General features: G+C 36.4%; 60 protein-coding genes, 1 riboswitch and 1 other annotated feature. Of the genes, 42 read left to right on the top strand and 18 right to left on the bottom strand.

Going from position 1 to position 55,093, the window contains the following annotated elements; translation table 11 throughout:
- Positions 1 to 171: 171 nt before the first annotated feature.
- Positions 172 to 972 carry a pyrroline-5-carboxylate reductase gene (gene proC, locus AMS59_RS20020; RefSeq protein ID WP_053485481.1) on the bottom strand — a complete coding sequence of 267 codons (801 nt, stop codon included), beginning with the start codon at positions 970 to 972 and terminating at the stop codon, positions 172 to 174.
- Between the two features lie 320 nt (positions 973 to 1,292).
- Between proC and cyoE the strand changes: the two genes are divergently transcribed.
- Positions 1,293 to 2,243, top strand: coding sequence for a heme o synthase (gene cyoE, locus AMS59_RS20015; protein WP_053485480.1), 951 nt, complete (start codon positions 1,293 to 1,295; stop codon positions 2,241 to 2,243).
- Between the two features lie 33 nt (positions 2,244 to 2,276).
- On the opposite strand, the gene AMS59_RS20010 is transcribed toward cyoE, so the two are convergent.
- The 6 genes from AMS59_RS20010 to AMS59_RS19980 all read right to left on the bottom strand — a co-directional run bounded on the left by AMS59_RS20010 (position 2,277) and on the right by AMS59_RS19980 (position 7,773).
- The gene (locus tag AMS59_RS20010) at positions 2,277 to 3,011 is read right to left on the bottom strand and encodes a metallophosphoesterase (protein WP_053485479.1); all 735 of its coding nucleotides are present in this window, start codon (positions 3,009 to 3,011) and stop codon (positions 2,277 to 2,279) included.
- A gap of 505 nt (positions 3,012 to 3,516) precedes the next feature.
- Entirely contained in the window at positions 3,517 to 3,966 is a 450-nt protein-coding gene (locus tag AMS59_RS20005; RefSeq protein WP_053485478.1) for a helix-turn-helix transcriptional regulator, read from the bottom strand.
- 168 nt (positions 3,967 to 4,134) lie between these two features.
- Entirely contained in the window at positions 4,135 to 4,539 is a 405-nt protein-coding gene (locus tag AMS59_RS20000) for a hypothetical protein (RefSeq protein WP_053485477.1), read from the bottom strand.
- Between the two features lie 168 nt (positions 4,540 to 4,707).
- Positions 4,708 to 6,033 carry a hemolysin family protein gene (locus AMS59_RS19995; RefSeq protein ID WP_053485476.1) on the bottom strand — a complete coding sequence of 442 codons (1,326 nt, stop codon included), beginning with the start codon at positions 6,031 to 6,033 and terminating at the stop codon, positions 4,708 to 4,710.
- Positions 6,034 to 6,065: 32 nt separating this feature from the next.
- Positions 6,066 to 6,407 (bottom strand): MerR family transcriptional regulator, encoded by a 342-nt coding sequence (locus AMS59_RS19990; protein WP_234007863.1) that lies wholly within the window; start codon positions 6,405 to 6,407, stop codon positions 6,066 to 6,068.
- A gap of 871 nt (positions 6,408 to 7,278) precedes the next feature.
- On the bottom strand, positions 7,279 to 7,773 hold the full coding sequence (locus AMS59_RS19980; RefSeq protein WP_234007862.1) for a hypothetical protein: 495 nt from the start codon (positions 7,771 to 7,773) through the stop codon (positions 7,279 to 7,281).
- 423 nt (positions 7,774 to 8,196) lie between these two features.
- Between AMS59_RS19980 and AMS59_RS26735 the strand changes: the two genes are divergently transcribed.
- A complete protein-coding gene (locus tag AMS59_RS26735) occupies positions 8,197 to 8,325 on the top strand; it encodes a hypothetical protein (protein WP_255350022.1) in 129 nt (42 codons plus the stop codon).
- A 41-nt stretch (positions 8,326 to 8,366) separates the two neighbouring features.
- Here AMS59_RS26735 and AMS59_RS19975 read toward each other — a convergent pair whose 3' ends face one another.
- The 4 genes from AMS59_RS19975 to AMS59_RS19960 all read right to left on the bottom strand — a co-directional run bounded on the left by AMS59_RS19975 (position 8,367) and on the right by AMS59_RS19960 (position 11,079).
- Positions 8,367 to 8,939: a nucleotidase gene (locus AMS59_RS19975; RefSeq protein WP_053485472.1), complete on the bottom strand. Its 573-nt coding sequence runs from the start codon at positions 8,937 to 8,939 to the stop codon at positions 8,367 to 8,369.
- A 12-nt stretch (positions 8,940 to 8,951) separates the two neighbouring features.
- Positions 8,952 to 10,067 (bottom strand): flavodoxin-dependent (E)-4-hydroxy-3-methylbut-2-enyl-diphosphate synthase, encoded by a 1,116-nt coding sequence (ispG, locus tag AMS59_RS19970; RefSeq protein ID WP_053485471.1) that lies wholly within the window; start codon positions 10,065 to 10,067, stop codon positions 8,952 to 8,954.
- Between the two features lie 95 nt (positions 10,068 to 10,162).
- The gene (locus tag AMS59_RS19965; protein WP_053485470.1) at positions 10,163 to 10,507 is read right to left on the bottom strand and encodes a hypothetical protein; all 345 of its coding nucleotides are present in this window, start codon (positions 10,505 to 10,507) and stop codon (positions 10,163 to 10,165) included.
- A gap of 53 nt (positions 10,508 to 10,560) precedes the next feature.
- Entirely contained in the window at positions 10,561 to 11,079 is a 519-nt protein-coding gene (locus AMS59_RS19960) for a DUF1189 family protein (protein WP_053485469.1), read from the bottom strand.
- Positions 11,080 to 11,263: 184 nt separating this feature from the next.
- Here AMS59_RS19960 and AMS59_RS19955 point away from each other — a divergent pair, with 184 nt between their 5' ends.
- The 4 genes from AMS59_RS19955 to AMS59_RS19940 all read left to right on the top strand — a co-directional run bounded on the left by AMS59_RS19955 (position 11,264) and on the right by AMS59_RS19940 (position 16,879).
- A complete protein-coding gene (locus AMS59_RS19955; RefSeq protein ID WP_053485468.1) occupies positions 11,264 to 12,895 on the top strand; it encodes a Na/Pi cotransporter family protein in 1,632 nt (543 codons plus the stop codon).
- 67 nt (positions 12,896 to 12,962) lie between these two features.
- Positions 12,963 to 13,442 (top strand): DUF456 domain-containing protein, encoded by a 480-nt coding sequence (locus AMS59_RS19950; protein ID WP_053485467.1) that lies wholly within the window; start codon positions 12,963 to 12,965, stop codon positions 13,440 to 13,442.
- A gap of 177 nt (positions 13,443 to 13,619) precedes the next feature.
- Positions 13,620 to 14,225, top strand: a complete 606-nt coding sequence (locus tag AMS59_RS19945; protein ID WP_053485466.1) for a superoxide dismutase — start codon at positions 13,620 to 13,622, stop codon at positions 14,223 to 14,225.
- A 449-nt stretch (positions 14,226 to 14,674) separates the two neighbouring features.
- Positions 14,675 to 16,879, top strand: a complete 2,205-nt coding sequence (locus AMS59_RS19940) for a penicillin-binding protein 2 (RefSeq protein WP_053485465.1) — start codon at positions 14,675 to 14,677, stop codon at positions 16,877 to 16,879.
- 138 nt (positions 16,880 to 17,017) lie between these two features.
- Here AMS59_RS19940 and AMS59_RS19935 read toward each other — a convergent pair whose 3' ends face one another.
- Positions 17,018 to 17,212 carry a hypothetical protein gene (locus tag AMS59_RS19935; protein ID WP_053485464.1) on the bottom strand — a complete coding sequence of 65 codons (195 nt, stop codon included), beginning with the start codon at positions 17,210 to 17,212 and terminating at the stop codon, positions 17,018 to 17,020.
- Positions 17,213 to 17,614: 402 nt separating this feature from the next.
- Between AMS59_RS19935 and AMS59_RS19930 the strand changes: the two genes are divergently transcribed.
- From AMS59_RS19930 to AMS59_RS19890, 9 genes are all read left to right on the top strand, one after another.
- Positions 17,615 to 18,589: a PstS family phosphate ABC transporter substrate-binding protein gene (locus AMS59_RS19930; protein ID WP_053485484.1), complete on the top strand. Its 975-nt coding sequence runs from the start codon at positions 17,615 to 17,617 to the stop codon at positions 18,587 to 18,589.
- Between the two features lie 64 nt (positions 18,590 to 18,653).
- The gene (pstC, locus tag AMS59_RS19925) at positions 18,654 to 19,601 is read left to right on the top strand and encodes a phosphate ABC transporter permease subunit PstC (protein WP_053485463.1); all 948 of its coding nucleotides are present in this window, start codon (positions 18,654 to 18,656) and stop codon (positions 19,599 to 19,601) included.
- A 1-nt stretch (position 19,602) separates the two neighbouring features.
- On the top strand, positions 19,603 to 20,481 hold the full coding sequence (gene pstA / locus AMS59_RS19920; protein ID WP_053485462.1) for a phosphate ABC transporter permease PstA: 879 nt from the start codon (positions 19,603 to 19,605) through the stop codon (positions 20,479 to 20,481).
- Between the two features lie 42 nt (positions 20,482 to 20,523).
- Positions 20,524 to 21,327 carry a phosphate ABC transporter ATP-binding protein PstB gene (gene pstB, locus AMS59_RS19915; RefSeq protein ID WP_199777802.1) on the top strand — a complete coding sequence of 268 codons (804 nt, stop codon included), beginning with the start codon at positions 20,524 to 20,526 and terminating at the stop codon, positions 21,325 to 21,327.
- A gap of 13 nt (positions 21,328 to 21,340) precedes the next feature.
- On the top strand, positions 21,341 to 22,000 hold the full coding sequence (gene phoU, locus AMS59_RS19910; protein WP_053485460.1) for a phosphate signaling complex protein PhoU: 660 nt from the start codon (positions 21,341 to 21,343) through the stop codon (positions 21,998 to 22,000).
- Positions 22,001 to 22,735: 735 nt separating this feature from the next.
- Entirely contained in the window at positions 22,736 to 23,608 is an 873-nt protein-coding gene (locus AMS59_RS19905; protein ID WP_053485459.1) for a hypothetical protein, read from the top strand.
- A gap of 72 nt (positions 23,609 to 23,680) precedes the next feature.
- Positions 23,681 to 24,751: a mechanosensitive ion channel family protein gene (locus AMS59_RS19900; RefSeq protein WP_082337586.1), complete on the top strand. Its 1,071-nt coding sequence runs from the start codon at positions 23,681 to 23,683 to the stop codon at positions 24,749 to 24,751.
- 39 nt (positions 24,752 to 24,790) lie between these two features.
- Positions 24,791 to 25,056, top strand: a binding site (T-box leader).
- Between the two features lie 181 nt (positions 25,057 to 25,237).
- A complete protein-coding gene (gene trpE / locus AMS59_RS19895) occupies positions 25,238 to 26,638 on the top strand; it encodes an anthranilate synthase component I (protein WP_053485458.1) in 1,401 nt (466 codons plus the stop codon).
- Entirely contained in the window at positions 26,619 to 27,191 is a 573-nt protein-coding gene (locus AMS59_RS19890) for an aminodeoxychorismate/anthranilate synthase component II (RefSeq protein ID WP_053485457.1), read from the top strand. Before trpE ends, AMS59_RS19890 begins: the two co-directional genes overlap by 20 nt.
- A 75-nt stretch (positions 27,192 to 27,266) precedes the next feature.
- Here the strand turns inward: AMS59_RS19890 and AMS59_RS19885 are convergent, their stop codons facing one another.
- The gene (locus AMS59_RS19885; RefSeq protein WP_053485456.1) at positions 27,267 to 27,764 is read right to left on the bottom strand and encodes a hypothetical protein; all 498 of its coding nucleotides are present in this window, start codon (positions 27,762 to 27,764) and stop codon (positions 27,267 to 27,269) included.
- 3 nt (positions 27,765 to 27,767) lie between these two features.
- Positions 27,768 to 28,220, bottom strand: a complete 453-nt coding sequence (locus AMS59_RS19880) for a hypothetical protein (protein ID WP_369814341.1) — start codon at positions 28,218 to 28,220, stop codon at positions 27,768 to 27,770.
- 150 nt (positions 28,221 to 28,370) lie between these two features.
- Between AMS59_RS19880 and rpmG the strand changes: the two genes are divergently transcribed.
- The 4 genes from rpmG to AMS59_RS19865 all read left to right on the top strand — a co-directional run bounded on the left by rpmG (position 28,371) and on the right by AMS59_RS19865 (position 31,557).
- Complete coding sequence (gene rpmG, locus AMS59_RS24495; protein WP_008408521.1) at positions 28,371 to 28,520, top strand: 50S ribosomal protein L33; 150 nt, start codon at positions 28,371 to 28,373, stop codon at positions 28,518 to 28,520.
- 65 nt (positions 28,521 to 28,585) lie between these two features.
- Positions 28,586 to 29,170, top strand: coding sequence for a 5-formyltetrahydrofolate cyclo-ligase (locus tag AMS59_RS19875; RefSeq protein ID WP_053485454.1), 585 nt, complete (start codon positions 28,586 to 28,588; stop codon positions 29,168 to 29,170).
- A 1-nt stretch (position 29,171) separates the two neighbouring features.
- Positions 29,172 to 29,381, top strand: a complete 210-nt coding sequence (locus AMS59_RS19870; RefSeq protein WP_053485453.1) for a YqgQ family protein — start codon at positions 29,172 to 29,174, stop codon at positions 29,379 to 29,381.
- A 280-nt stretch (positions 29,382 to 29,661) separates the two neighbouring features.
- Complete coding sequence (locus AMS59_RS19865) at positions 29,662 to 31,557, top strand: LTA synthase family protein (protein ID WP_053485452.1); 1,896 nt, start codon at positions 29,662 to 29,664, stop codon at positions 31,555 to 31,557.
- A gap of 343 nt (positions 31,558 to 31,900) precedes the next feature.
- On the opposite strand, the gene AMS59_RS19860 is transcribed toward AMS59_RS19865, so the two are convergent.
- Positions 31,901 to 32,080: a DUF2759 domain-containing protein gene (locus tag AMS59_RS19860; RefSeq protein ID WP_053485451.1), complete on the bottom strand. Its 180-nt coding sequence runs from the start codon at positions 32,078 to 32,080 to the stop codon at positions 31,901 to 31,903.
- 167 nt (positions 32,081 to 32,247) lie between these two features.
- Here AMS59_RS19860 and AMS59_RS19855 point away from each other — a divergent pair, with 167 nt between their 5' ends.
- From AMS59_RS19855 to yidC, 3 genes are all read left to right on the top strand, one after another.
- Positions 32,248 to 32,892 carry an MBL fold metallo-hydrolase gene (locus tag AMS59_RS19855; protein ID WP_053485450.1) on the top strand — a complete coding sequence of 215 codons (645 nt, stop codon included), beginning with the start codon at positions 32,248 to 32,250 and terminating at the stop codon, positions 32,890 to 32,892.
- 342 nt (positions 32,893 to 33,234) lie between these two features.
- The gene (locus AMS59_RS19845) at positions 33,235 to 33,495 is read left to right on the top strand and encodes a hypothetical protein (protein ID WP_053485448.1); all 261 of its coding nucleotides are present in this window, start codon (positions 33,235 to 33,237) and stop codon (positions 33,493 to 33,495) included.
- A 33-nt stretch (positions 33,496 to 33,528) separates the two neighbouring features.
- On the top strand, positions 33,529 to 34,179 hold the full coding sequence (gene yidC, locus AMS59_RS19840; protein ID WP_053485447.1) for a membrane protein insertase YidC: 651 nt from the start codon (positions 33,529 to 33,531) through the stop codon (positions 34,177 to 34,179).
- A gap of 173 nt (positions 34,180 to 34,352) precedes the next feature.
- Here yidC and AMS59_RS19835 read toward each other — a convergent pair whose 3' ends face one another.
- Complete coding sequence (locus AMS59_RS19835) at positions 34,353 to 34,595, bottom strand: DUF2626 family protein (RefSeq protein WP_024361272.1); 243 nt, start codon at positions 34,593 to 34,595, stop codon at positions 34,353 to 34,355.
- Positions 34,596 to 34,714: 119 nt separating this feature from the next.
- A complete protein-coding gene (locus tag AMS59_RS19830) occupies positions 34,715 to 35,425 on the bottom strand; it encodes a metalloregulator ArsR/SmtB family transcription factor (protein ID WP_053485482.1) in 711 nt (236 codons plus the stop codon).
- A gap of 327 nt (positions 35,426 to 35,752) precedes the next feature.
- On the opposite strand from AMS59_RS19830, the gene comGA reads away from it, so the two are divergent.
- The 12 genes from comGA to AMS59_RS25490 all read left to right on the top strand — a co-directional run bounded on the left by comGA (position 35,753) and on the right by AMS59_RS25490 (position 44,976).
- Positions 35,753 to 36,772 carry a competence type IV pilus ATPase ComGA gene (comGA, locus tag AMS59_RS19825; RefSeq protein ID WP_053485446.1) on the top strand — a complete coding sequence of 340 codons (1,020 nt, stop codon included), beginning with the start codon at positions 35,753 to 35,755 and terminating at the stop codon, positions 36,770 to 36,772.
- Positions 36,750 to 37,823: a competence type IV pilus assembly protein ComGB gene (comGB, locus tag AMS59_RS19820; RefSeq protein ID WP_053485445.1), complete on the top strand. Its 1,074-nt coding sequence runs from the start codon at positions 36,750 to 36,752 to the stop codon at positions 37,821 to 37,823. The genes comGA and comGB overlap by 23 nt, the downstream gene beginning before the upstream one ends.
- A gap of 10 nt (positions 37,824 to 37,833) precedes the next feature.
- Complete coding sequence (gene comGC / locus AMS59_RS19815; RefSeq protein ID WP_053485444.1) at positions 37,834 to 38,172, top strand: competence type IV pilus major pilin ComGC; 339 nt, start codon at positions 37,834 to 37,836, stop codon at positions 38,170 to 38,172.
- A complete protein-coding gene (gene comGD / locus AMS59_RS19810; protein ID WP_053485443.1) occupies positions 38,172 to 38,612 on the top strand; it encodes a competence type IV pilus minor pilin ComGD in 441 nt (146 codons plus the stop codon). The genes comGC and comGD overlap by 1 nt, the downstream gene beginning before the upstream one ends.
- The gene (locus tag AMS59_RS19805; protein WP_053485442.1) at positions 38,605 to 38,922 is read left to right on the top strand and encodes a hypothetical protein; all 318 of its coding nucleotides are present in this window, start codon (positions 38,605 to 38,607) and stop codon (positions 38,920 to 38,922) included. Before comGD ends, AMS59_RS19805 begins: the two co-directional genes overlap by 8 nt.
- Positions 38,915 to 39,343, top strand: a complete 429-nt coding sequence (gene comGF / locus AMS59_RS19800) for a competence type IV pilus minor pilin ComGF (RefSeq protein ID WP_053485441.1) — start codon at positions 38,915 to 38,917, stop codon at positions 39,341 to 39,343. The genes AMS59_RS19805 and comGF overlap by 8 nt, the downstream gene beginning before the upstream one ends.
- Positions 39,321 to 39,521 carry a hypothetical protein gene (locus AMS59_RS19795; protein WP_053485440.1) on the top strand — a complete coding sequence of 67 codons (201 nt, stop codon included), beginning with the start codon at positions 39,321 to 39,323 and terminating at the stop codon, positions 39,519 to 39,521. The genes comGF and AMS59_RS19795 overlap by 23 nt, the downstream gene beginning before the upstream one ends.
- A 19-nt stretch (positions 39,522 to 39,540) precedes the next feature.
- Positions 39,541 to 40,056, top strand: a complete 516-nt coding sequence (locus tag AMS59_RS19790) for a shikimate kinase (protein ID WP_053485439.1) — start codon at positions 39,541 to 39,543, stop codon at positions 40,054 to 40,056.
- Between the two features lie 147 nt (positions 40,057 to 40,203).
- A riboswitch (glycine riboswitch) is annotated at positions 40,204 to 40,296 on the top strand.
- 269 nt (positions 40,297 to 40,565) lie between these two features.
- Positions 40,566 to 41,669, top strand: a complete 1,104-nt coding sequence (gcvT, locus tag AMS59_RS19785; RefSeq protein ID WP_053485438.1) for a glycine cleavage system aminomethyltransferase GcvT — start codon at positions 40,566 to 40,568, stop codon at positions 41,667 to 41,669.
- Positions 41,670 to 41,694: 25 nt separating this feature from the next.
- Positions 41,695 to 43,041, top strand: a complete 1,347-nt coding sequence (gene gcvPA, locus AMS59_RS19780) for an aminomethyl-transferring glycine dehydrogenase subunit GcvPA (RefSeq protein WP_053485437.1) — start codon at positions 41,695 to 41,697, stop codon at positions 43,039 to 43,041.
- Positions 43,034 to 44,497, top strand: coding sequence for an aminomethyl-transferring glycine dehydrogenase subunit GcvPB (gene gcvPB / locus AMS59_RS19775; RefSeq protein ID WP_053485436.1), 1,464 nt, complete (start codon positions 43,034 to 43,036; stop codon positions 44,495 to 44,497). The genes gcvPA and gcvPB overlap by 8 nt, the downstream gene beginning before the upstream one ends.
- 338 nt (positions 44,498 to 44,835) lie before the next feature.
- Positions 44,836 to 44,976, top strand: coding sequence for a hypothetical protein (locus AMS59_RS25490; protein WP_234007859.1), 141 nt, complete (start codon positions 44,836 to 44,838; stop codon positions 44,974 to 44,976).
- 357 nt (positions 44,977 to 45,333) lie between these two features.
- Here the strand turns inward: AMS59_RS25490 and AMS59_RS27050 are convergent, their stop codons facing one another.
- Positions 45,334 to 45,504 carry a hypothetical protein gene (locus AMS59_RS27050; protein ID WP_369814342.1) on the bottom strand — a complete coding sequence of 57 codons (171 nt, stop codon included), beginning with the start codon at positions 45,502 to 45,504 and terminating at the stop codon, positions 45,334 to 45,336.
- A 192-nt stretch (positions 45,505 to 45,696) separates the two neighbouring features.
- On the opposite strand from AMS59_RS27050, the gene AMS59_RS19770 reads away from it, so the two are divergent.
- The 8 genes from AMS59_RS19770 to AMS59_RS19740 all read left to right on the top strand — a co-directional run.
- Positions 45,697 to 46,356 (top strand): TetR/AcrR family transcriptional regulator, encoded by a 660-nt coding sequence (locus AMS59_RS19770; protein ID WP_053485435.1) that lies wholly within the window; start codon positions 45,697 to 45,699, stop codon positions 46,354 to 46,356.
- Positions 46,349 to 47,086, top strand: coding sequence for an ABC transporter ATP-binding protein (locus tag AMS59_RS19765; RefSeq protein WP_053485434.1), 738 nt, complete (start codon positions 46,349 to 46,351; stop codon positions 47,084 to 47,086). The genes AMS59_RS19770 and AMS59_RS19765 overlap by 8 nt, the downstream gene beginning before the upstream one ends.
- Entirely contained in the window at positions 47,079 to 47,777 is a 699-nt protein-coding gene (locus AMS59_RS19760; protein ID WP_053485433.1) for an ABC transporter permease, read from the top strand. Before AMS59_RS19765 ends, AMS59_RS19760 begins: the two co-directional genes overlap by 8 nt.
- A 107-nt stretch (positions 47,778 to 47,884) precedes the next feature.
- Positions 47,885 to 48,664, top strand: a complete 780-nt coding sequence (locus tag AMS59_RS19755) for a DUF4097 family beta strand repeat-containing protein (protein WP_053485432.1) — start codon at positions 47,885 to 47,887, stop codon at positions 48,662 to 48,664.
- Between the two features lie 378 nt (positions 48,665 to 49,042).
- Positions 49,043 to 49,216 carry a hypothetical protein gene (locus AMS59_RS25485; protein WP_156304722.1) on the top strand — a complete coding sequence of 58 codons (174 nt, stop codon included), beginning with the start codon at positions 49,043 to 49,045 and terminating at the stop codon, positions 49,214 to 49,216.
- Positions 49,217 to 49,238: 22 nt separating this feature from the next.
- Complete coding sequence (locus AMS59_RS19750) at positions 49,239 to 50,519, top strand: MFS transporter (RefSeq protein WP_234007858.1); 1,281 nt, start codon at positions 49,239 to 49,241, stop codon at positions 50,517 to 50,519.
- A gap of 46 nt (positions 50,520 to 50,565) precedes the next feature.
- Complete coding sequence (locus AMS59_RS19745; RefSeq protein WP_053485430.1) at positions 50,566 to 51,306, top strand: thioesterase II family protein; 741 nt, start codon at positions 50,566 to 50,568, stop codon at positions 51,304 to 51,306.
- Positions 51,303 to 55,093: non-ribosomal peptide synthetase (locus tag AMS59_RS19740; RefSeq protein ID WP_199777801.1), on the top strand; the 3,791-nt coding region annotated here is incomplete at its 3' end. The genes AMS59_RS19745 and AMS59_RS19740, both read left to right, overlap by 4 nt.

Genomic DNA, 55,093 nt, shown 5'->3' with positions numbered 1-55,093 from the left:
GCTCCTCCTTAGATAGATACATCTATCGTACCGGAGGTGCCAGGTTGTTTATATGCGTTATTTGATTACGGGCTTACCAAAATTCCCTTGACTATTTTGTTTTCAACAACATAAAAAACCGAGACATGTAGTGTGTCTCGGTTTCGTTTTATTTTTTAGATCATTCAAGAGCTATTTTGATAAGCTTCGATCTTTGTCAGTCACGGCAGCTACTGCATCGTGAATTGTTGTTTCAAAATGATTGCTTTGTAAGGAGGATACACCTTGAATAGTTGTGCCTCCCGGTGAGCATACCTGATCTACAAGTGCCCAGGGGTGTTCCTGTGATTGTATAATCATTTTTGCACTGCCGAGTACTGCATTTGCCGCAATATCAAGCGCCATGCTTTTTGGCATACCTTCACGTACAGCAGCACGTGCTAAAGCATCGATATACATATAGGTGAATGCTGGTGAAGCACCACCAATCGTTGTAAATATGGAAAATAAGTTTTCAGGCACCTCGATTATTGTGCCAACTGTTTCAAACAGTGAAATGACATACTGAAGCTGCACATCTGATACTTGCTCACTCGCTGTATAGCAGCTTGTAGAGGCACCAATAAGCGCGTTAATATTTGGCATTACACGAATAATAGGGGTAACTTCAGATAGGTAACCTTGAAAATATGAAATATTTTTACCTGCAGCAATGGAAACAATGACATGGTTGTCTTGTAAATGCTTTTTCACCTCAGGTAAAACATCTGGTAACATTTGGGGTTTGACACCGAGGATAATGACGTCACAATTTGCCATAATATCTTCAATAGAGTTTACGGCTTGAATACCGTAAGAGGTTGCTAATTTTGTTGTTTTTGCTTTGGTACGATTATAGCCATAAATAAAAGTAGGATCAAAATCTCCGCTTTTACACATTCCTTTAATAATGGCTGTAGTCATATTCCCAAGGCCGATAAATCCGTATTTCACGTGGTTGACACTCCTTCATATAGTTAAAACATACACCTTAGTATAGAGTAGATTGTTTTACTTGAATAGTAATATGCAAAGAATCAAGCCAATTAGGTTCAAATTCACGTCAGTCGGTGGTATCATAGAAGATGTTGTAAATGAACGTGTAACTCTATTTTCTTTAGGTAGAACATAAAGAAAATCATGTACTTTATGTGAACATTGAGACAGACCTATCTAAAAGAGGTAGAATAATAATTTGATATGTCTAATGCAAAATTTGTCGCTTTCTAATGGTAAAGCGTGTAGAAATTAAGAGAGAAAAGGAATTAAGATGAATGGAACAAAATCTAAAAACGGAGCATAAACTACAATCTTCCGAGAAGTCCTTGGAAAAGTCCTCACGCTCTTCTATTTTAGCGCAGACAGTAAAAACAGGAATCATTAAATCTAATTTAATTCCTATGTGGGCTGGTTTAACGCTAGGTATGTACAAAAATAAAATGACTTTTGTAGAGAATATACCTGAAATTATTTTCGCAACGATTGGCTCAGCACTTGTTATTGGTGCTGCTGGAGCATTTAATAATGTGTATGACCGCGACATTGACGCTATAATGCCTCGTACGAAAAGTCGACCAACTGTAACAGGTGAAATGTCAGCTAAATCGGCGTTAGCTTTAGCTTTTGCCATGCTTATTCTCGGGGCAGCTGTGTTGGCACTTGCTTCTCCATTAGCTGCAGGATTTGGTCTCTTAGGGGTATTTTTATATGTAGTGCCTTATACAATGTGGACAAAACGTCGCACGATTTATAATACGGAAATAGGGAGTATAGGTGGGGCGATTCCAGCTTTAATTGGTTGGGCTGCAGTTTCTACTGATATTACACATCCTGCAATACTTGGCCTATTTTTAGTTATGGTTATTTGGCAGATGCCTCATTTCTATGCCATAGCCATTCGTAAGCATGCTGATTACGAAGCGGCCAGCGTTCCGATGCTTCCAGTTGTAAAAGGGATGCGTCGTACTTATTATCAAACGAACTTTTATTTAATCTTATTAATATTATCAAGTTTTTTATTTGGCACTTTAAGTGTTGGCATTATGCTTGTTGCTCTATTGTTAAGCATTGCATGGCTTGTAATGAGTATTTACGGTTATCACAGTAATAAAGATCAAATAAAGTGGGCAACAAAAATGTTTGTTTTCTCACTTATCCATATGACAATTTTATTTACAACGGTTATTGTGTACTCTTTAGTAGGTGTTATTTTTAAATTGTATTAAAGTTTATCTTCATCAGCACGAAAAGCCAACAGGTTATTCTACACTTGTTGGCTTTTCCTTTTCCACCGAGATTATTTGACGACTTGGCCATTCTAATGCGTGTAACTGACCTCCAAAAACAGCTCCACCATCAATCCCAATAATATTATTTTCACCAAAATAGACACTGTAATCTGTTGGACTTTGGTGAAGTCTGTAGGTAGGTGTATGACCAAAGATTACGGTTTTCTCGTCTTGATAACCTACATGAAATTCTTCACGAATCCACAAAAATTGTATGGGATCTGTCTCTGCCAACGCTACTCCAGGAACAACACCACCATGTACAAAAATGGCATCATCTAATTCGATGTAAGTATCAAAGGTTTCGATAAGCTGTAAATGTTCTTCGAGCTTTGGTAAGGTCTGAATAAAGCTAGGTAATGTATCATTTTCAATGGCTTCTTTAAAATCGTCTAACTGATACCCATAGCTTTCAAGTGTTGCATCACCACCGCAAAGTCCCACCCAATGATTCCATGGCTTAGGATGACCAGAGCGACATGCTTTTAGCATAATGGCTTCATGATTTCCTAGTAGAACACGTGCACCATGTGCTTGCAATTCTCCCACTAAGTTTAAAACGCCGCAAGATGCAGGTCCTCGATCAATATAATCGCCAAGTAAAAATAGTTGATCTTGCATAGTATCATAATTAGCTTTTAATAATAATTCTTCAAAAAGTTCTAATTCCCCATGTATATCACTAATTGCTAGTATTCGATCCATAAAAGAGCATCCTTTCCAGTATTAGAGAAGCTATAATTAAGTATAGAGAATAGTTTTACAAATTTCGACTAATGCAACTTTTAATCAAAAGTTATCACTTCATTCTATCAGTTTCTAGCTACATTTTATCATATGACGAAGTGATTCCATTTCCTTATTCATTTGTCTATAGTGTTGAAATAGCGAAAGGAGAGAATTATTAGCTACAGCCATTTCAATAAGAGTATGAAGAATATAGTGATGGCATTATTAACTTCTTTCAGCAATATTTTTGTAGCAAAGAGTAACGATGATATAGAAGATTCACCTGGGGGATGAAGGTGATTTAAGGCACGAGATGAAGGCATTGTAAAAAGAGCTAGGAGATGTGAGAGTAAGCAATAAAGTGAGAATAGGGAAAGTATGCCAAGTGCAGCAATTAAGGTTTTTGCAATTCTAGTACTACTCGCGCATTAGAAGTGTATGGATGTAATGCTTCTACGTTATGCGCGAGTATAGTATGTGATTATTCTTGAAGCTTTTCCCATGCTTGTTGTGCTATTGGCTCGTCGAATGTTGATAGTAGTCGATAGTTTTCTGTATCTAAAATTCGAAAATGCTGACTAATGACATTTTGTTGTAGGCGATAACCATTATACTCACTAAGATTTTTCCACCATATGTATCCACCCATCGTTTTTTCCTTTGGTAGTAATGTTCCGTTATTTGCGATTAAGTCGACAACCTCAAGTGGATCCCCGCCAAGCTCATGCTGTAAAATTGAGCTTTCTCGGCATAATGCACAAACCGCAACCGTTGTAGTCCAGCCAGTATAAATACGGCCTTTTTCAATTTGAACAAGTGTTTTTTTAGAGAGTCCGAGTAAATCACTCATCTGATCCTGTGTTAAATCTTTTTCGGTACGGATTAATTTCAGTTTTTCAGAAATGAGTGTGATTAATTGTTCACGATTCATCCAAAACACCCTTTCTTTCAGATAGTTAAATACCATTATACATGAAAGTGTAAGAGATGTTTTCTGTTTTGCGGGTAACTGTGGTTAAATTACGAGTAAAGTAATAATAATCGAAACGTAAAAAAACAGACTGTCCCGCAATCTACTCTTGGACAGCCTGTTAGATATTTAAACCTCGTATTTTTTCGTGTCAGAAATAACACGGAAATGGATACCTTTAATTTGAGCGCTTACTTTATGACGTAGTGTATCAATATCTACTAGCTCATCATTTTCATTGACACATTCTGCAATCTCTTGTAATAGCTTCGTAAATGCCTCTTTGAAGAGGGAACGAATATTATCAAAATCTAGGCTACGGAAGTTTCCGTCAATATCAAATGCCTCCACAGAATTTAATTGCTTTGAAGCACCAGCGAAGCGATCATCGTACACCGTGTAATTTTCATCTGTTACGACGATAATATATAATACTTCACCTGTAATTGTTTTTAATTCAATGTTAGTTTTGTGTTTTTTGACGTCGGTAATGATATGAATACCGTCCGAATGATATAGTTTAAACAATTTCATATGTAATGCCCCCTGAAAATAGAATCATATCCATATATGTATTATATATGGATATGCCTAATAATGGAATAAGACAAAAGTATTTGGAAAAACTAGCATAGTCCTATTTGAATGATACTAGTGAAGCTAAAATTGTTATAAACTATTAAGAAAACTGTATCTGGCAGATTATGCTTCTAATACAGTAGGTAAAATATTGAGGGGACGAACCTCGATGTAATGAATCCGATGGCCTTGCTGCTCATAAATACTAAATATATATGGGGCCAACTCAATATTTTTAGTTGCTTTAATGCCATTATTGACTGTTAAAAACCAACCGCCTAATGTTTCAACTTCTTCTGCTTCAAGTGTTACATTTAATAGTTTTTCAACATCTTCAATGAGCATTTTTGCATTTAAAATATAGTGATTGTCACTTACTTTACGGATTTCTGCAATTTCATCATCATCGAACTCATCGCGAATCTCACCAACAATTTCTTCTAAAATATCCTCGACTGTAACAAGCCCAGATGTCCCGCCGTATTCATCCATTAAAATGGCCATATGAATTCGCTCTTTTTGCATACGCACAAGTAATTCTTGAATAGGAATCGTTTCAATGACTCGTATAACAGGATTAATGAAATCTTCAAGGATTAATGAATCGTCTGTAAGTTGCTCAAGCAAACCGTGTGTAAACAATTCCTTAACGTTGATAAAGCCTAAAATATTATCACGATCACCATCATAAACAGGATAACGAGTATATTTTTCTGCGGCGATAAAATGAATCATATTTGTAAAAGATTCATTTTTTTCAATTCCAATAATCTCTGTTCGAGGGACCATAATTTCACGAGCAATACGTTCATCAAATTCAAAGACATTATTTACAAACTTTAGCTCCGTTTTATTGATTTCACCACTTTCAAAGCTTTCAGATAGCAGTAATCGTAATTCTTCCTCAGTATGTGATAACTCATGCTCTGAAGCCGGCTTCATACCAAATAGGCCAATTAATACTCTAGCTGAGCCGTTCAAGAACCAGATAAATGGATACATCACTTTATAGAACAACATAATAGGCTTGGCAAAATGGAGTGTAATCGTTTCAGCCTTTTGAATCGCAGCAGTTTTTGGTGCCAATTCCCCGACAACAACATGTAAAAATGTTGCAATGGCAAAAGCACTACCAATCGTAAAGATCGTCATATATTGATCTGAAATGCCAATCAAGTTAAAAAGAGGGTGTAGCATAAATTCAAAGGTTTTTTCACCAACCATCCCGATACCAAGCGCTGTTACAGTAATACCAAGCTGACAGGCAGATAAGTACTCGTCTAAATGATTGACAACATACTTTGCAGAAATGGCTCTCCTATTACCCTCCGCAATTAATTGGTCAAGCCTTGAGGAACGTACTTTTACAATAGCAAATTCCGTTGCCACGAAAAAGCCAGTTAAAGCTAATAAAATGGTAAAAATCGATAAGTTGAGTATGGTCTCCAAATAGTCGTTCTGTATGAACAGAACGTCACCTCCTAATTATGAATAAGTAAAAGTAAAGATTGCATGAGTGCAATACTTTCGGTAGAAACATTTTTTTTAATCTTTTCAATATCTTTATTGTCTTGCTTGTTTATTTGTTCAAGTAGAAAAGTTACATCCTGCTCTAAGTTTTGCATTTTTACACGAAGCATCTGTACATCGATTTCTTCATGAGGAGTGATGTTTAGTTCATGTTGTATATCTATGAGTGAAAGACCTTGCTGTTTGCGTTGCTCAATAATATGAAGTCGTTCAATCATTGCAGGAGCATAGTAGCGATAATTGGATGCAGAACGTTCGGCTTCTAATAAGCCAATGTTTGTATAATAATCGATTGTTCTTTTGGTAATGCCTGTTTTTTCTGCAAGCTCGCCAATTTTTAATCTCTCTGTCCCAATGCAAACACCTCCAAACCATCACGTGATACTTTGATTATAACTTGCTGGTTTTGTCGGTTTCAAATAAGAGGGCTCAATATTTCGAAATTGTAAGATTTTTTGAGGGAGGGGCTTATTTGTTGAATGAACATAAAATAGCTTTCCTAACAATCAAAATGTTAGAAAAGCTATATGTCTTGAAAAACTAATAAGTCAGTGAAATTGTCATGTTAAACAACATACTACTTTTCGGCAAAAAGAGGGGAGGGTTGATTTCCGTTCCGACTGTGCGCTTTCCTGGGGGCGTCCGATGAGCCGTTGGACTAACAGATATTTTTTTGCGCGAAAGCGAAGCGACGGCAGCGGCAAATGTTTTCTGCGTGAAAGCGAAGCGACAGCGGCAACAACACGATGTTGGTCACGAAGGCGTTATCACAGGACGTGATGCTTTTAGCCTTCGTTCCTCTATTGCTGATCCCCAAGGAGTAGCCCAGTCTCCACACCAATCAACTGATTCACATGACAAACGTTTTAACAAAATGTCAACCAACTTTTGAGTTTTATCAACCAACTTTCACATTTTATCAACCAACTTTTGAATTTTATCGACTAACTTTCATATTTTATCAACCAACTTCTGAATTTTATCGACATCCACCTGCCAAAGAGCAAAAAAAGGATTCATACACAAAACTGTGTGCGAACCCTTTTACTTTATTATGTCGCCCAGTCTCCTTAGTACTAACGAAGGGGCTCGGCGCTCGTACTCTAGCCTGGAACGGAAATCAATCCCTCGTTTTGTAGAAGAGACAAAATTATTTCTTAAAAGCTACAAAGTTTCTTTTTGTAAATATGTATCATATAGGTGATGAAGTGCATCTTCGCCAGTCATTTCTAGAATCGTTTCATCATTAAAAATAAGTGTTACATTTGTAAGAGCGCTATCAATCTTATTGTTGTCAAAAGTGCACGTAACCTTTACTACACCTGTTTCTGCTAGTTGTTTTTTCATTGTATCATCCCATGGCTGCTCAGAAAATAGTGGTGCTTGCCATGTGCCTCTCACATGAAGCTCTCTTTTTTCAGCGTCATAATCCCAGCGTACGTCACGTAAAATAGTTTTAAACAGGTCATTAACCGTAAAAGATGTATCTTTATAGTTAATGGCAATTGCTCGTATAGCATGTACATCACGATCAACTGCACTGGCTGCAGTTTCTGCTGCTGAATTTATGCCTGAAACCGCGTCTTTTATGTCAGATAATCGGTCACCGCAGCCAGCTAGCAGCGCGCAAAGACATGTTATACAAGCTACCTTTGTCATCCATCTCACAAGTAGTCCCTCCAGTATTGTAAGTTGTTACTACTATATTATCGAAAAGAAAACTATGAAGAAAGGGCATGAAGGCGGCAGATTGTGACGGTTTTGCAACGATGCGACCTCCACTAGAATGTTCGAGAAGTTGCAAGTTTAAGTATCTGAAAATTTAGTAAATTTATCTTCATTCAGCAAATGTTTTTGTAGCGAAAGCGAAGCGTCAGGTACAAAAAACTCTCACCTCAGAGGGTGGTTAGATGAATGATGGTGTGGGTTCTTTTCCTTGAATGTCCAAGCACCAGCTGAATGAAGATAAAGCCTCCGGCGGATGTCACGGATTTTCAAAGGAATGAATTGTGCGAGCACAATTCAAAATCCGGACGCAATTACGCCAAGGCGAAATTGATAAAAGAAAGGGAGCGGTTTGTGATGAAGATTAATGATGAATTACTTGAGCGATTAGGAACTTATTTCGTATACCATGCTGTTTATGAAAAATATGGTATTACTTTTGAGAATTTCGTGGAGCGTTGGTTACGAGGGATACTTGATGTATAAAAGAAGAGTCGTGTTCAATACATGAACACGACTTCAATTGTTTATTTAAAATAGTTAGTGATAAATTGGTTTGCCTCTTGCCAGTTATAAACGCGTACGACATTATCCGGAACAGCAAGACGGTTATACGGAGTGTCAAATAATACAACCGGTATTTTTAATTCCTCCGCAAGCATCACCGCATTATCATGCTTATCCTCAAAAAATGCCTCAACATCGTACTTTTTTGCTACGGAAATCTTATCGTGACTACCGATGAGCTCAATATGATCGTAAGGAATAGATTGTGATTTAAACCAGTTTACGGTAACGTCTGATACATTCTCACCACGAGCAGAGATGTAATAAAGTTCGTAGTTTTCTTTCCACGTATTTAAAATATCTTTCGCATCTTTCGCCACTTCAGATACTTCGTACATAAACGGCTCATTTTCTTTAAACCATGCATTAAATGCTATAGGGTCAACGGGGTGGGGAAATGCTGATAAAAAATCATATTCGCACACATCGTCAAGCGTAATATTTATATTGTATTGTTTATTGATATGTGGAATGAGTGTACTAGGACATGTCACTGTTCCATCGATATCAATACCGAAACGGGGCTTTTTCATGCTAGCACCTCCTTAGGCGTTCGCTTTTTCTGCTTCTTCAGCCGCACGTTTTTCTGCCATTTCAGCTGCTAATTTATCGATTTCCTTTTTCAACTCTTCTACCATTGTTTCTTCAGGCACTTTACGAACTGTTTTGCCCTTCATAAATAGTAAACCTTCACCACGAGCACCAGCAATACCGATGTCGGCTTCGCGTGCTTCACCAGGACCGTTAACCGCACAACCAAGAACAGCTACTTTTAACGGTACATTAAGTTTAGAAATATATTCTTCTACTTCATTGGCAATTGAAATTAAATCAATCTCGATACGACCACATGTTGGGCAAGAAATAAGGGTTGCCATATTTGAAGCAAGACCGAATGATTTTAATAACTCACGTGCTACTTTTACCTCTTCAACAGGGTCTGCAGATAGTGAAATACGCAACGTATTACCAATACCTTTTGACAGGATTGCGCCAAGGCCAGCCGCTGATTTTACTGTACCAGCAAATAATGTACCTGATTCAGTAATTCCTAAATGTAGAGGGTAATCAAAGGCTTTAGACGCTTTTTCATAAGCTTCAATCGCTAGATTTACGTCTGATGCCTTCATGGAAACGATAATATCGTGGAAGTCCAAGTCTTCCAAAATTTTAATATGGTGAAGGGCAGATTCTACCATACCGTCTGCAGTAGGGTAACCATATTTTTCTAAAATATGACGTTCTAATGAACCAGCGTTTACCCCGATACGGATTGGAATACCTTTAGCCTTAGCTGCGTTAACAACAGCCTCTACTTTCTCTTTACGCCCAATATTACCTGGGTTAATGCGAACTTTATCGATACCATTTTCAATTGCTTTTAATGCTAATTTATAATCAAAGTGAATATCAGCTACTAATGGAATATGGATACGTTTTTTAATTTCAGCAATCGCATCAGCTGCACGCTCATCTGGAACTGCGACGCGAACAATTTGACAGCCTGCTTCCTCTAGACGAAGAATTTCTGCTACTGTTGCTTCGACATCATGTGTTTTTGTTGTACACATGCTTTGAATGAATAATTCATTACTACCACCAATTGTTAAGTTACCGACACGCACGGGACGTGTATTCGTACGGTGACAAATTTCACTCATTAACTTTCTCTCCTTTTCGGGCCATACTTTCGACCGTCACTGACATTTATTTTAGCAGTGTAAGAAAATAAGGACAAGGAAGAAACGCTAACTTTTCATTTTCCGCATTTGTTTTCAAATTCAAATGACAGTGGAAGCTTAATATTTTCACCAGGAACAAGAGCCTGTAATTGTAAGTGCGGATTTAATTCATAAAATAGTTGTAAACGTTCAGGAAAGGTCATGGGTACTTTGGCAGGATGAAGTGCAAATAAACTGTGAATGCTATCGCCTTGAATAGTCTGTACAGTGATATAATCTGGCTCCCGTTGCTTTTCACAAAGGGCGTTTTCTGTATTTTTCGGAGAAATGGCAGCAAGGTGTAATGAACCTTCTGTTAAATCTACTTTCGCGACAAAAGCAAAAATAATGATGATAGCTGTTAACACTAAAGCACGCAAAAAAACCCCCTCCTTTTCTACACTATATTTAGAAGAGAGGGGAATCATGCACATTATTTTGAGATTGGTTGTTTTGGATACTTTGTCATGGCTACAATTAGTAGAGTCACTGTTAAAAATAAAGAAAAAACAGAGATAATTGTGCTGTTTATCGGTAGATAATCTGATAGCATACTTATTAGAATTGCCCAAGTCATAGCAAATGTTGTAGTACGCCAAATGTGACGGTATTCTCCGCGACGCTTCATGACTTTTAAGATCAGTAGACCTGCCAAGGCATAGAGAGCAATTTGTACAAAAATAAGCATCGTTGTAAAAACAAAAAGCATGATGAATGTCACGGGATACAATACCCATTTAACGCCTTCTATGTATTCAGTTATACCATTTAAACTATTCATATCAAATGTATCAACAGACATACCAGCCGTAAAACGACCAAATGAGAAAACTGTAACAACAGTAATTAGAAGAAAGGTATATTGAATGACTTTTCCTATAGGTAATAAACGATAGGCAGCAAGTTTTTTTGGATGAATTAAGCTATCGATAAATAGTTGTGAGTGTTTCATAAACATATCTCCTCCAATCGCTATTTTACCATGTTCAACTTTGACAAGATATGAAATACTGAGAATACGATAATGAAATGTTAATATTGTGTAAAGAAGTTAAAGGTTTTCTTTACTTTTTCTATACTATCATTTAAAGATTAGGAATAGAGTAGTAGAGATGTAGGAATTGGAGCGAATACAATTGACAATAGATTGGCAAAGCATACTGTTTCAATTTTTAGGCGGTTTAGGAGTCTTTTTATTTTCCATTAAATTCATGGGGGATGGGCTCCAAAAATCGGCAGATGATCGACTGCGTGAATGGTTGAATCGTTTTACAACAAACCCTTTAATGGGAGTGTTAGTAGGCATAATTGTGACGATTTGTATCCAGTCGAGCTCTGCAACGACGGTGATTGCGGTTGGGCTAGTAAGTGCAGGGTTTTTAACATTGCGTCAAGCAATCGGTGTCATCATGGGGGCCAATATTGGAACGACAATAACCGCATTTATTATTGGAATTAATATCGGCATTTATTTTTATCCGTTATTGGCGATTGGTGCAGGGCTGTTATTTTTCTTTAAGAAAGCTACATATCAGTATATTGGACAAATATTATTTGGCTTTGGGGGATTATTTTTAGGATTAGAGTTAATGAGTGCAAGCATGCAGTCACTTCATCAATTAGCGGACTTTGAATCATTAACGCTTCATCTAAGCAATGAGCCTATTTTAGGGATTTTTCTAGGGACAGTTTTTACATTGCTTGTTCAAAGCTCAACAGCGACTGTTGGTGTGCTACAGGGCTTATATGCTGAGCATTTAATTGGCTTAGATAGTGCTTTACCTATTTTATTTGGTGAAAATATAGGCACGACCATTACAGCAGTATTAGCTTCACTTGGTGCTTCTATATATGCTAAACGTGCAGCAGCGGCACATGTGCTATTTAATATTATAGGTACGATCATTTTCATGGTGTTCTTTACACCATTTATGCATTACGTTCAGTGGGTTAGCGGGCTATTCCATTTAGAATCGAAAATGCAAATAGCGATAGCGCATGGCTCATTTAACATTATTAATATGATGATTCAGCTGCCATTTATCGGAGGATTGGCTGTACTTGTCACGAAGCTAGTTCCTGGGCATGACGGAAATATTGATGTAACAACAAAGCATTTAGATCCAGCATTCATTGATTCTTCTCCAGCGATTGCACTTGGACAAGCGAAAGAGGAAGTGTTACGTATGGGGGAGCATGCCCTTCATGGTTTAGAAGAAACATTTTTATATATGAAAACAGGTGAAGCTTCTCATATTCCCACAGTTTTACAATTAGAAGTAGCGCTCAATCATTTAGACAAGGAAATCACGAATTATTTAGTGATGGTGTCTAAGCAGCCGCTTTCTCGTGCAGACTCAGTAAGACACCATACACTTCTAACAAATGTACGAGACATTGAACGTATTGGCGATCATTTTGAAAATATTTTAGAGCTTTTACAATATAAAGAGCATCACGAGGTAAGTTTAAGTAAGTCAGCACGACAAGATTTAATAGGCATGTTTAGCTTAGCGATTGAAGCTGTACGAAAGAGTATAGCAGCTCTAGATACAGCTAGTTTGAGCTTGGCACAGGAAGTAACTGAGCTCGAAAGCTTGATAGATGATATGGAAGATAAGCTAAGACAAAAGCATATTGCGCGCTTAAATACAAATGAATGTAATGGAGCGGCGGGAATCGTCTATACGGATATCGTTAGCAATTTAGAACGTATAGGAGATCATGCTGTAAATATAGCTGACTCTATTTTAGGAATTAGACATTAGGAAAATGAAACCTGCAGCTTTGTAAATCCGTATGAAAGGCAATGCACGACAAAAGGAGAGAATTTTTATGGAAGTTGTTGGCTGGATTTTAGTGATTGCCTGCTTTATCGTTTCATTTGTTGGATTAATATACCCGATAATTCCAGGTGTGATTTTTTTACTCGGTGGGTTTATAGTATATGGGTTATTTTTTTCATTTACAGAGTTAAGCTGGTGGTTCTGGGCGATTGAAATTTTATTTGTTGTGTTGTTATTTGGTGCTGATACTGTGGCAAATGCCTTTGGTATTAAAAAATTTGGTGGCTCAAATGCTGGTATGTGGGGTAGTACCATTGGATTATTAATTGGCCCATTTGTCATTCCAGTTGCAGGGATTTTATTTGGACCATTTTTAGGAGCGGTGATTGCAGAGTTAATCGTAGAGCGCCGTACATTAAAAGAGGCTGTGAAAAGTGGTGTTGGTTCTCTAGTTGGTTTTTTAACATCAACAATAGCGAAGGCTGTCATTCAAATCGTCATGATCGTTGTGTTCTTTATAGCGATTTGATTTTCTTCCCATGAAAGTTTAGTGATGTAAAAAAGAGGGTAGGATAGTAATCGTATTGATTTTTCGGTCAAAAGGCTGAAATCTTCATTTAAAAGTATTTTTCGTTGAATGGTTTGACCAATTTTGATAATCTAAGAGTGTACTAATTATTTCTTTACTTTAGGGAGGAACTTAACAATGGCTTACGAATTACCACAATTAACTTACGCTTATGACGCATTAGAACCACATATCGATGCAAAAACAATGGAAATTCACCATTCTAAACACCACAATACTTATGTAACAAATTTAAACGCAGCAGTAGAAGGTACTGAATTTGCTGAAAAAGACATTAACGATCTTATCGCAAACATTGATGCTCTTCCAGCTGACAAACAAACTGCTGTACGTAACAACGGTGGCGGACATGCTAACCACACATTATTCTGGGAATTAATCGCTCCAGGCGGTTCAAAAACTCCAGTTGGCGAAGTTGCAAAAGCAATCGATGCTAAATTCGGTTCTTTCGATGCATTCAAAGAAGAATTCGCAAAAGCTGCTACAACTCGCTTCGGTTCAGGTTGGGCTTGGTTAATCGTTGATGGTGACTCAGTTGCTGTTACATCTACTCCAAACCAAGACTCTCCAGTTATGGAAGGTAAAACTCCAGTTCTAGGTTTAGACGTTTGGGAGCATGCTTACTACTTAAACTACCAAAACCGTCGTCCAGATTACATCGGTGCATTCTGGAACGTAGTAAACTGGGATGTAGTAGAAGCTAAATTCCAAGCTGCAAAATAATAATTATTGTTTAACTTCTTTCCGATTCCGGATGCAATTATGCCGAGGCATAATTGATTTGAAGGCTATGTCAATGGTGATAAGTCACCGAGGCATAGCCTTTTTTGCTGTCTTTTTTAGGTTCTATAATCTTTGAGGTATCCAATAAAATATAAGATGGAGGTGAATGCACCAACACGCCAGTAAAAAATTGGTAGTCAATTGGGCTGAAAGGGAAGTAGCGGGCGCCGGAACGTTTGGAGTGCTTCGAATTGTGCCTCACCCCCTCAATAAAAAACTATTTTTCTAGCAATCGATAAAAACCAGAAACTTTTCAACTTAAAATGCCGTCAAATAAATGATGTATTCAATCATAAATTCGCAAGTGCATGCTTTCCTGTCGTACCTTCGAATGGTATACTAAATATCGTGTGTATTTAAATTGTAATTAGATGAGGAGGGGAATACATATGCGCAAAGCACCGGGAAAAAATCGCGCGACGAGTGTTAAAGCAAAACATCATTCTAATTTAACATTTCGTATGAATGTCCTTTTCTTTGCTATATTTCTCGTATTTTCATTGCTAATTTTTAGACTTGGCTATATGCAAATCGTAAAAGGGGAAGATTATGTACGCGAGTTAGAGCGTAAAGAGGAGGTAGCTGTCAATACAAGTGTGCCAAGGGGACGTATGTATGATCGATACGGGCGTATTTTAGTGGATAACCAACCAGAAAATGCGATTACGTATACAAAAATGTCGACGACTACAACAAAGGAAATGCTAGGCATAGCCGAAAAGCTAGCACAATTGATTGAGCAGCCAACAAACCGTGTCACATTACGGGACAAACAAGATTTTTGGATTATAAAAAATCATGACGCTGCCTATGCAAAGGTAACAAAGAAAGAACAAAAGAAAATTAAAGCCCAAGAAAATGTATCGGAAAGTCAAATCAATGCACAGATTGATAAACTTGTACGTGAACGAATTACAAACGAAGAAATACTACAATTGACAGATAAGGACATGGAAGTATTAGCAATCTATCGAGAGATGGTATCAGGATACAATTTATCACCGCAAATTATTAAGAGTGAAAATGTATCTGCCGATGAATTTGCACGTGTCTCTGAGCGTTTAACTCAACTACCAGGCGTTAACACAACAACTGACTGGAAGCGTCTGAAATTATCATCACTCGCTATTTTAGGACGCACAACAGTACCAGCAAAAGGGATTCCAAAAGAAAAGCTGAATTATTATTTAGCTCGTGATTATTCACGGAATGACCGTGTTGGTGAAAGTTATATTGAAGCGCAATATGAAGATTTACTGCAAGGTCAAAAATCAGTTGTTAAAAATATTACGAATAAAAAAGGGCAAGTAGTTGATACCGTTACGACCTATGAAGGTGAGCCAGGTAAAGATTTAGTATTAACACTAGATAGCGAGTTAACAGCTGCAACTGAAAAAATTGTTGAGGACGAGTTGCTAAAATTAAAATCACAGGGAGGTTCGCGTTTACTTGATCGTGCCTTTTTAGTAATGATGGACCCAAAGACAGGCGATATTTTATCAATGGTTGGTAAGAAGATTGAGAAAAATCCTGAAACAGGGAAAAATGAGGTCGTCGATTATTCGTATGGAACCTTTACAACGGCTTATGAGTCTGGCTCTGCAGTTAAGGCAGCGACATTACTAACTGGGTATAAATTAGGAGCCATTACTCCAACAACTGTATTAGGAGATGAACCAATCTGGTTAAAGGGTACTGATGCAAAAAAATCCATTTTTAACCATGGTGGCTATATTTCAATGGATGGTTTAAATGCCTTGGAGCAATCTTCTAACGTTTATATGTTTAAAACAGCTTTACTTATTAATGGAACACCATATAGCCGTGGGATGCCACTTCGTTTAAATGACGATACATTCCCAAAAATGCGTAATTCTTATGCACAATTCGGGTTAGGTGTAAATACAGGGATTGATTTACCAAATGAATTTAGTGGAGTACAAGGTCCAACTGGTCCAGCCTACGGGGGTAAAGCACTTGACTTAGCGATTGGGCAGTATGATACGTATACACCGTTACAATTGGCACAATATATCTCGACAATCGCAAATGGCGGTTATCGCATTCAGCCACATGTTGTGAAAGAGGTACGTGAGCCAACAAAGGATGGGCAATCGCTAGGCCAATTAGTAACAGAAGTAGGACCAACAATTTTAAATCATATTGATAATTCTTCAGATGAAATTAATTATGTAAAAAAAGGATTACGTCGTGTTTATACGGGCGCAAAAGGTACAGCAAAAAGACAATTTGGAAATGCACCGTATACAGCGGCAGGGAAAACAGGTACAGCTGAAGTAGTTTACTATGGGCCGTTAAAACAATATTATGGTACAAATACGATTAACTTAACTCATGTTGGCTTTGCACCGTATGATAATCCTGAAATCGCCTACGCGGTTGTTATTCCATGGGCAACGACTAATACAAATGTGCATTTATCAAATAATAATGTCATTGCTCGAGAAGCTGTCGATAAATATTTTGAGTTAAAAGCAAAATATAACACTGAAAAAGTGACAGATAGTAAAGTAAAACAACCAATTTTACCAGCTATTTCAAAAGACAAAATTGGTGAAGACGAGCAAAAATAAGAGAAACCGCTAGTGCATTCAATGGCCTAGCGGTTTTTTTACAGTTTCAGAGTATTATAGAATACCTGCAAAAAAAACACGGTATGAAAGATCATAATTTTCATACCGTGTTTTATTTATTTTTATATACAAGACTTACTATACAGATAATTGTTGAATAGCTATTTCAAATTGTTGTTTCGGTTTTATTCCATAAAGCTCTATATTATTACAGAAATAAGACTCTACCATAAAATCAACGGCTTCCTGTAGAGTAAATTTCCGATGTTCCATAACAAGTGTTAAATATGTTTTAAAGTAATCGGCATTTGGTACTTTTGCATGCTTAACCACAAAGTCAAACTCCTCTTAGATTATTTCCTGACACAATTGATTATTATAGCATCTTTCCAATAGGAAGCAAGTTTATCTTCATTCAGAAGAAGACTCCCGCCTCTGAAGGTGGTGAGATGAATGCGGATGTGGCCCTTTTCAGTGGGTATCCATACACCTACTGAAATAGAGGAACTCAGTCTAAGAAAGCCACGTCCTATGACAATTTACAAAAGCGACAGGAACAATTACGCCAAGGCGAAATTAATTGCAATTGTAAATTCATCTTTACAATCGTTTACAAAGCATTACATTCCTTTACATCTCTTTTACGAACTGTTTATACGACTTCAACATTTAGTCATTATAGTAAAGAATGTAAGGCAAACAACTATAAAAATGTTAGTGACGGAGGCAAATGAGATGAAAAAGTGGAAGTACTTAACGATGACAGCGGTAATGGGTTCAGCATTAATGCTTGGCGCATGTGGTAGCGACTCTGCTCAAAAAGGTAACAATGCAGAAACTAGCGCACCAGCGAGCTCAGGACAAGACACTGCTGACAAAAAACTGCAAGGCGCTGTAGCAGGTGATGGTTCATCAACAGTCGCACCAATTATTGAAGCAGTTGTTGAAGAGTATGCAGGGACTCAACCAAATGTCAAAGTATCGGTAGGTGTTTCTGGTACTGGTGGTGGTTTTGAAAAATTCATCGCAGGTGAGACAGACTTTTCTAATGCATCTCGTCATATAAAAGATGAGGAGAAAGCAAAACTAGAGAAAGCAGGAATTGCTTTTACAGAGCTTCCTTTAGCATATGATGGCATATCAGTTGTTGTGAATCCTGAAAACACTTGGGCGAAGGATTTAACTGTTGAGCAATTAAAGAAAATCTGGGTTGAAGATGGTAAACCTAAAAAATGGTCTGATATAGATCCATCTTGGCCAGATGAAAAGATCGTGTATTACTCACCAGGTACTGACTCAGGAACGTACGATTACTTTGATGAAACGATTTTAAACGGTGCTGATCTAGCAAAATCAGCAACATTATCAGAGGATGATAACATGCTAGTTCAAGGTGTAGCGGGTGACAAAAACGCAATCGGCTTCTTTGGCTACGCTTACTACTTAGAAAATAAAGATAAATTAAGTATTGTGAAAGTTAACGGCATTGAGCCAACAAATAAAACAATTGAATCTGGTGAATACGCACCGCTTTCAAGACCACTATTTGTATACGTGAAAAATAGTGCTATGAAAGATAATGAAGCGGCATATGATTTCATCAAATATACACTTGAACACGGGGGAGACATGGCAGATACTGTTGGTTATGTCAGTCTACCTAAAGATAAATATAGTGAAGCATTAAAGACTTTAGAAGGCTTAAAATAAGTAGACATGCATAGAGGGAAAGAGATGTATGCTCTTTCCCTCTCTTATTTGAAAGGAGCACCCAATGGTTTCTCAAAAAGAAAACAAGACATCATCTGTGCAGCAATTAATTGCAAATTCGCGCAATCATAAAACAAAGAAAATAGTGGAAAAAGCAATGCCAACTCTATTATTTTCTGCGGCACTTATTTCTATATTGACGACATTTGGCATTGTTTTCACTCTTATTTTTGAAACGTTTGAATTTTTCAAACGTGTTTCGATTACGGATTTCCTATTTGGTACACAGTGGCTACCGTTTTCAGGAAAGGAACCATTATTTGGGATTTTACCTTTAATCGCTGGAACATTGAAAGTCACACTTATTGCAGTTGTCGTAGCTGTACCATTTGGTATTGCTTCTGCAATCTATTTAAGTGAATATGCAAGTGAAAAAATAAGACGTACGGTTAAGCCTATTTTAGAGGTGTTAGCAGGTGTACCGACAATCGTGTATGGTTTCTTTGCATTAACATTTGTAACGCCGATGTTACAACAAATTATTCCAGGGCTGAAACTTTTTAATGCACTTAGTCCGGGTATTGTTGTAGGAATTATGATTCTACCAATGATTACATCACTTTCTGAGGATGCGATGTCATCTGTCCCAAATAGTATGCGTGAAGGAGCTCTAGCTCTTGGAGCAACAAAGTTTGAGGTAGCTATAAAAGTAGTATTACCAGCTGCATTATCAGGTATTATCTCTTCGGTTGTTCTCGCCATTTCCCGGGCAATAGGTGAAACGATGATCGTATCACTTGCAGGCGGATCTACACCTAAATTTGATTTAGATGTGACAGACTCGATTCAAACGATGACTGCTTATATTGTACAAGTTGCAACAGGCGATGCTGGTTATGGTACGACAATTTATTATTCGATTTATTCAGTAGGATTCACATTATTTATCTTTACTTTAGTGATGAATTTACTTGCTCAATATATTTCTAAACGCTTCAGGGAGGTTTACTAGCATGCGCTATATGGATGACACTGTCGTCATGAAACGAATGACAAAGCGTATTACATTCAATAAAGTTTGGAAGTCATTATTCTTCTTAGCAACAACCTTTGCATTAGTGACACTAGTTATTTTGCTTTACCGTATAGTAACACAAGGTGCTGACTATTTAACAATCGATTTTTTAACAAATTTCGCTTCACGCTTTGCAGATAAAGCGGGCATTAAGGCAGCTTTAATAGGTTCACTTTGGCTGATGGCAGTTGTTGCTCCAGTGTCGATTATTATAGGTGTAGGGACTGCGATCTATTTAGAGGAGTATGCAAAGAAAAATAGACTAAATGACTTTATTCGTATGAATATCTCGAACTTAGCAGGAGTACCTTCCATTGTATTTGGTTTACTTGGGTTAACAATTTTTGTTCGAATGTTGGGACTAGGGAAAAGTGTTTTAGCAGCCGGTTTAACAATGAGTTTATTAATTTTACCAGTGATCATTGTTGCGGCGCAGGAGGCTATTCGTGCAGTACCGAATGAACAACGCGAAGCTTCTTACGGTATGGGTGCAACAAAATGGCAAACGATTTTGCATGTTGTGTTACCAGCAGCCATTCCTGGGATATTAACAGGAAGTATATTAGCGATGTCTCGTGCAATTGGTGAAACAGCACCACTTGTTGTTATTGGAATCCCTGTTATTTTACAGTTTTTACCTAATAGTTTGTTAAGCCAATTCACAGCTTTGCCTATGCAAATTTACGATTGGGCAAAACGTCCGCAGGAGGCATTTCAATATGTAGCGGCAGCCGGTATTTTAGTTCTTATGACAGTGCTTTTACTGATGAACTCTATTGCCATCTTTATTCGAAATAAATTCCAAAAACGTTATTAATGAGGTGACCTTATGGTACTGGGTATAAAAGAGGAAAAATCTATTGTCAAACCGAATCATTCGGCTACAAAGCCATCTGCTGATGTTGCCAAAAAAGTAGTATATGATACACGTAATTTAAATTTATGGTACGGTGATCATCATGGTTTAAAAGACATCAATTTAAGCATCTACGAAAATGAAGTAACAGCTATAATTGGCCCTTCAGGTTGTGGGAAATCTACTTATTTAAAAACTCTAAATAGAATGGTAGAGCTTGTACCGAGTGTTCGAACATCAGGTGAAATAGTATATCGTGAGCGCAATATTTTAGATAAAAGCTATACTGTTGAGGAATTACGCACTCGTGTAGGTATGGTGTTCCAGAAGCCAAACCCATTCCCGAAATCTATTTACGATAATATTGCATATGGTCCACGTATCCATGGCATAAAAAATAAGAAGATTCTTGATGAGATTGTTGAAAAGTCTTTACGCGGTGCGGCTATTTGGGATGAAGTAAAGGATCGCTTAAATCAAAACGCATATGGTTTATCAGGTGGTCAGCAACAACGAATCTGTATTGCTCGCTGTTTAGCGATTGAACCAGATGTTATTTTAATGGATGAACCAACATCTGCACTTGATCCGATTTCTACATTAAAAGTAGAAGAACTTGTGCAAGAGCTGAAAAAAGATTATTCAATTATTATTGTGACACATAATATGCAACAAGCGGCGCGAATTTCTGATCGTACAGCATTTTTCCTAAGTGGAGAGGTCGTTGAGTACGATAAAACAGACGTTATCTTCCAAACACCAGCAGATCAACGTACTGAAGATTATATTTCAGGTCGTTTCGGTTAAGGGGGAGCATTAGATGGTAGTACGTGAACGTTTTGAGCAGGAATTAAAAGAAGTACAAGAACAATTTATCGAGATTGCTAATAGTAGTATCAACGCTCTCAAAATAGCATTTGAAGCGTTATTAAATCAGGATTTAGAGACATCCTTAAAGATTCTTGAGGACGATTTAATCATCAATCGTCTTGAAGAAGAAATCAATGATCATGTTATTTTAATGATTGCTAAGCAGCAGCCTGTTGCTACTGATTTACGTCGTCTCATGGTGCTTGTCAAAGCGGCATCTGATATGGAAAGAGTAGGGGACTATGCAGTAAATATTGCAAAAGAGACGATTCGTATTGGAAAAGAGCCACTTGTCTTTCCTACAACAAATTTACAAACGATGTGTAACAAGACTGTAGAAATGCTAGAGAGTATTATCAAAGCTTTTACAGAGGAAGATACTGTTCATGCCAAGGAAATTGCTGAACTAGATGATTACGTGGATGATTTATATGGAGCGACAATAACGCTATTGCTGCGTGCAGGAGCTGAAAATCCAGCACATATTTCTCAAATTACACACTTAACATTTGTTTGCCGATATTTAGAACGCTCAGCTGACCACGCAACAAATATTGCCGAACACTTATTTTACTTAGTCAAAGGTAAACATTATGAATTGAATAATTAGTAACGGAAGAGCCAATTATAGGCTCTTTTTTTCATTAGTGGTGAAAAACAAACGGTTAAGGGGATTATAGTGCCGCTATAAATAAGAGTGATCCCATGCTACTAACTATTCTGTGGCGAGTGTAGAGCCGCTTCCTTAGCTTACTTTATTGATACTGCTTCGCTTTCACACAATAAAATCTTGTTGCTGACGTTCCGCTTTCGCACAGATAAAACATTGTTGCTGAAGTTTTGTTTTATCATTATAAATTAGTGTCATGTTAGAAGATACATACTAAGTGAGATAGTTGATTGGAGTGGAGACTGAGCGACTCATCGGGGATCAGCAATAGAGGAACGAAGGCTAAAACCATCACGTCCTGTGATAACGCCTTCGTGACCAGCATCGTGCTGGCCCGAGACCCTGGAGCGAGCAAATAGAGGAACGAAGGCTAAGACCATCACATCCTGTGATAAAGCCTTCGTGACCAACATCGTGCTGGCCTAAGCGGCTCATCGGATGCCCCCAGGAAGCTCTGCTCTGCGCGAAAGCGAAGCGTCAGCGGCAAAGCGCTTAGTCGGAACGGAAATCAACCCCTCGTCTTGGCGAAGAGCCATATTTAATTAATGCTAGGTAACTGCAACATTTTATTAAAAATAGCGTCAAAATACTGCTAGCGTTATTGTATTGTCAAAAAATTATTTTGGTTATACTATAGACATTATCCAGAAAAATGTGCTGAGGAGGTGCTGCTTCGTGAAAGACGCTGTAGAATCACTTATAGAGAAATTTGATCTGGAATTCACGTTAGAACAACGTAACTTTTTATGTTTTCTATATGAAAACTTACATCTTGAGGAATTAAGTAACAAGGAACAACATTTTTTTATTGATTATTTTTACAAGAGTGAAACATTACGAAATATGGCAGCATTTGCACTAGAGTTGGCAGATATCATGCATGAAATATGCGAAAATATACCAGCTATTCAGCCAGCCGAACGATTGGCCAATGGAAAAGAGCAGCGCATGTATTATGAGCGAAAGTGGCAGGTAGCTAGGCGCCAAAAGTTAAATCGTCAAACAATAAAAAAAGGAAACATCCTCTATGTTCCGTTTGATGAATATAAAAAAGAAACAGGTCCAATTATTATCTGTCTTGAACAAACAACGGGTATGGCGGCATATTCTGAGCTTTGTAAAAGCATAATTTTACCGTTTTTTATGAACGCGCATCGTGAACGTCGAGATTTGTATATCGTTCCGTATGACAGTCAAATTCATGTACATTATCGATTCGAAAACGGCCATATAAATTTATCCGATTTTAAGGATTTTATTGAATATAAGGCAAAGGGAGAAGCTGCAGTTCTGCCTGTGCTCCATTTTGTTAAGGGCTTGCTACAAGAAAATCAAGATTGTACAGAAGCGGATATTATTATTTTTACAGAAGGTACTCCGACCGATGGGCAGCATCTCGATGGAAAGCAAGCGAAAGCTGTACTTGAGGAAATGAAACGTAAGTATCATGCTGAATTTTCGGTGATCGCTATGCATGAACATAATTTTAATGAGCAACAATTTTGGTTTGCCAACAAAGCTTTTTTTGCGGATGACGCTATTCAATAAAAACGGAGCTGATCGCATTGTTGATCGGCTCTTTTACTGCGAATATACATAGTAGTTAGAGGAGAATGAGATTTGAATTCATTGAGATGGTTATTACCAGATATTTCAACCCCAACGTGGATGGAAGTTGTTATTGCCGTTGCACTTTGTGTAATTGGTTGGCTTTTTCAGCATTTTGTTATAAAGAAAGTTATTAATCTTACTGTTACATTTTTGAGAAATCGTCAGCAAAACTTTCAGGCAACAGTGCTCGCACAATTTAATAAAGCGATTCGTTATGCATTTATGTCTGCAGTGATTGTACTCAGTTTATCGATATTATTAGAAATCTTTTTATTTACACATGTAGCAACTAAAAATTTTGTGTTGTCTATTATGGTGTTTTTTGCCTTTAAAGGCGTATATGATGTATTACATTTTTATACAAAGCAGCCACTACCGTTGAATAATGATGAGGAACCAAATGTCCTGTTACCTTTTTTTCTTCGTATAGGAAAAGTGCTTATTATGATATTGGCGATGTTTACGATTGCTTCTTTCTGGAACTTTAACTTGAATGGCTTTTTAACCGGGATTGGCTTAACGGGTGTAGCGATTGCCTTCGGTATTCGAGATACACTAGCGCATGTTTTTGGTGGGATGTCAGTCGCATTAGACAACCCGTTTCAAATTGGCGATTGGATAGCAACAGAGGACCAAAAAATCGAAGGAACTATTGAAGATATTAATCTTCGAAGTACTTTAATTCAAACGGGTGATAAAGGGCTTGTTTACGTACCTAACTCCTATTTGGTAAATCGACCAATCTATAATTTATCGAAACGAGAAAAACGAAAATGTGAGCAATTTTTATTGGTAGCTGCTGAAAATGAAGAAGAAAAATTACGCAGTGCTTTAAATGCTATTCAAAAGGAAATTTATTTGCATGCTCAAACAGAGAAAGAAATGATTCATGTATTTATAGATGAGTTTTATCCAACCTCTTATCGCGTCCTTGTGCGTTTCTATGTGGCAACCAATGATACCGCAGTGATGCTAAATGTGCGACAGGATATTTTGTTTGCTATTCGTCAAATCTTTCAAGAACTAAATATAATACTAGCAAATCCAGCTGAAGATGAATGGTTTCGTAATAAAAAATAATTTGAATTGTTAGTTTTTTTGCTTTACAATGAAAACATGTAATCAGCTTTGATGAAGAGTAGTAGCTATTATTATTTGTTATAGAGAGCTAGTGGTTGGTGGAAACTAGTACAAATGAATGGTGAATGGACTTCGGAGCTCTAATCCTGAATAAAGTATGGATTAGCGTCTGCCTACGTTACAGGGGATAGAGTGGGTCTTTTAACTCATTCAGCGGATATCCAAACATCAGCTGAATGCAATTATGCTAGGGCATAATTGATAAAGACCAATGAAGGTGGCACCACGGCTTTTCCGTCCTTTTGTGATGGAAAGGCCTTTTTATATGTTTTGGCGGAACTGAACAGTGTTACACAGTTCAAAAAGCGGACGCAAAGTTTATAGAAACGAAAGCGGAGTCTAACGAAGCGGCAGCGTCAATTACGCCAATGCATAATTGATCATTTTGGTGTAGAAGAGCAGAGCATAGAAAAGGAGAGAAAGAGTATGACAGTTGAGCTTAGAAAGTTTGCCGTGAAGGCGTTGAAAGGTGATATGGTGACGCCTATTTCCGTTTATCAATCACTTGAAGGGAAGCATAAGATGCTTTTCGAATCGTCTGCCAAGCATGAAGAAAGTGGGCGTTACTCATTTATTGCCGTCAACCCAATTGCAGAACTGATAGGAGAAAGGAATGGTTATTCTTTTACCAAAGATGGAGAAACAGAAAAATCGAGCGCCAATGTATTCGTAAAATTACAACAGATTATGCCGTTGCATAGGGCACAGTATCCTTTTGCCTTTTTCGGGGGAGCAATTGGGTTCTTTGGGTACGAAACAGCATTTTATACAGAGAAAATAGGTGAATACTTGCAGGATGATTTAGAAATGCCAGATGTTCATATCTTTTTCTATGATACATTCATTGTTTTTGATCATTTAAAGCAAGAGGTAACATTAGCAGCGATTGATTTATTTGATGAAGGGCGTTCCTATGAAGCGATGGAGCTAGCAATCTCCAAGATGGAGGAACAGCTATATGCTGGAACAATGTGTGACGACATGATGTTTGGCAAGCTTGATTTCAAACCAATGATCGCCAAAGAAAATTTTGTGGCACTGGTTGAACGTGCAAAGCAGCATATTCGTAAAGGGGATATTTTCCAGATTGTTTTATCACAACGTTTCACTTCACCATATACAGGTAATCCTTTCGCTTTATATCGTCAATTACGTACTTCTAATCCATCACCATATATGTTCTATATGGATTTTGGTGCGTATACCATTTTAGGTACATCCCCTGAAAGTCTCGTTAAGGTGAAGGATCGAAAGGTAACGACAAATCCGATTGCTGGAACGAAGCCTAGAGGTAAATACGTGGAGCAGGATAACGCGATCGCGGAAGGTTTATTAAATGATGAAAAAGAAATTGCTGAACATCGTATGCTAGTGGATTTAGGGCGTAATGATCTTGGACGTATTGCCAAAGTGGGTTCAGTGAAGCTAATGAAATATATGAATATTGAGCGTTATAAACATGTTATGCATATTGTATCAGAGGTTATCGGCGAATTACGTGATGATGTCCATGTTTTGGATGTTCTCCGAGCGTGCTTACCTGCTGGTACAGTATCAGGTGCGCCGAAAATTCGCGCTATGCAGCTTATTAATGAGCTTGAGCCTGTGAAGCGAGGTGTCTATGCAGGTGCAGTAGGCTATATATCCGCTACAGGGGATATGGATTTAGCGCTAGCCATTCGGACAATGATCATAAAGGATCATCGTGCCCATGTGCAGGCAGGGGCTGGAATTGTTTACGATTCAGTGCCATTGTCTGAATACGAGGAAACACTGAATAAAGCTCGCGCGCTATTGGAGGTAAAAAATGATTTTACTGATCGATAACTATGATTCATTCACCTATAATTTGTTTCAACAAATATGTATGCTTCAGAAAGATGTAAAAGTAGTACGTAATGATGAAATAACAATTGAAGAGATTAAGAAAATGCAACCAGAAGCCATTATTTTATCGCCTGGCCCAGGTATGCCAATTGATGCAGGAATAACAGTGGATGTTGTTAAAGAGCTTTATACGAAATTTCCTATTTTAGGCATTTGTCTTGGACATCAATCGATAGGGCAAGCTTTTGGGGGGAGCATCGTTCAAGCTAAAAATATAATGCATGGAAAACTATCGACGATTGAATATGAAAAAACAAGCTTATTTGCTCAGTTAGACGGTAAAATCGAAGTAATGCGCTATCATTCCCTCGTCATTGAGCAAAACACCTTACATGAGGATTTTAATATTTTAGCAAAGTCCAGTGATGATGGTGAAATTATGGCGATTCAACATAAGGAGTATCCACTTTTTGGGCTACAGTTTCATCCAGAATCCATTGGGACGCAAGAGGGCAGTATAATGATGCAAGCTTTTTTAGAACAAATTTCATAAAATAAAAGACTGTCACCGAAAATCAGTAGTTGTGATTTTCGGGTGACAGCCTTTTTTATCAATGGGATCGTAATGTTATTGCTTTTTCCCTGTAATCAATTTTGCAATTTCCTCTAAAGACATCGAAGAATTGACCTCGTATGAGCCAATTTGTAAGCTTCGTGCGTATTTAGGATTAGCAAGAAAAAGTTCCATTTCAACACTATTTTCGATGATGCCACCATCTTCAAGCTTTTGCGCCACAGTATATGGTTCCATACCGCTATAAATTTGAAGTGTCATTGTTTTAGCGTTTGTCGGTGTATCTGCCGGTTTATGATTGTCTTTAGCCTTTGTTGCAGGTGCATCTGTCTTCTGATTATTTTCCTTTGGAGCTTGCTTAGCTTGTTCCTTTAACAATGCAATTTCTTTATTTGCCTGTTCAAGCTTTTTTTGTAGCTCCTCTACATGTTCTGTATTTGTGGAAGCTTTAGTTGGAAGACCGATATTGAGATCAAAACGAGCAGCTAAGGCTAACAATGCTCCGACAAGAAAAAGTGCAATGCCAAATGCACGGATAGCGGACTTATTCATGAATTACCGACCTCCGTTTGCAATCACTTGACGGACTTGCTCTTCAGTTAAATTTGAACGAATACTTATATCGGGTACAGAAAGACCCTGCTTATTTAGTTCAAGCACCTGACTTATAATAATTTGATGTATAGGTTTCGTTTTTGGAGTAGCTTGTCCAGTCTTCGATGTCTGAGCAGCCTGTTGAACCGCTTGCATAACCTGTTGGACCTTCGGATTTGGTATAGCGTTAGTTTGCGCTGACTGTGATTTAACCTGAAACTCTGGCTCTAATAACAGCTCCTCTTCAACAATTTTTAGACGACGTTTTAAATTATTTGTTTCTTGAAAAATTGAGATGGATAGCTCCTCTACATCTTGTTCGACTTTTTTCGCGCTATTTTTGAAAAAGAACGACGCAATAATTAGGAGAATCCCCACAATCATAAGTATGATGGATAAATCCAATAGTTTCACCTCATTAAGTTATGTAATTATAGGTATTTTACCATATGCGAACTTAATATGAAATGAAGGTAGATTTTTTTTCATTTTATGTTATAATAGGTTAGTCGTATAAATCATGCTCAAAATTTTAATTCTTGATATAGAGTGGGAGGGTTAATAATGCGCGTAAACATTACTTTAGCTTGCACAGATTGCGGCGAACGTAACTACATTTCTAAAAAGAACAAGCGTAACAATCCAGAGCGTCTTGAACTTAAAAAATATTGCTCTCGCGAGAAGAAATACACTCTTCACCGTGAAACTAAGTAATCGCTCATTAAGCCAAAACCACTTGTGGTTTTGGCTTTCTACATTTTAATAGGGGGTAACTTAGCATGGACAAAACAACTTTGCGGAACGAGGTAAAGGAAGCTCTTGCCAAAATGGGCGGAGTAGCTTATCACGATCAATCATTTGCTGTAGTAAAAAAAGTGCTGCAGGAACCATATATAATAGAAGCAACTACAATCGGCATCACCATTTCTAATAAGCCAGAAGTCGACACAATTCCATTAATAGAAGAACTGTGGCAACTTGGTAAAAAAGTCGCTGTACCTAAATGCAATCCAAAAACAAGAGAAATGTCATTTTACGCCATTGAATCGTTTACCCAGCTTGAAACTGTTTATATGCATTTGCGTGAGCCAATTCCAGAGAAGTGTGAGTTTGTTGACGCAAATGAAATGGATGTCATACTTGTTCCTGGAGTTGTTTTTGATAAGTTCGGTTATCGAATAGGCTATGGCGGTGGTTATTATGATCGCTATGTATTAAACTATAAGAAGGGTAAGCTCATGTCTCTGCTATTTAATGAGCAGCTATATGAACATGTACCCAAAGAAGCGCACGATTGCCCAGTAGATATCATTGTGACACCGACAAAACGTATTGACTGTGTAACACAACGAGGAGCGAACTAAAATGGACAAAATGTTAGATATTTATGAACTATTGAAAACATACGGCACTTATATTTACACACGAGATCGTATTGGTGATTTGATGTTAATGGAGGATGAAATTCGTGAGTTGTATAAAGCGAATGTACTAGATATTAAAGATTACCAAATGGCATTATTACTAATTCGACAAGAAACAACAAAGCTTCGCATAAAAGAAAATAATCAGTAATGTTTTAAATATAATTCATTTGTGGTATTGTAAAGATAATGTAACATGTATGTAATATTCTTAAAAACAGTGGTTTTCCACTGTTTTTATGTTTTACGAAACTTTTTACAAACAAAAACGTATATATTACTATCTGGCGCATATACGACCAAGAAGTACAGTTTTTCCCAAAATATATCTATTGATTATCTGTAAAAAATGGATTAAGATATATTTTGTTTCAGTAACAAATTGTTGAAAATTATTATTTTTTTGTAAGAAAGTAGGGAGGATGTTAAGGATGAAATCAATAAAGTGGCCTAAACATTCATTTATGATACTAGCAATTGTAGCAACTTGGATAAAAACGGTCATTGTTTATCACACAAGCTTTGAGATGAAAATCGAAAATGCGATGCAACAATTTATTTTGTTTATTAATCCATTAAGCTTCGTGCTATTTGCTTATGGTATATCGTTATTCTTTAAATCGCCAAAAGTTAAAAGTCGTTATATAATAACTATCAGTGTTATTTTGTCGATTGTTTTATACGGGAATGTTGCGTTCTATCGTTTCTACAATGACTTTATTACGTTACCGGTATTATTCCAAACAAATAACTTTGGTGATTTAGGAACTTCAGTAGCAGCAATTGTAAGTCCTTGGGATTTATTATATTTCGTTGACGTACTTATTCTAATTTTAGCTAATAAATATTTGCCTAAAATGAAAGATACAGTAAAAGTCAACGTGGAATTCCGTCGCGCGTACTTCGTATTAGCGATTGCTGTGTCGTTCTTAAACTTAGGATTAGCTGAAACAGAGCGTCCACAATTGTTAACACGTAGCTTTGACCGTGAATTACTTGTGAAAAACATCGGTACTTATAACTACCATTTATATGACATTTATATTCAATCAAAATCTTCTGCTCAACGTGCATTAGCGGATGGCAGTGAACTAGTAGAAGTGAACAACTATATTCGTTCTAATCAAGCAGCGGTCAACCCTCAAATGTTTGGTAAATACAAGGGGCGTAATTTGATTCTTGTGTCGATGGAGTCTTTACAAAACTTTGTGATTAATAACCAAATGGATGGTCATGAAATTACACCATTCTTAAACTCTTTAACAAAAGATAAAGATACGTATTATTTCAGCAATTTCTACCACCAAACTGGATTAGGAAAAACTTCTGACTCAGAGTTTATTACAGAAAACTCATTGTTTGGCTTAGGTCGTGGTGCGGTATTCTTCACGCATGGTGGAAATACGTATAACTCAATGGCTGAGCGCCTTGGAGAAAATGGCTACTTTACAAATGTCATGCACCCGAATAATAAATCATTCTGGAATCGTGACATGATGTATCAATCATTACACATTAATAAATTCTATGACATAGATTCATATAAGATTGGCGAAGGGCAAGCTGTGAACTGGGGTATGAAAGATATCCCATTCGTAGAGCAATCTGCAGCATTAATGAAAGATATGCCACAGCCATTCTATTCACGATTAATTACTTTAACGAACCACTATCCATTCACATTGGATCCAGAAGATGTCATGATTCCTGAATATAATTCAAACTCAGGTACATTAAATCGTTATTTCCAAACAGTTCGTTATATGGATGAAGCACTTAAAGACTTCTTCCAAAGTTTAAAAGATCAAGGTTTATATGATAACTCTATTATTGTTATGTATGGTGACCATTATGGTATTTCAGAAAACCACAACAAAGCGATGGCTCAATATTTAGGAAAAGAAAGCATTACACCATTTGATAATGCAATGCTACAAGAAGTACCTTTATTCGTTCATATCCCTGGATCAGGTGATGGTAAAGAAATGACAGAGGTTGCTGGACAAATGGATTTACGTCCAACAATTCTACATCTTCTTGGCGTTGAAACTTCAAAGGATATGCAACTTGGTGCAGACCTATTCTCACCAGAGCATGAAGATTTCGTTGTATTCCGCGACGGTCGTTTTGTAACAGATAAATATGTATATGCTGGTGAAGCTTGCTATGACAAAGCTACTGGCGAAGAAATTAATGGTGAGCCATGTCAGCCTTACGCTGATCGAGCTACGAAAGAACTAGAAAGTTCGGATGCCATCATAAACGGTGATTTACTCCGCTTCTATGACCAAAAGACAGGTAACTTGAAGCAAGGGGCAGTCAAGTAACAAAAAAAGAGATCTCACTAATGTGAGATCTCTTTTTTTGCACTGCTAGGGGAGAGGCACGATGTTCAATCTACATTTTCCGATTTTTAGCAGAAGTGACGAGCTATTTTCATCCATATGGTGGATACCAAAACAAATAGTGTAAAAACTTCTTTTAACACTTCAATAAGGGCGTATTGAAAAATTTTTATGTAATAATATTAAATTGAATTTTAAACGCTCTGGAAGCCAAAAAAACTGCTTAAAGGAAAGTGGCTATGATCATTTTTGGAAGGGTATTAATATAAAAACGACAGAAAAAGAGCAGTCTCGTAATGGAGACTGCTCTTTTTCTGTCTGAATTTTAGTGTAATTTTGGTGGGTATCCGCTATTAATTACTGTCATAATTACGAACCAACCGAATACTACAGCACTTAATAAGTTGAAAGCGACGCTTAAAAGGTTCTTTTCTTTAAGTGCTTGGAATGTACCAACTACAGCTAAAATTGCAACTAGACCAAAAATAACCATTAATAAGTTCATTAGAAATTGACACTCCTTTCGACATCAGAAAATGAATGTCGTAACAATATTCCTCCTTAATTGTAAACGTTCTACCTGTTTTTGTCGAGAACTAATATAGCTTAAACTATGAACATTTATCGTCAAATTGTGGCAAAGGTTGTATAATTGTAATTGAGGTGATAACAATGATGAACGTACGAAGTTATTCACTTGGACCTGTCCAAACGAATTGTTATATCGTATCGAATAAAAATAAGGAATGCTTAATATTTGATCCTGGAGAAGAAGCAGATCGAATCATCAAAGCTCTCCGCAGTAACAATCTAAAACCACTAGCCATTTTTTTAACACATGCACATTTTGACCATATTGGCGCAGTGGATGCCGTCCGCGAGACTTTTAATGTTCCAGTATGGATTCATGAAAAAGAAGTGAGCTGGTTAGCAGATCCAACAAAAAATGGCTCTAGTAAATACGCAGCATTACCAGATTATATTGTCAGTGCCCCAGCTGAAGAAAATATTATTAGAGTAGAACAGCTATTTGAAATAAGCGATTTTTGTTTTAAAGCTATTTTTACGCCAGGGCATTCGCCGGGTAGTATATCATATATCTTTGAAAATGATGGCTTCGCTATTGTTGGAGATACACTTTTTGAGCAAGGTGTTGGTCGTACAGATTTACTTGGAGGCTCAACAAAAATATTACTTGCATCCATTCATGATAAGTTATTGACGCTACCTGAAGATACTATTATCTACCCTGGTCATGGGAATTATACAACAGTTGGTGCAGAAATGGAGACAAATCCTTTCTTGAATGGTTTTTAAGGATAGGCGATAGTTAAAAATGGCTCATTATCATAGCGTGGGTTGATTTCCGTTCCGGCTGGGCGCTTTCCTGGGGGCGTCCGATGAGCCGCTTCACTCGCGTTGCTCGCTCCAGGGTCTCGGGCCAACAAGATGTTGGTCACGAAGGCGTTATCACAGGACGTGATGGTTTTAGCCTTCGTTCCTCTAATCGCTAATCCCCGAGGAGTCGCCCAGCCTTCACTCCAATCAACTTATATATGGCATATGTTTTACAAATTACATCCTAAAACTTTTGGTGAAGGACTTGGAAAATTTATACAGTTACACTCATTTATGATAAAATAAAAATAGGTGATGTAAATGGAATTATTATTGCTATTATCGCTTATTACTGATTTTAGTTATTTAGTACAACATAGTCCATTTATTAAAGTATACATTTATACTATTTTTGATAAAATTACTGTCATTGACGCGAATCTTGACGTATCAATTGATTTAACTGTCAATGTCAATTTCGAAAGTAAAATTTATCCTTCTCATATGTTTCTTAATAAATGGTTGAGAAAAGTAATTTACAGTAAATCAGATAATGACGAAGAATTAGTATCCCTTTTATAAGAAAAATTATTATAAAAGGGGAGAAATTAATTAATGTTTGAATTTATAACACAACCACTGACAAATTTGCTAGATACTATCTTTAATTTTACGGGGAGCTATGTAGCTGCCTTAGTGATTTTAACAGTGCTAATACGCTTAATATTAATGTATCCAAATTATAAATCCTTTAAATCCCAACTAGCAGTTACACAAACGTCGCTAGGTAATAAGGAAAAATTAATAGAGCTACAATCAAATTTAAGCAAGGCTAAAACAGAAGAAGAGCGTAAAGAATATCAGTTGCAAAGCTCTCAAATAATGATGGAAAACTTTTCAGGTATGAAAACAGGTTGTTTAACAGCGCTCATTCAATTTCCGATTTTAAGCGGACTGTATTATACCATTACAAAAAGTAATGCCATCAAGCATGAGAATTTCTTCTGGTTTAATCTAGGATCTGCAGATATTTTTATGACAATTATCGCAGGTTTAACGATGATGATTCAAATTTATATGTCAGTTAAACTATCTGATAATAGCAACCCACAAATGAAAATAATGATATTTATGATGCCTATGCTGATTGTTATTTCTTCAATTTTCATGCCATCAGCCATCCCATTTTATTGGACAGTTTCTTCTTTGTGGGTGACATTACAGAGCTTCGTGTTTAATAAATTAAAGCCTAAATTAACTTCATAAAATACAAAAATCCCCCTAGCAATTCGTAGGATAGATAGAATAAACCAAAATCTAACCTATTTGATGCAAAGGGGGATTTTACTATGCTTTCATAAATGATCATGCATCTGATGAATAAATTTGCATAAAAAAAGCATGTCTCACACTTAATGAGACACGCGTTTTTCTCTGTATTAATGACCGCCACCAGGTACGTGAATGAATGTTGTATAGTACGTGAAGCCAGCAAAGAACACAGTTAAATATGCTCCGAAAATGTACATGTACATACGTTCTGAAAGGTTTAAGAAGCCTAATAATAAGAATAAACCTGTATTACCTACGAATAATAGCGATACTTCGTTCATACCACCAAGGTAGAACATAACTGCAAAAATACCTGTCCAGAATGCCATAACTTTATACATATTATCCATGAAGATTTCCCCTCCTTTTGCCCACGACACAATAATCTCTTACTCATTATAAATGATATGAAAGGTATCTGTAAACTGGAACTTCTTCTTCTTTGTGACAAACAATTGATTTTTAAAAATTAGCTATCGATTTCTGTCACGTTTATTTCATATTTACATAAATCGCAATTATGTATCATGCTATCAATTTGTATTAACTCATTGCTCGAGTATAACGCATCTACCTGTCCCTTTAAATAGGATTCATGTAAAGAACAAACAATTTCTGAATGTGTAGTAAGCTGCTCCTGGAATGGACAATTAAAAATGGAGAAATTCACACTTTTACCATGCTCTGTTTGTTGTACTTGCGGAATATAGCCAATTAATGCTGCATTGTCAGTTAATAGCTGAAGCTTCTGTTCGAAGGAAAGGGTATTATTTAATTGTAACTCGGCATTGACATAATTCTTCATTTGCTGATAACCGTCTTGGTAGCTAATGTTCTGACATCTTTCTAATGCAGACGGTCCAAATTCTTCAATTAATTGGATTGTCCATTTTAATAGTCGATCTTCATCACGCCTCGGGAACGTTAATGATACACCTTTATCTGAGGCCTTATATACGCGACCAGGTCTACCACCTTTCCCAGTTTTGGCAAAATCAGCGGTAATTATATTGATTTCTGAGAGCTTTGTTAAGTGTAAACGTGCAACGTTTGGATGGATGCCGAATTTATCAGCGATATTTTGGACCGTTACAGTTTTCTTCTCTTGTAGTATGTACTCATAAATAGAGTATCTAGTTTCATCGGCCAATGTACTAGTAATTTTTAATGGATGGATCATTTTCTTCACCTCTATGTAAATTTTTTTGAATATTACTTCTTCTGCCAAGTGTAGGAAAAAAATCATGTTGTTTCTATTATATTGCATTATTGAAAAAGATACAGTTCCTTTAGTCATAAATATTAACTTTTTCATAGGATTATGTTCAAATTTAGTGGGAATTTGCATGTTATCCACATTTTTATAGCAAAAAACATGTTTGATAGGAAATTTTATAGCAAATTTTTATTTTAAGAAAAGGGCTTTTCTCGTGACAAGTTTCTATCTATACTAGGAAATAACGAATAGAGCGGTCATATTCGAATGAACCAGAAGAGGGGTGCGAATATGAAAAATTTTGAAACAGTTGTTGAACAAAAATGTGAGCAACTTTTACTAAAAGCCTATCATTTCGGTGCATCAGATTTATTATTAGTTCCAGAGAGTATACGATATCGTATTTATTTTCGAAAATATGATAAGCTGCTCCATGCAGGTGAATTACCAAACGATCTTGCGGAACGAATGATTTCCTTTTTTAAATTTTTAGCGGCATTAGATATTAGTGAGCGTCGCAAACCCCAAAGCGGCTCCTTCCAAAAAGCTATGGAACAAGATCAATATGCCTTTCGTGTTTCTACACTTCCCTCAGTATTTTTAAAAGAAAGCCTAATTATCCGATTGCTTCTACAAAATCATGCATTCCCACTTACTTCCTTATCTTATTCCAAGTATTCAGCAGACTTGTTAATGGAACTAGTGAAACATCAGCAAGGACTTTTATGTTTCACAGGTGCAACGGGCTCTGGTAAATCAACATCTTTATATTCCCTAATCCATTACTGTTCGACAGAGCTTAATCGACATGTCATTTCATTGGAGGATCCTGTAGAAAATAACCAAGCAAACCTTTTACAGATTCAAGTAAACGAACGAGCTGGCGTTACATATGCTACAGGCTTAAAGGCTATTTTACGCCACTCACCTGACGTTATTATGATTGGTGAAATACGTGATAAAGAGACTGCAGAAATCGCAATCGAGGCGAGTTTAACAGGTCATTTAGTAGTAACGACCATTCATGCCAAGGATTCGGTAAACTGCCTTTATCGATTTATAGACTTAGGTATTTCAATAGAAGAACTTCGTCAAACTGTGGTAGGAATTGTTGCTCAAACACTTTTCCAATCACCAATAGTCAAGGAGGAACGCTGTGCATTGTTTGAAATATTAAGCGATGTTCATCTTCAAATGGCCATCAAAGCAATTATGCAAAAAACTAGCTATGAGCTACCACATAATTTAACGCTTGCAGGTCAAAAAGAATTGATAGAGAGTCAGAACTATGCGAATACGAAAGTTTATTGAAAGAATTCGATTAGATTACAAGAAGGCAACAAAATGGCGAGTAAGAGAACAAGCTCGTTTTTTTAGTCGACTAAGCGTGTTAATGCAAGAAGGTTATTTATTTCCACAGGCTATTTCTATTCTATTACCTCATCATATTGAAGGGCATGAAGAAATACAAAAGCTGATCAATGAAAAGTTGAGGCAAGGAGTTGGTGTTTCAGGGATTTTTGAAGCATTGCAACTTCCAAAGCATCATTTAGTCGCCATTATAGTTGCAGAAAACAATGGGGGTATGATTGAGACGTTAAAAGGTGTGGCACAGCAAATGGCTTTAAGTGAAACGACGAAGAAAAAATTAATGAAGCTACTCTTATATCCAATAGTACTCATTATATTTTTGTTGCTGTTGTTTTTAGTATTTCGCACCATATTCTTTCCTAATATAGAAAAAATGGTGACAAGTCGAACTGTCGGCACAGAGGAGGCAGGCATTGCTTTATCAAAAGTATTATTGCATTTTCCCGATGCTTTAATTGTCGCAGGCATAGCAGTAATATGTAGTATTTTTATTTTTCACCTTTATCTCAAACGACGTCCCATTGCTCGCCAGTTAAACATTATCCTAAACACGCCATTGATTCGTATTTATATACGAATGTCTTTGACGAGACAATTTGCTGCTTATTTAGGAAGTCTACTACAAAGTGGATTTTCTTTACAGGCGAGTCTACAGATCTTAGAGGAGCAACGACTTCAACCGTTTCTACAGTATCTGGCACGATGTTTAAAGGAGCGTGTTGTTTTTGGTGATACGCTGACACAAGCTGTTCATTTGATGACAGTTTGGCAGAAGGATTTCTCGATATTTGTTGAGCATGGAGAGCAAAGTGGCTATTTAGGAAAAGAGCTGGTACTATACAGCGAATTATTAACAGAAAAACAAGAGCAACTATTGCATAAAATCCTTGCATTTGTACAACCAACCTTCTTTATTATTATCGCAATGTGCATCGTTGCCGCATATGTAAGTTTATTATTACCAATATATCACATGATTGAACTAGTATAGGAGGATAATAATGAAACGTCTAAAGCAGCAAGCCGGTTTTACATTGATTGAAATGCTAATTGTCCTTTTGATTATTTCGGTATTAATTTTAATTACAATCCCAAATGTTACGAAACATTTTGCTACCGTCGATGAGAAAGGCTGTAAAGCATATATTAGTATGGTGCAGGGGCAGGTAGAGGCGTATCGAGTAGATTTTATGGCTTATCCAACAATTGAAGATTTGGTAGCAAAAGGCTATTTGAAGAAGAATGAAACGACCTGTCCTAATAAAGAAGAGATTATGATAACGAATGACGGTGAGGTGCGATTGGCAAAGACCTCTTCCGATACTGGTTCGGGTAGCTGATGGGTGTTATAAAAAGTGAGCGGGGCTATACGTTTGTTGAAATGCTAATGGTATTGTTTATCGTTATGTGTTTATCAGCGATTGTCGTAAAGTATTCATTAAAAGCAGAGGAAACGAGGGAGCTTGAGCGATTTTTTACACAAATTCAATTAGATGTCCAATATATCCAAACTTATAGTATGCACCAAAGGGAATATATCTCGATGAAGTTTGAAAGCTCATCAAAGAGATACATCATTAAAAAGGATATTTTTACAGAATTATATGAACGACCTTTTCCGAAAGGGGTTGAGTTCATGCCTGCTTCGAGTTCGATTTACACGATTATATACAACTACAATGGAAACGTCATGACACCTGGGACTGTTTCTTTTAAGACGCCTCAAGGCATTAAAAAGGTTGTGATTACGTTAGGACGAGGGAGGTCGAGAGTTGAATGAATCTGGTTATTCATTTGTAGAAACGATTTTATCAGTAGTCATTGTCATGTTATTATGCACGACATTAATCCCAATTAGCTACACGATGAAAACGACTCTTTATAACAAGAAGTTAGAAGTTATCGCAGCGGAAACGGCCTATGAAGGCTTAAAGCATTTTCGTTATTTACAGCAAACGGAAGGCACTAAAACAATTGAACATGTAGATTTTCAGTGGTCTATAATTGGACAAGGGATATGTGTAAGCTTTCAAAATACGCAAGAATTACGTAAAAAATGTATACAACTGACAGGTGAAGTCGATGAATGAACGAGGCTATACATTATTAGAAGCGTTGTTCCAATTAGTTGTTTTTGTGCTTATTGCGCATCTTGTAGTGTTCATTATGCTGTGGTTTGCAGAAATGAAAACAACGGTACTATCTAATGAACAATCAAAGTGGGAACTTTTTGTTTATGATTTGAATATGTATTTAGATGATATTTCATCATTTACGATTCGACAAGATCAAAAGAGAATTACCTTCCAAGCAGCAGATACCATTCATCATATTGATTGTTATGGCAATATTATTCGTGATCAAGTAAATGGTGGTCATGTACCAATGCTAATTGGTATTAATAAATGCCAGTTCCAATATGAAAAAGATATGTTAACAGTTGCTGTTGAACTTCTTCCAAGTGGTATCAAAAAGGAGAGAACTTTCTATGTTCCAGTTATTGAAAAATGACAAAGGGGCTATTTTTTTAATCGCAATTGCATTATTATTTTTTGTAACTACTTTTGTTCTTACTTATTGTACGTCTTATGAGATTCAGTTTCGGACATATGATAGTCTAGAAAAGCTGAATGTTCGAGCTACGATAAATTTATTAGGACAAATTTTGTCAAACAGTGTAGAATCGTAGTTATAAGAAGGTGATTCGAATGCGAAAAATATATTTAGTGGGCTTTATGGGCTGCGGGAAAAGTGCTTTAGGAAGACGTTTAAGCTATTTGTTAAAGATGCCATATTATGATATGGATCATGAGATTGTCAGACAGCAGGGTATGACAATTCCACAGATATTTGAAAAATACGGAGAAGCACGTTTTCGAGAAATAGAAACAGAATTTTTGAAAAATTTCCGTGATGAAGCTTGTATTATCTCAACTGGTGGTGGAGTGGCAGTCAATGCTGAAAATAGAAAAATAATGAGACGCAGTGGGCTCGTGTTTTTTTTAGATGCGACATTCGAAGATATATATATACGAATACAGCATGATCCGAACAGACCGATTGTACAGAGTTCAACGAAAGAGGAACTAGAGAAGCTGTATCATTACAGAAGAAAGTTCTATCGTGAGGCAGGACATATACAAGTGTTAACAGAGGGGCGGACGATCCGCCAAATTCTTGAGTATTTAGTATTCCAAGTTAAAAGACTGAAAGGCGAACTATAGTGAATTAAAACAACTATAACGTTCGTGTTTTAATATAAAATAAAAAATGTTTGCCTTTTCAATGTAATTAATGTTAGGATATAGACAAATAAGTAACTTAATGTTCATTGAATACTAAATAGTACCAAGATGAATAATCTTGGGCGGATGATTGTACGGGGAGAGCACGTATAGACGTCACCGAAGGAGCAAATAGCAAAATGTTATGAATCTCTCAGGTAAAAGGACTCGTACAAGACGCAACTCTGGAGAGAGCTGTAGTACAACAGCCACCAAAGGGGAAAGCCGGCTGATTGGCATTGTAGGTATGCGAGCCAGTCTGGTGTAACTTTCAGGTTTAAGGACAGAGAATCCCGAAAAGGGGTTCGTCTGTCTTTTTTTATGTCTCAATGTTTTTCCTGTTAGTTCCTTATTTGGATGAATAAACAGGGGAAGCATGATTGTACTAATAAAAAGCAGACGAACTACTACCAGTAAAAAATGTAACTAACAATAAGGGGGCAAAAATAATGACGAATGAATTAAAGCGTACACCTCTATTTGAAGAATATGCAAAGGTTGGTGGTAAAACAATCGACTTCGGTGGATGGGAATTACCAGTGCAATTCTCTTCTATTAAAGAAGAGCATGATGCAGTACGTAATCGTGCTGGCTTATTTGATGTATCACATATGGGTGAAATTTTAGTAACTGGACCTGATTCACTAGATTTTTTACAAAATCTTTTGACAAATGATATTTCGAAAATTGCAGTAGGTCAAGCGCAATATAATGCAATGTGCTATGAAGACGGTGGCGTTGTCGACGATTTATTAACGTATAAATTAGCAGACAATCATTATTTATTGTGCGTCAATGCGGCAAATATTGAAAAAGATTATGATTGGATGATGGAAAATCAACATCAATATGATGTGACGATCGACAATCAGTCAGATGCTTATGCACAAATTGCCCTTCAAGGTCCATTAGCAGAAGAGGTCCTTCAAACATTAACAGATACGGATTTAAAAACGATTAAATACTTCCGTTTCCAAGCAGATGTTGAAGTTGCTGGTCATAAAGCATTAGTATCTCGTAGCGGTTATACAGGAGAAGATGGCTTTGAGTTATACGGCTCTCCAGAAGATATTAAAGCTTTATGGAGTAAAATCTTAGAGGCTGGAAAAGACAAAGGTGTTGTTCCAGCAGGTTTAGGCTGCCGTGATACACTTCGCTTTGAAGCCGGTCTTCCATTATACGGGCAAGAGCTATCAGCGACAATTTCACCTCTTGAGGCTGGTATTGGTTTTGCTGTGAAATTAAATAAAGAGGATTTTAATGGTCATGATGCATTGGCGGCACAAAAAGAAAATGGACTGTCACGTAAAATTGTAGGCATTGAAATGATCGATAAAGGAATTCCTCGTCATGGCTACAAAGTGTTTAAAGATGGTAAGGAAATCGGTGAAGTGACAACAGGTACACAGCTTCCTTCCTCTAAACGTAATGTTGGTCACGCTTTAATTGACAGTCAATTCACAACTATCGGAACTGAATTGGAAATCGAAATTCGTGGTAAGCATTTAAAGGTAGTAACAGTTGAAACACCGTTTTACAAGCGTTCAAAATAATAGTTGAAAAGAGGGACCTACATTTATGAAACATCGTTATTTACCTATGACGGAGCAAGATAAACAAGAAATGTTAGACGTAATTGGTGTATCCTCAGTTGATGAGTTATTTGAGGATATTCCAGAAAAAGTACGTTTTAAAGGCCTGTATGATATTAAAGAAGCAAAATCTGAATCAGCTTTATTAAAAGAATTAACGGCACTTGCTGGGAAAAACAAAGATACAAATGCTAACGTATCGTTTTTAGGTGCAGGCGTATATAACCACTATAAACCAATTATCGTGGACCATGTTATTTCTCGTTCAGAGTTTTACACAGCGTATACTCCATATCAACCAGAAATTTCACAAGGGGAATTACAAGCAATTTTTGAATTCCAAACGATGATTGCAGAGCTAACAGGTATGGATCTTGCAAACTCTTCTATGTATGATGGAGGAACAGCATTAGCGGAAGCAGGTATGCTTGCAGCTGGACATACACGCCGTAAGAAAATTTTAGTATCTGAAACAGTTCATCCTGAGTATCGCGATGTCGTTGCTACATATGCATACGGTCAATCCATTGAAATTGTTACTGTTCCACATAAAGATGGTGTGACAGATGTAGAAGCTTTAAAAGAACTAATTGATGACAATACGGCAGCTGTTATAACACAGTATCCTAACTTCTTTGGTCAAATAGAGGACTTACAAGTAATTGGCGATATTGCACATGAAGCAAAAAGTTTATTTGTCGTATCTTCAAACCCACTTTCACTAGGGGTTTTAACACCACCTGGTAAGCTAGGTGCTGATATTTGTGTTGGGGACGCACAGGTCTTCGGTATTTCTGAAGCATTCGGTGGTCCGCACTGTGGTTTCTTTGCAGTAACAACGAAGCTCATGCGTAAAGTTCCTGGTCGTCTTGTTGGTGAAACAGTAGACGGTGAAGGTCGTCGTGGTTATGTTTTAACATTACAAGCGCGTGAACAACATATCCGTCGTGATAAAGCAACATCTAATATTTGTTCGAACCAAGCGCTTCTTGCACTTGCTGCTTCTGTAGCAATGACTGCTCTAGGTAAGCAAGGCGTTCGTGAAATGGCTATCCAAAATATCGCGAAAACTCGCTATGCTAAAAATGCCTTTGAAGCGGCAGGCTTCACAGTAGCATTCCAAGGTGCACACTTTAACGAAATCGTTGTGAAGACAACTAAATGTGTGAAAGAAATTAATAAAGGCTTAATTGAAAAAGGTATCATCGGTGGTTATCCTTTAGGTCAAACATATGACTCTCTTAAAAATCACGTGCTAATCGCAGTAACAGAATTACGCACGAAGGAAGAAATTGATGCACTTGTTGCAGAAATGGGGGCTCTTAATGCATAACGAAAATCAATCACTCATTTTTGAAATTTCCAAAGAAGGTCGCGTTGGCTACAGCTTAGAAGCGCTTGATGTACCAGAGGTTGATCTTGCAGATTTACTGCCTGCAAACTTAGTACGTGCGGAAACAGCGGAATTACCAGAAGTATCTGAGCTTGATATTATGCGTCACTATACAGCACTTTCTCGTCGAAACCACGGTGTAGACTCTGGCTTCTACCCGCTTGGCTCTTGTACGATGAAATATAATCCTAAAATTAACGAGGCTGTTGCACGAATTTCTGGTTTTGCAAATGTTCACCCATTACAGGATGAATCAACAGTTCAAGGTGCAATGGAGCTTCTTTACGATCTACAAACTTCATTAGTTGAAATTACAGGTATGGATGAAGTGACATTACAACCAGCGGCTGGTGCACATGGTGAATGGACAGCATTAATGATGATCCGCGCCTTCCATGAAGCAAACGGTGAAGGCCATCGTAATAAAGTTATCGTTCCTGACTCTGCTCACGGTACAAACCCAGCATCGGCAACTGTTGCAGGCTTTGAAACTATCACTGTTAAATCAGATGAAAATGGCTTAGTAGATATTGAAGATTTACGCAAAGTAGTTGGTTCTGATACAGCTGCATTAATGTTAACAAATCCAAATACACTTGGTCTATTTGAAGAAAACATTATCGAAATGGCAGAGCTTATTCACTCTGTTGGCGGTAAAGTATACTATGACGGTGCAAACTTAAACGCAGTTATGAGTAAAGCACGTCCTGGTGATATGGGCTTTGACTGTGTACACTTAAACTTACACAAAACATTTACAGGTCCTCACGGAGGCGGTGGCCCAGGTTCAGGTCCAGTAGGTGTAAAAGCAGATTTAATTCCATTCCTTCCAAAACCAGTTTTAGTAAGAACAGAGGAAGGAACATATCACTTCGATTACGACCGTCCACAATCAATCGGACGTGTTAAACCTTACTACGGTAACTTTGGTATCAATGTACGTGCATACACGTATATCCGTACAATGGGTCCAGATGGCTTAAAAGCTGTAACAGAATATGCTGTACTAAACGCAAACTATATGATGCGTCGTTTAGAGCCATTCTACGATCTACCATATAACCGTCATTGTAAGCATGAATTTGTATTATCAGGTCGTCGTCAAAAGAAACTTGGCGTTCGTACGTTAGATATCGCAAAACGTCTGTTAGACTTTGGCTACCATCCACCAACAACTTACTTCCCATTAAATGTGGAAGAGGCATTAATGATCGAGCCAACAGAAACAGAATCCAAAGAAACATTAGATGCATTCTGCGATAAAATGATCCAAATTGCCAAAGAAGCAGAAGAAAATCCATCAATCGTACAAGAAGCACCACATACAACAGTCGTAACTCGCCTAGACGAAACACGCGCTGCTCGTACACCTGTGCTTCGCTATCAAAAAGCTTAATTAATTGTATAAGGCGTCCAATGAGTATTTTTCATACTCGTTGGACGCTTTTTTTATTATCTTAAAAAAAGAAGAGTAGAATCAGTAAATCGACGAATAGGAGAGGTAAACAGTGATAAAACGTCCAAAATGGAGGGGCAGTCAGCGGAACGATTGAGATACTTCACATTGTGGCTCACTCCAACTATGAATATATCATTATGCAATATTATGAGGGAACGTTATTAGAGCAATACTTAAAGATCTTCCTATTAATAATAGAAACCATTTGTATGCTAGTATAATTCTCCCTGTGATTAATGCTTTATATTATTTACACGAAAGAGGCATACTCCATCGTGATATCAAATCAGGAAATTATGATTGATTCAGAAAGTAATACGATTTTACCAGATTTTGGTTCAATGATTCATTATAAGACTGTTATAAATTATCGAATTTTTACAAGTCTGGGCTATTTTCCAGTAGAGCATATTTGAATATATCAGAACAAGGTGTATATACAGATATCTATAGTTATCTGCTACATTTCACCATTTATTAACAAATATTACTTCGCTAGATAGATCAAATCGGCTTATCGACTATAACATTGAATATGTAATTTATATAACAAAAAAGTAAGTATCGTGTTGTCCAAAACTATTATGTGGGAACTAATAGTACAAGTAAACAGGCGATACTCTTCTCTTAAATTAGTAATAGGTGCTTATTGAACAGTTTAATGACAATGAGAAATCATACTTTAAGCAATTTTAATATCTATTTATCTTTTAAGAAAATCATAAATTCCACTGAATATATTTTTTACACAAATGTATCGGTATGTGAAGAATCTAAATAAAAAAATCAGTGCTTCTGATTGTGTGAACGTCATGAACTCTATCCAGTAATGCCTGATTCGCCTCTTGAAGTTGATGAAGTGCTTGCGTGTCAAAGCGCTTGAAGAATCTTGATAACGACGGTTGAGAAGCACGTGTAGGTGTATCGAGCACTTGTGTGAAAATCGGATCATGTGTTAAGCGGTTTGCCGATTCATCCTCATGATAACTTGCAATCAGCTAATAAATTTGTTAACGGGAAGTAACTGTTCCCCTTTTTATAAAAATTTGGGCTATTACCTTATATTGACAAGGAAAAATTTGTTGTGTATTATGTGTTATAGATACCAACGGTTGGTATTAAAGAGGGGGAAGAAAATGGCAAGAAATAAACATCCAGAACAAACTTTAGAACAAATACTATCTGTGTCAACAATACTTTTTAAAGAAAAAGGTTATGAAAAGACGAGTATACAAGATATTATTGACGAGTTAGGTATGTCGAAGGGAGCGATTTATCATCACTTCAGATCAAAAGAAGAAATATTACTTGCAGTGATGGAGCAACAATTTAGTTATGCTGCACAAATGTTAGACGATTTGATTAATAATACTCAAGCAGCCAATTCAAGAGAAAAACTTGCGAAGATTTTAGAACACATTGTAGCAGATCCTAAAGCACATTCCATAGACAGTTTCTTGAGCGAGCAGATTAAAAATCCTCAATTTGTCTTAACGGGAATTAAAAATGGTGTTAATAAGGATGCACCTAATATTGCGAAAATCATGTTAGAGGGAAAAGAGGATGGGTCAATCAATACGGAATATCCAACTGAATGTGCAGAGATTTTTATGCTGTTAGTAAATATTTGGATTAACCCTATTCTATTTGAACGAAAACATGATGATACAGTTAATCGTTTAAGATTTTTACAACAGATGATGAAGGGATTGGGAGCGGATATTGTCAGTGATCAACTGATCAAAAAAATATCTGATCATTATTCTGATATTGGAGGATACATTCAAAATGAATAACAATGATATTGTAGTAAAAACAGAAAATCTGGTAAAAGTTCTTTCTAATGTAGAAGTAATAAAAGGATGCAATATGACTGTTCGACAAGGATCTATTTATGGTTTTTTGGGAGCGAATGGGGCGGGTAAAACAACCATTTTTAAAATTTTAACGGGTTTACTTACACCGTCAGCAGGAAAAGTAGAAGTGCTTGGTATGGATGTTACTGTCAATAGGGATAAGATTTTAAGAAACATCGGTAGTATTATCGAAGTGCCTATTTTTTATGAACATCTTTCAGCAGAAGAAAATTTAAGTCTGCATCTTGCTTATTTGAACAGAGAAGAGGTTGATATTTCTAAAGCTTTAGAAAAGGTAGGGCTTGCTAACACAGGTTCACAGCCAGTCTCAAAGTTTTCATTAGGCATGCGACAACGATTAGGAATTGCAAGGGCATTAGTCCATCAACCCAAATTGTTGATATTAGATGAACCGATAAACGGACTAGATCCTTCTGGGATTCGCGATATGAGAAAATTGTTTTTGGATCTTGTAGAGAATTATGGAATGACTATTCTGATTTCCAGTCATATTCTCAGTGAAATTGAGCAAATTGCTGATACAGTGAGCATCATTGTTGACGGAGTTGTTAAAGGAGAAGCAACGTTGTCCGATATCAAAAAGCAGTATCCTAGTGGAATAGAGGAATTCTACTTTGAAATGACGAATAGGGGTGTCAAAATTGTATAAATTAATGAAACTGGAGCTAAGACGAAATAATCTTAATACTTACATGAAGATCAGTATGATTGGATGTCTGTTTCTTATTGGATTTATTTATTTTGTAGCTGTTGTAGCACAAGTAGAAAATGAGCCGGATTTTCAAAATTATTCGAATATCTTTTTGTTCACTAGCATCATGAGTATGTTTTTTTTTTCCATCCTCTCCGCAACTATGTTCTCACGGTTTGTAATAGAAGAATATAAAGGGAAAAAGATGATACTTTTATTTTCTTATCCAGTCGATCGAAAAAAAATATTACTTTCTAAAATTGCGGTAGTTGTTGTGTTTTCAACTGCTTCAATGATTATCAGTAATATTCCTCCAATCGTTATTTTTAGTATGACTGAAACTTTCTCACCAATTGTTAATGATACGCTATCTCCAGAATTACTGTTTTCAGTCATTAAAACAATCATTATTTTGTCTATAGGTATGAATGGAATTTCTTTAATTGCCATGAGAATAGGTTTTATCAATAAATCAGTTCCTAGTACCATTGTGTCAGCTCTTTTGTTATGTGCTCTCTTTGGAAATGCTGTTATCGGAAGTTTTGAGAAAAGTACTTTAAGCCTGATTTTATTAGCGATTTCTACAGCTGCAGGAATCATTGCCACAATGAATTTGATGGGGAAAATTAATAGAATCGAAGTGGAATGATTTTACAGGAAATGGCGTTATGATTGTTTCGTGATTAGTATTGCGAGATGCAGATTGTTTTTGAATAGCTGAAATATAAAAATAATAAATGAAAAGGAGAAAACGAAATGGTTGGATATAGTGAATTGATTGATAGAAAAAAAGTTTGTTTAGATCATACGATATCAGATATTGCACTAGATTGGATCACAGGTGATATTCATATTTTTGAAAATGAGCATGATGAAATAAAAGTTGTTCAAATCACCGATACAAAGTTTCCAGAACATAAACTTTTTCATCATACAGTAAAAAACGGGAAGCTTTCCATTACAGATGGTAGGAAAAAGAAGATACAAATTGGATTCAATCTTCATAAAACAAATTTGGAAATATACCTACCTAAAAAACAATTTGATTCTATTTCTATTGACTGTACTGGAGTTAATTTGTTTGTTGAACATCTTGATGCAATAAAATGCAAGTGTCATTTAACATCTGGTACTGCTAAACTTTCAGGGAAAATGGAGGAATTTACTTTCCATGCCATCGGATCTAATGTATCGGGAGAATTTTTGGAAATTCAGAAATTACACTTACAGACGACATCAACAAAAATAGATTTTTCGGGAGAATTTTCAGAAATAAATGTCAACTCAACTGGTAGAACTACTAAAGTGAGTTCCTCAACTATGATACAGAAAATCGAATCGATTTCTACAGGGGCAAATGTAAAAGTAGAGATTCCGGAGAATGACGGATTTTCGTGTCATTTGAAAAAACTTTCAGGAAACTTTAAAAGTGATTTTTCTTTAATGCACTCTGGAGATTCTTATATATACAAAAATGGAAAGAATATATTTAGTGCAGAACTTAGAGGCGGTTCTTTTTCAATATCAAAAATTTAATATACAACTAGTGATAACTGAAGTAGATTACTACTTCAGTAAGTATCAATAGAAGAAAGGGTCTAGTGAGTTTTCACTTGATTTGACATATTATAACAGGCGTGTTGATTAGGAAAAAATGAGTTTATTAATGAGCGATAAAAGGATTTTTCCGTTACCACTTTGCTAATATATTTCCATTTTAACTGATTGTAGCGTAGGGCTACTCGACTCCCGCGGGAAAGCGAGACAGACGAGACCCTGCACGGAGCGAAGCGGCTCGACGCTCGCCCGCAGGAAAGCGAGTAGCCCGTAGCGGAAATCAACCTCTTGGATGTATAAAAATGGTTAATCAACACACCTGATATTATAATTCATCTTTATAAAGGAGAAAAAAACATGGAAATCCCATTTTTAGTAGGAACAATAGTAGCTGTTTTGTTGTTATTTGCAGGGATCTTTGGATTAATAGTTGGTAAGAAGAACGGGAAACTCAACAAGTGGGCCTGGTGGTTGATAATAATTGCATGCTGTGCGTTTATTAGTGGAATTATTAATTATGTAAACAAATAATTATTGGGAGGCATTCTTGGAATTGGCTAATTTAAATAGGAATTTTGGAGTATTGGTTATTTGTCAGGTTATCACTTTATTTGGAAGCTCCATTTTAAGATTTGCATTATCATTGTATATCCTTGATCTAACTGGATCAGCAAAAATATTTGGCTTAATATTAGCCATTTCAACAATTCCGACTATATTTTTAGCACCTATTGGTGGTGCTATCGCCGATCGCACCAATCGAAGAAATTTGTTGGTGATACTTGATGTTATTAGTAGTTTCATAGTTGGTGGATTGGCAATATTTTTATTTACTAGTGAATCATCCATTATTGTGATGATTGGGATTGTTATGACTTTGCTGATGATAGTTAGTGCTTTTTATCAACCTACTGTACAGGCAAGTATTCCTGTATTAGTGAAACAAGATAAACTACTAGAGGCAAATGGTATTGTGTCAGGAGTTTCTTCTATAACTAATTTTGCAGGTCCAGTTTTGGGAGGTCTTTTATATAGTATCGCAGGCATTGAAATGATCGTCATTATAACTTGTATCAGCTTTTTTCTCTCAGCTGTAATAGAGCTGTTTATAAAAATCCCATTTGAAAAGAGAGAGCAACCTTATGGGGCAGTGAAGACAACCCTTCTGGATATTAAGGATGGCGTGTCATACATTGTAAAGGAAAATCCATTTATTTCTAAAGTAATATTAATAGCAGCATCATTAAATTTATTTATTACACCTCTATTTTTAGTAGGAATTCCGTATATTATCAAGATCACTTTAGGCATGAGCGATAGTTTATTTGGACTAACGCAAGGTGGTATTTCTTTGAGTATGATATTTGCGGCTGTTGCAATTGGTTTTATTTCAAAGAAACTTAAAGTAAATAATCTGTATCTCTGGTTTGTTGCAAGTGGAATTCTATTTATTCCAATGGCAATCACCGTTTATCCTGAATTTGTAAATAGTAGTGGGGAAATAACTCTACAATTTCTTGTTTTCTCGTTCAGTTCAATGCTAATTATGTTCGCTATAACCATTATTAACATATTTATCATTACATTACTGCAACAACAAACTCCGAATTTATTGCTAGGGAAAGTAATGGCAATTTTAACAGCGGTATCGACTTGTTCAGTACCTGTTGGTCAAGTATTATTTGGTACATTAATTGATAAATTTGAAGACAATGTATACACATTAGTATTTGCAGTAGCAGTCATAACAGTCTTACTGGCATTAGTGACAAAAAAATTGTTTAGCACAGTTGAGCAAGTGGATATTAATCAGAAAGTATCAGTGAGTGAATAAAAGTAGTAAATAATATACAAAGCAAAAGATAGAGTAGAATCGAGGAATGAATGTGAAAGATATTAAATTATTTTGCTTACCGTATGCTGGTGGATCTGGTGTAATGTATAACTCACTTGAAAAATACATCAATGAAGTAATTGAAATTATTCCACTTGAGTATTCGGGACATGGAGAAAGAATTTCAGAAGAATTTTACTGTAATTTCAAAGAAATGGTTAGTGATGTAGCAAAAACTATTATAGAAAATTTAACTGATGCACCATTTGCCCTTCTTGGGTATAGTATGGGAAGTTTAGTAGCATTTGAAGTATACTATGAAATTTATAGGCGTACTGGAAGAAAACCCGTTCATATTTTCTTTGCAGCACATGTAGCACCTGAGGTACGAGAGATACAAGAAATGTCTTACTACAAAGCTGCTCAAAAATTAACTAAAAATTTGACTAAAATGGGTGGGGAATTTCATGAAGTGATTCATCATGAAGAATTAATAGATTTAATGGTTCCAATATTTTACTCAGATTTGAAATTGTATACACAATATAACTATATGATGAAAACAGAACCCATATTATCCAATATAACGATCGTCTATTCAGATGAGGAAAATAAGAATGAAAAAATCTATGAATGGTCTAAGCATACAACAAAGTTTTGTAGATACTATAAAATGGAAGGGAATCATTTTTTCATTAATTTCTACACTGAAGAATTTGTAAAAATTATTAATAAAACATTATTAGCAGAAATGTCACTAAACTCATTGGAGGCGAGTTTGATATGAATATTACTACTATAAACAATGAAAATTGCAACAGTTCTACTCAACGTAACATTTTTGGTTTAAGAAAAAAATCTGCGGATGGGAAAAGGCAAGTAATAGAGTACGTTATTAATGAGGGTTATTGTAATCAAATAAATCAAGCTTACATCTATCATAAGATGGACGTAGTACAGTTATTTACTTCCGCATGGATATTGTATAAAAATCTCGTTACAGGAAATAACCCTGAATCGATTGCTTTAGTTAACAATAAGAATTCCGTTATTCTTGCTTCTTTGATAGTAAATCATGAGCAAACCATGGAAAAGTATTTAGATATGGCAAGTGAATATCTATCAAAGGTCAATGAACAAACTGAAAGTGGAAATTCGCATTCAACAAATTCTCCAGATATCCTTTTATATTCGTTGTATTCGGAATGTTGTGTATATGATAGAGAGGGATATGATTTAACTATTGGTATATCTCAAAATAATGGAAAAATTAAAATTATCTATGAATTTAATTCAGAATCCATCAGTAAACAAATGTTAGATTTGACACATAAACGAATAATGAAAATATGTGAACAAATGAGTAAAAAGAAACAAAACTATCTAAATGAGATAACATTTTTAGATGATTTTGAATTAAACCTGGTACTTCATGAATTTAATAATAGTGACGATCTATATCCAAATACAAAAACTATAATTGAATTATTTGAAGAACAAGTCGTAAAAACACCAAATAATATTGCATTAGAATATGAAGGACAAACGCTTACTTACAAACAATTAAATATTAGGGTAAATTATTTGGGAGAATTATTAAGAGAACAGGGAGTAAAATCTGATAGTATTGTTGGAATTATTACAAAGAGGTCTATTGAAATGGTGATTGGGATCTATGGGGTTTTAAAAGCAGGAGGAGCTTATTTACCTATAGATCCAAGTCTCCCAATAGATCGAATAAGATTTATGTTAAATGACAGTGGAACAAATGTACTTCTTGAAGGGACTGAAAGTAGGCATATAACCAAGGATTTACAAAATATTAATGTGGTTGATTTATGTGAATGTAAGGGAGAAAAAGAGCAAAATTTAAAACTGATTTCCAAACCAAATAACTTGGCATACGTTATCTATACTTCTGGAACAACAGGCACTCCTAAAGGGGTTATGGTTGAAAATGGTAATGTTGTAAATTTGGTAACTTGGATGTTGAAAAATGAATATCATGAGTCCGAAGTTATTCTCCAAAAAACTACATTTACCTTTGATTTGTCTATTTGGGAATTTTTCGTTGGTTATTTAGCAGGAGCAAAATTGGTGCTTCTACCTGTGGAAGATGAAATGGATCCAAGTAAAATTGCAGAACAAATAAAAAAGCATCATGTTACTAGGACATCATTTGTACCGTCAGTATTAGAAGGCTTTACTTCTTATGTTAATTCTGAAGTAACACAATCTTTACGCAAAATACAATTGTCAGGAGAAGCTTTACCGGTTGAATTGGCTAATCGTTTCAACCAAATTTGCAACGGGAAAGTGGGGCTTATTAATTCCTATGGACCTACAGAGACGACTGTTTTTGCGACATCCCTTGATGTGCCCACAGATTTTAATTTGGACTTTGTTCATATTGGAAGACCAATTTCCAATACCAAGATATACATTTTAAACGGTAATAGACTTTGTGGTATTGGTATGATGGGTGAACTATGTATTGGGGGAGAAGGAGTATCAAGGGGATATTTAAATAGACCTGAATTGACGGCAGAGAAATTTGTAGAAAATCCTTTTTGTGAAGGAGAAAAAATCTATCGAACTGGGGACCTTGCGCGTTGGATGGAAGATGGCAATATCGAGTATCTAGGAAGAATAGACGAGCAAGTAAAAATCAGAGGATATAGAATAGAAATTGACGAAGTTGTAAGTGAAATTAGAAATTTGCAAGAAATTCAAAACGCCGTTGTCATTGCAAGAGAAGAGAATAACGATAAATATTTGTGTGGATATGTGGTTGGAAATGGAAAACTTGATAGCAATATCATCAAAGAACAATTAAGAAAGAAATTACCGGAATATATGATACCAGCATATATTATCCAAATAGAGAGTCTACCTATAACAAGGAACGGGAAGTTGGATAAAAAAGCTTTACCTAAACCTGAAGTAATAAGCATGGTGGAGTATATCGCTCCGAGAAACGACATAGAAATCTGCATTGCAAAAGCATTTCAAGACATTTTAGGAACTGATCGAATAGGGATTGACGATAACTTCTTTGAATTAGGTGGACATTCGTTAAGAGCTACCAAGTTAGTAAATGTTATTGAACAGGAATTAGGGGTGCGAATTCCATTACGTGAAGTATTAACAGGGAATACAGTAAGAAATATTGCTGAAAAAGTAAGAGATGCAACTAATTATACATACTATACCTCCATTGAGTTGCAACCTCAAAAAGACAGCTATGAAATGAGCTCTGCCCAGAAGCGATTATTTATTATTGACCAAATGAAAGAAGGAAACATCTCCTATAATATCCCAACCGTTTTGAAGCTTAAGGGTTCTCTTAATTTAGAACAACTAAATAAAGCTCTTAAACAGTTGTGCGAGCGTCATCAAATATTACGAACACATTTTAATTATGATCAACATAAGTTCCTTCAAATGATAGAAGATTCAGTTGATATAAACTTAGAGTATGTAGAAGAGAACGAGGGAAATATTCAAAAAGTATTAACAGAATTTATCCGTCCTTTCGATTTGAAGAAAGCGCCTTTAATGAGAGTGAAGGCTGTAAAAATTGCGGAAGATGAAACCATACTCATGCTAGACATCCATCACATCATCTACGATGACGGATCCAAAGGAGTATTACTCGGTGATTTATCTAGATTTTACAATGGTGAAGAATTACCAGAACTTAATGCACAATATAAGGATTTCAGTGCGTGGCAGAATGCAAAAGATTTAGGTTCTCAAGGAGAATACTGGTTAAAAGAATTTTCCGATGACATCCCTGTGCTCGACCTGCGGACAGATTACCCTAGACCACAACATCAGAGTTATAAAGGTAACAGTTTTACAACAACATTAAGCAATGAACTAAAGAATGCTGTTAATGGAATGAGTACGAAAACTGGTGCTACACAGTATATGATTCTGTTGTCATCCTTTATGTTACTGCTCAGTCGCTACAGTAGACAGGAAGACGTTGTAATAGGGAGCCCAATTGCGGGAAGAATTCACCCAGATACACAGAATATGTTGGGAATGTTTGCCAATACGTTGGCTATTAAAGGAAAAATAGGGTCTAATTCAACATTTATCGAATTACTTGAACAAATGAAAGAAAAGTGCTTGAAAGCATATGAAAATCAAGAATATCCATTTGAAGAATTGGTAGACAAATTAGAATTAGAAAGAGACCTTTCGAGAAACCCATTATTTGATGTTATGTTTGTTTTCCAAAATAATGAGGAAGCTGAACTGAAATTAGGAGACACGATTCTAAGCCCAGTTAAATTTACAAGCAAATCTTCAACATTTGATTTAACCGTAAGTATGGAAGAAACTGCAGATGGATATGAACTAAATTGGGAGTATTGTACAGACTTATTCAAGCAAGAGACAATAGAACGTATGAGTGAGCACTTTGCTGTAGTGTTGACGGATGCGGTACAGAATCCAGAGAAATTGCTCAGTGAAATGAATATGATAAGCGAACAGGAGAAAGAGAAAGTTCTATATACTTTTAATGCTACAGAAGCAGAGTATCCAAAAGACAAAACGATTAT

Source organism: Lysinibacillus sp. FJAT-14745 (genome assembly GCF_001275675.1).
Classification (GTDB): domain Bacteria; phylum Bacillota; class Bacilli; order Bacillales_A; family Planococcaceae; genus Lysinibacillus.
The sequence above is the reverse complement of the archived record's forward strand: the minus strand, read 5'-3'. Positions and strand labels throughout refer to the sequence as shown.

Excerpts from the sequence above, each read along its gene's own strand:
- cyoE (WP_053485480.1), top strand. The coding sequence starts at position 1,293 with ATGGAACAAAATCTAAAAACGGAGCATAAACTACAATCTTCCGAGAAG.
- AMS59_RS20010 (WP_053485479.1), bottom strand. The coding sequence starts at position 3,011 with ATGGATCGAATACTAGCAATTAGTGATATACATGGGGAATTAGAACTT.
- AMS59_RS20005 (WP_053485478.1), bottom strand. The coding sequence starts at position 3,966 with ATGAATCGTGAACAATTAATCACACTCATTTCTGAAAAACTGAAATTA.
- AMS59_RS20000 (WP_053485477.1), bottom strand. The coding sequence starts at position 4,539 with ATGAAATTGTTTAAACTATATCATTCGGACGGTATTCATATCATTACC.
- AMS59_RS19980 (WP_234007862.1), bottom strand. The coding sequence starts at position 7,773 with ATGACAAAGGTAGCTTGTATAACATGTCTTTGCGCGCTGCTAGCTGGC.
- AMS59_RS26735 (WP_255350022.1), top strand. The coding sequence starts at position 8,197 with ATGAAGATTAATGATGAATTACTTGAGCGATTAGGAACTTATTTCGTA.
- AMS59_RS19975 (WP_053485472.1), bottom strand. The coding sequence starts at position 8,939 with ATGAAAAAGCCCCGTTTCGGTATTGATATCGATGGAACAGTGACATGT.
- ispG (WP_053485471.1), bottom strand. The coding sequence starts at position 10,067 with ATGAGTGAAATTTGTCACCGTACGAATACACGTCCCGTGCGTGTCGGT.
- AMS59_RS19960 (WP_053485469.1), bottom strand. The coding sequence starts at position 11,079 with ATGAAACACTCACAACTATTTATCGATAGCTTAATTCATCCAAAAAAA.
- AMS59_RS19950 (WP_053485467.1), top strand. The coding sequence starts at position 12,963 with ATGGAAGTTGTTGGCTGGATTTTAGTGATTGCCTGCTTTATCGTTTCA.
- AMS59_RS19945 (WP_053485466.1), top strand. The coding sequence starts at position 13,620 with ATGGCTTACGAATTACCACAATTAACTTACGCTTATGACGCATTAGAA.
- AMS59_RS19940 (WP_053485465.1), top strand. The coding sequence starts at position 14,675 with ATGCGCAAAGCACCGGGAAAAAATCGCGCGACGAGTGTTAAAGCAAAA.
- AMS59_RS19930 (WP_053485484.1), top strand. The coding sequence starts at position 17,615 with ATGAAAAAGTGGAAGTACTTAACGATGACAGCGGTAATGGGTTCAGCA.
- pstC (WP_053485463.1), top strand. The coding sequence starts at position 18,654 with ATGGTTTCTCAAAAAGAAAACAAGACATCATCTGTGCAGCAATTAATT.
- pstA (WP_053485462.1), top strand. The coding sequence starts at position 19,603 with ATGCGCTATATGGATGACACTGTCGTCATGAAACGAATGACAAAGCGT.
- phoU (WP_053485460.1), top strand. The coding sequence starts at position 21,341 with ATGGTAGTACGTGAACGTTTTGAGCAGGAATTAAAAGAAGTACAAGAA.
- trpE (WP_053485458.1), top strand. The coding sequence starts at position 25,238 with ATGACAGTTGAGCTTAGAAAGTTTGCCGTGAAGGCGTTGAAAGGTGAT.
- AMS59_RS19890 (WP_053485457.1), top strand. The coding sequence starts at position 26,619 with ATGATTTTACTGATCGATAACTATGATTCATTCACCTATAATTTGTTT.
- AMS59_RS19885 (WP_053485456.1), bottom strand. The coding sequence starts at position 27,764 with ATGAATAAGTCCGCTATCCGTGCATTTGGCATTGCACTTTTTCTTGTC.
- rpmG (WP_008408521.1), top strand. The coding sequence starts at position 28,371 with ATGCGCGTAAACATTACTTTAGCTTGCACAGATTGCGGCGAACGTAAC.
- AMS59_RS19875 (WP_053485454.1), top strand. The coding sequence starts at position 28,586 with ATGGACAAAACAACTTTGCGGAACGAGGTAAAGGAAGCTCTTGCCAAA.
- AMS59_RS19870 (WP_053485453.1), top strand. The coding sequence starts at position 29,172 with ATGGACAAAATGTTAGATATTTATGAACTATTGAAAACATACGGCACT.
- AMS59_RS19865 (WP_053485452.1), top strand. The coding sequence starts at position 29,662 with ATGAAATCAATAAAGTGGCCTAAACATTCATTTATGATACTAGCAATT.
- AMS59_RS19860 (WP_053485451.1), bottom strand. The coding sequence starts at position 32,080 with ATGAACTTATTAATGGTTATTTTTGGTCTAGTTGCAATTTTAGCTGTA.
- AMS59_RS19855 (WP_053485450.1), top strand. The coding sequence starts at position 32,248 with ATGATGAACGTACGAAGTTATTCACTTGGACCTGTCCAAACGAATTGT.
- AMS59_RS19845 (WP_053485448.1), top strand. The coding sequence starts at position 33,235 with ATGGAATTATTATTGCTATTATCGCTTATTACTGATTTTAGTTATTTA.
- yidC (WP_053485447.1), top strand. The coding sequence starts at position 33,529 with ATGTTTGAATTTATAACACAACCACTGACAAATTTGCTAGATACTATC.
- AMS59_RS19835 (WP_024361272.1), bottom strand. The coding sequence starts at position 34,595 with ATGGATAATATGTATAAAGTTATGGCATTCTGGACAGGTATTTTTGCA.
- AMS59_RS19830 (WP_053485482.1), bottom strand. The coding sequence starts at position 35,425 with ATGATCCATCCATTAAAAATTACTAGTACATTGGCCGATGAAACTAGA.
- comGA (WP_053485446.1), top strand. The coding sequence starts at position 35,753 with ATGAAAAATTTTGAAACAGTTGTTGAACAAAAATGTGAGCAACTTTTA.
- comGB (WP_053485445.1), top strand. The coding sequence starts at position 36,750 with ATGCGAATACGAAAGTTTATTGAAAGAATTCGATTAGATTACAAGAAG.
- comGC (WP_053485444.1), top strand. The coding sequence starts at position 37,834 with ATGAAACGTCTAAAGCAGCAAGCCGGTTTTACATTGATTGAAATGCTA.
- comGD (WP_053485443.1), top strand. The coding sequence starts at position 38,172 with ATGGGTGTTATAAAAAGTGAGCGGGGCTATACGTTTGTTGAAATGCTA.
- comGF (WP_053485441.1), top strand. The coding sequence starts at position 38,915 with ATGAATGAACGAGGCTATACATTATTAGAAGCGTTGTTCCAATTAGTT.
- AMS59_RS19795 (WP_053485440.1), top strand. The coding sequence starts at position 39,321 with ATGTTCCAGTTATTGAAAAATGACAAAGGGGCTATTTTTTTAATCGCA.
- AMS59_RS19790 (WP_053485439.1), top strand. The coding sequence starts at position 39,541 with ATGCGAAAAATATATTTAGTGGGCTTTATGGGCTGCGGGAAAAGTGCT.
- gcvT (WP_053485438.1), top strand. The coding sequence starts at position 40,566 with ATGACGAATGAATTAAAGCGTACACCTCTATTTGAAGAATATGCAAAG.
- gcvPA (WP_053485437.1), top strand. The coding sequence starts at position 41,695 with ATGAAACATCGTTATTTACCTATGACGGAGCAAGATAAACAAGAAATG.
- gcvPB (WP_053485436.1), top strand. The coding sequence starts at position 43,034 with ATGCATAACGAAAATCAATCACTCATTTTTGAAATTTCCAAAGAAGGT.
- AMS59_RS19770 (WP_053485435.1), top strand. The coding sequence starts at position 45,697 with ATGGCAAGAAATAAACATCCAGAACAAACTTTAGAACAAATACTATCT.
- AMS59_RS19765 (WP_053485434.1), top strand. The coding sequence starts at position 46,349 with ATGAATAACAATGATATTGTAGTAAAAACAGAAAATCTGGTAAAAGTT.
- AMS59_RS19755 (WP_053485432.1), top strand. The coding sequence starts at position 47,885 with ATGGTTGGATATAGTGAATTGATTGATAGAAAAAAAGTTTGTTTAGAT.
- AMS59_RS25485 (WP_156304722.1), top strand. The coding sequence starts at position 49,043 with ATGGAAATCCCATTTTTAGTAGGAACAATAGTAGCTGTTTTGTTGTTA.
- AMS59_RS19745 (WP_053485430.1), top strand. The coding sequence starts at position 50,566 with ATGAATGTGAAAGATATTAAATTATTTTGCTTACCGTATGCTGGTGGA.